Genomic DNA, 53,716 nt, shown 5'->3' with positions numbered 1-53,716 from the left:
GCGTGTAAAGCTCCGGGCTGGTGGCAACGATCAGCGGCCAGAAGAATGCGGTCCAGTTGCCGAGGAAGGTGAAGATTGCGAGCGCCGAGAGCGCAGGCGTCACCAGCGGCATGGCCACTTTCCACCATATCTGGAATTCGTTGAGACCATCGACGCGGGCAGCTTCCAGGAAGTCGTTGGGAACGCCTTCAAAGAACTGCTTCATGAGGAAGGTGCCGAAGGCCGTCATCATGCCGGGGAACATGATGCCCCAGTAGCTGTCCAGCCAGCCGAGCTTGCTCGACATCAGATACCACGGGATCACCAGCATTTCGGTGGGGATCATCAGCGTGGACAAAATGGCGAGGAAGATGAAATAGCGTCCGCGAAACTGGAATTTCGCCAGCGTATAGCCGACGAGACTGTCGAAGAAGACGTTCGACAGCGTGACCACGACTGCAACGATCATCGAATTCAGGAACCAGCGGATGAAGCGGCCATCGGCGAGAATGGTGACATAGTTTTGCAATGTCGGCTCTGCCGGGATCAGGCGCAGGTCGTAGACCTGCCCTGCCGTCTTGAGCGAGGTGGAGAACATGAAGGCCAGCGGCGTGATCATGATGAGGCCGCCGATAAGCAGCAATGTCCATGTCACGATGCGACCGGGCCGCAGGTTCTGGAACGGGAGCGGTTTGTTTTGAGCGGACGCTGTCATTTCTTTTCCCTCAGGATCCAGAGCTGCAACAGCGAAACGCAAAGCAGGATGGTGAAGAGCACGACGGTTTGCGCAGCCGCATAACCCATCGCATAGGAGGAAAACGCCGTCTGATAGATCATCAGCACCAGCGGCTTGGTTGAGCCGAGCGGCCCGCCTGGATCATTCGTGGTCATGTTGTAGACCTGATCGAAGATGCGCAGGAAGCCGATGGACGAGAAGACGACGAGGAATACCGTAGTGGGCTTCAAAAGCGGGATCGTGATCTTGCGCAGGATCGCCCATTCGCCGAGGCCGTCGATGCGTGCGGCTTCATAGAAAGTGTTGGGAACAGCGCGCAGGCCCGCCATGAAGATGATGATCTGGAAACCGAGGCCGGCCCAGATGGACGTCGCCATGATCGCATAGAGACCCTGATCGACCGAGCGCAGGAAACCCTGCTGCGGAAGACCCAGTGCATTCAGGATATTATTGATGAAACCGATAGGCGCAGGCTGGTAGAACCAGCGCCAGACCCATGCCATGGCAGCCGCCGTGGTGAGATAAGGCAGGAAATAGAGAGCACGGATAAAGCCGTGCATGATGCGCACACGATCCAGAAAATAAGCGATCGTGAACGCCACCACGAGGCTGATCGGTGTGCCGACCAGAAGATAGGTGAAGGTGTTCCGGAACACTTTCCAGAATTCGGGATCGGCAAAAAGCTTCTGGTAATTGGCGAAGCCGATGAACTTTGGCGGGTTCATCAGATCCCAATCGGTAAGCGACAGCCAGAAAGCCTCTATCGTGGGGTAAAAGCGGATGACCGAATAGAACAGGATCGGGAGAGCCAGAAAGCTCCACACCCAGATCAACCGTCTTGTGCGCATGGAAAGGCGATCCGTCAGGCGGTTGCCCGAAGGCTCCTTCGCCGTGCCGCCTGTTGCAGTCGTCCCGGCTACAGTCGTTGTCATGTTTCAAGATCCTTCGGTTGCGGCGAGGCCGTACCTCGCCGCAATTTCAAAGCCTGTTACTTGGCTGCGTCGAGCACTTCCTGCTCGGTCTTGGCGGCCTGTTCGAGAGATTCCTTGACCGGCTGCTTTTCCAGAATGACGCGGTTGGCCATGTCGACCGCAGTCTGGCGCTGCTTCAGTTCGTCCACGAACATGGTCGTGTGCGCATATTCCAGACCTTTCAGGAACGGACCGTAGATCGGATCGGCAAGGTTCGTTTCCGTCAGGGCCGCCGAACGGCGCGCAGGCAGTTCGCCTACGTCCTTAAGCCAGATTTCCATGGCTTCCGGCGAGGAGATGTAGTTCAGGAACTTCTTGGCAGCTTCGAGTTTCTCACCGCTTGCCTTGGCGCTGATGCCGTTGGCGAAGTAGCTGGCATAGTTGGAGCGCACGCCTTCCGCATTGGCCGGAAGCTCGGTCACACCCCATTCGAAGTCCTTGATGGTGCGGAACGAACCGAGACGGAAGGTGCCGTCGATGGTCATGGCTGCCATGCCGGCACGGAAAGCCGCCTGCCCTTCGTCCATGAACTTGACTTCGCCGACCTTATGTTCGGTCTGGAGACCGGTATAGAAGGCAAGCGCCTTTTCACCGGCAGCGTCATTATAGGCGACCTTACGGTCGTTGTCGGTGTAAGGCTGACCGCCGAACTGGCGCACCAGAACCTCACGCCACCAATGCTGGTCCTGCCCCGGCATGTCGAGCGTGATGCCTTCGGCCAGAAGATTGCCGGAAGCGTCGCGCTTCGTCGTCTTCTTTGCGGCTTCGACCATTTCATCCAGCGTCTTGGGCGGATTGTTCGGGTCGAGACCGGCTTCGGTGAAGAGCTTCTTGTTGTAGAAAAGCGCCAGTGAACGCACGGCGGTCGGCAGACCGTAATATTCATCGCCGCGCTTCATCGCCGAAACGATCGGGAAGAATTCGCTTTCGATCTTGTCATGCGGGAACGCGTCCTGCGGCAGCGGCTGCAGAATGCCGCCAGCCACGAACTTGTCGAGCCAGCCGTAGAAAAGCTGCATCACGTCCGGGCTCTTGCCAGCCATCTTGGCTGCGATAACGCGCGTCTGATAGTCGTCGTAAGGGAACGTGACCTGCTTGACCTTGATATCCGGATTGGCCTTTTCGAAATTCTCGATCAGCTTGTCCATCGCCTTGACGCGTGTCTCAAAGACATACTGCCAATATTCGATTTCGACAGCCTGCGCGGCATTGATCGCAAAGGTGCTGAGCCCTGCAACCAGACCTGCCAATAACAGCTTGCGCATTTAAACCTCCCTATTGCCCCGCCCACCGGTACGAATGCGGTCCCAGGCACGGCCACGGAGATGCCTGGCATCATCCGCTTATTCCACCACATGCCGCGCAGGTCGTGCGCAGCGCCCATTTTCCTCACGCAGGAACCCACTTCCCCACATGAGCAAGAGCAGTCTTCACCACCCTCTCTTACGGTTCAATGTTGCGAGCGTTTTGTCAATAAGATAATTTAGTTGAATTAATATATTGCTGTTAGAAACAGCCCGCGATATCTCTCTGACGGGAGACAGGAGGGACCATGACATCGAAATCGGACGGCGCACCGGTCACCGCATATGCGACCGCTGCAAGCGGGGCGCTTGCGGTTACCCTCGGCAAGAATCCCGAACGAATCCGCGATCATAACCGGCGCGTGGTGCTTGACGTCGTGCGCCGGCATGGGCCGCTTGGCCGTATGCACATCGCCCGCCTGACCCACCTGACTGCACAGGCCATCGCCAATATCGTCGACGAACTGGTTTCAGAGAACCTGTTGATGCAGCTCGGGCGGCTGAAAACGGGGCGCGGCCAGCCGCCGATCCAGTTCGCGGTCAATCCTGAAGGCGCGATGACCATCGGCGTCGAAATGGGATCGACGCATATGGTAACGACTGCCCTCGATCTTTCCGGCAAGCCCCGCACGCAGCACGTACGCCCGATCTATGATGTCAGCCCCGACAAGCTTTCCGCGCAGTTGCGAAAGGAAGTCGATGCAGTAAAGACTTCGTTTCCGGCGCGCCTCCTCGGCATAGGCGTGGTGATGCCGGGGCCCTTTGACATTGAAGGCATGAGTTCGGTTGGACCGACCACCCTGCCCGGCTGGTCCGGAATCGACGCGGCGGCGGTTTTGAGCGAAGCCTGCGGAGAACCCGTCCTGGTCGAAAACGATGCCAATGCCGCCGCCGTTGGTGAACGCCTGTTCGGTGCGGGCCATGCCATTTCCAACTTCGCCATGATCTATTTCGGGGCCGGTATCGGGCTCGGCATGATCCAGGAAGGCGCACCGTTTCGCGGTGCTTTCGGCAATGCCGGTGAAATCGGCCATATCGTCATTACACCCAATGGACGTGGCTGCGCCTGCGGCCAGAATGGCTGTCTTGAAACCTATGCCTCGCTTCATGCCCTGCGTGAAAAGCTTCATGCGGCGGGCATCGGGGAAACCGATTTCGACGCGCTCCAGAAACTGCACGAAGCCCGCAATCCGGTTCTGATGGGCTGGGTGCAGGAAGCTGCCGACCATCTGGCGCCAATGATCGCCATGATCGAAAATATCCTCGATCCCGAGACGATCATATTGGGCGGCATGTTGCCCGATGCGATTATCGACGACCTGATCTGGCACATGGGTGGCCTGCCGATTTCGGTCGCGAGCCGCCGCGCCCGCGCATTGCCGCGCGTTATTCGCGGACAGACGGGACAGTTTACCGCTGCTCTGGGCGCCGCATCCCTTCCGATGTTCGAGGCCATGACGCCGAAGCTCGATACCAATTCGGAAGTCTGATCATGCTGACCGCCCGCCAGCGCATTGAGCGCCAGAAATCGTCCCCCGCCCTCGTCCGCCTGCATCGGGCGCTCGGCAGGCTACGCTCCACCGTGACGCTGATGCATACCGGCGCGCATCCGGACGACGAGCAAAGCGGCCTTATGGCCTATTTGCGGTTCGGACTTGGTATGCGGGTGGTGATCGCCTGTTCGACGCGGGGCGAAGGTGGGCAGAACGCGCTCGGCCCGGAACGCGGCGGTGCGCTCGGCGTCATCCGCAGCCGCGAGATGGAGGAAGCGGCGCGCATTCTCGATTGCGACGTGCATTGGCTCGGCCACGGGCCTGACGATTGCGTCCACGATTTCGGCTTTTCCAAGGATGGTGACGGCACATTTGCCCATTGGGGAGAGGAGCAGACCATCGAGCGGCTCGTTCGCGCCTATCGCGCCGAGCGCCCGGATATCGTGCTGCCTACCTTTCTCGATGTTCCCGGCCAGCACGGCCACCATCGCGCCATGACCCGGGCCGCCGAACGGGCTATACGGCTCGCCGCCGATCCCGATGCCTTTCCTGAACATTTTGCTGACGGGCTGACGCCGTGGCAGGTAGCGAAATTCTATCTTCCTGCATGGTCAGGCGGTGGCGATACATATGATGACGAACTTCCGCCGCCGGACGCAACATTGACGCTTCATGCCAGTGGCCGGGAAGAGGCAACGGGCGCGGATTTTGACCGCATTGGCGAGTGGTCGCGTGCCTGCCACGCCACTCAAGGCATGGGTCAATGGCCGGAAAAGCCAAAGGTCGAATGGCCGCTGCATCTGAAACTGCCGGATAGCCGTTCGGAAAAGACAATTCTTGAGGGACTACCGGAAACCCTCGCCGTTCTCGCCGATGGGCTGGCATTTGAAAATCGGAAGCAGCTTTTTCATGTTCATGAATCCGTCGAACAGGCCATTGCAGCGTTTCCGGATCGTGAAGCCATCACCAAAAACCTTGCCGATGCGGCGAAAAGCCTGAAAAAAGTCCTGACCAGCGCACCTGATGGTTTTCTCCTGCTGCATGGCCACAGGCTGGAGCGCAAGCGGCAGGAAATCGATGCTGCCCTGATCGAAGCGGCGTCGCTGTTCGAGCGTGCTTATCTGGAACAGCCGATATTGGCGTCGGGGGATGAGACAAGGCTCGTCATCGAGCATGGCTCCGGAGCGGCAGAAATCGCAATAATGGCTGAACCTGTCCTGCCTGAAACCTGTTCTATCGCCTGCGAGCAGCAAACCTCGGAAGGAAAGGTTTTCACCGTCTCGCTCATGGAAGACGCGGCACCTTCCCCGCTTTTCGAGCCTGCATGGCGGTCGCTTGGCGGTAACGGGCAAGCCTTTGTCCGGCTAAGGGCGCAGTTTGACGACCATCTGGCGGAGTGCGGCTTCGATCTCGAAGAGCCATTCGCTATTGTTCCCCCCGCTTCACTGAAGTTCGATCCGCCTGCCGTCATTATATCCGGCGGAGAAGAACATTTGCCGGTCAGGCTTGTTGTCGACGGCAGGGCTGAACGGATTGCTTTCACACCGCAAAACGGCTGGAACATAAGCCTGAACGGTCAGAGCGCCGTGCTGCATGGGCCTTCCGCTCCGAAACCGGGCCTGACAAACCTCCAAGCTGCGATCAACGAAAACCCCGCCTGGCAGATGCAGTTTACCGACTATCCGCATATTGGCAGAACCGTGTGGCGCGAGCCTGCAGTGCTGCCGGTGCTGGTCCTTGACGTAAAACTGCCTAATGCACGCATCGGCTACATCGGCGGCGGTGCCGACAATGTCGACCTTTGGTTGAAACGCATGGGATTCGACGTTACCGACCTCGAAGCGCACCATCTTGCGGGCGATCTTTCACAATTCACCACAATCGTGGTCGGAATATTTGCCTTCGGCATACGCGACGACCTCGCAGCAGCGACAGCCAGGCTGCACCGCTTCGTAGAAGATGGCGGGCATCTCGTGACGCTCTATCATCGGCCATCCGATGCTTGGCATCCCGACCAAACGCCGCCGCGAAAACTGACGATTGGCTCCCCCTCGTTGCGCTGGCGCGTTACGAAACCCGATGCGGCGGTTACAGTTCTTAAGCCTGAACACCCACTGCTCGTCGGCCCCAATGTCATTAGCGAAGTGGATTGGGATGGCTGGCACAAGGAACGCGGGCTTTATTTCGCCTCCGCATGGGATGATGCTTATCAGCCGCTGCTTTCAATGCACGATGATGGAGAGCAACCGCTTTATGGCGCACTTGTTTCGGCCCAAATTGGCAAAGGCCGTCATACGCATACGAGTCTTGTATTGCACCACCAGCTCGACAAGCTCGTCCCCGGCGCTTTCCGTTTGATCGCAAATCTTATGCAACCTGCGGAATAACTGGCATATGACGCCCCCATGAAATATTCATGACGCTCACACCTTCCGAGAGGAATTATTTTTCTTTATTTTTCATTTCACTATTTAATTTTTCTTGAGTTTCCTTTGCCGAAAAATTTCGCTCTATCACAACGTGTATTTGACTCATGGAGATGAATTATCATGCGCAATCTGGTACGTGTTTCTTTGGCCGGTCTTTTCCTCGGCGCAAACCTTGCCACGGCTTTCGCTCAGGCAACGCCGGAGCAGATGGAAATGGCCTATAATGCCGCCCGCAATCAGCTTGGCGTTCTCCAGTACTGCCAGGAAAAGGGTTATACCGATGGCGGCGCCATCGAAATCCAGACGAAAATGATCGCGCTTATCCCAGCTCCAGCCGACACGTCCAAGGCCGAAGCTGCCGAAGCAACCGGCAAGCAGGGCAAGGTTTCCGCGATGGGTATGGAGCAGGATATTGCCACGAGCGCAAAAGCGCAGAACCTCTCTGAGGAAAAGCTCTGCCAGACCATGGCCGATGCCGTTAAGCAGGCTGGCGCTCAGCTGCCGCAGTAAGGTGGACGACAACCACCCGAGAATGGAGCCTCGCGCAAGCGGGGCTCTTTGCTATCTGCAACCCTGCATTCAGCAATTCTCCAATGTCCTTCATGGCGAAGTTTCGAATTTCATTTTGTATTCAGCACTTTATTAAGCATATGCAATACTCACCTTCCGTTTACCATGCAACTTAAGAGGGTGAACATAATTGCCGGATAGTTTGCTCGCAGGTCACAACGACCGCTAAACAAACAAAAATGATCTCAGGAGCAACACATGACCAAGCTTATCGCACGCTTTCGTAAAAATGAATCCGGCGCAACCGCCATTGAATACGGCCTCATCGCAGCCCTGATCGCTGTCGTCATTATTGGCGCGACGACGGCTTTGGGAACTAACATCAGCGAAAAGTTTACCGAAATCGCTACCAAGATCGGTGCTGCGAAGTCTCAGTAATCTCTGATAATGACTCCGAACACCTCAACCGCCCTCCGGGGCGGTTTTGTCTTTTGGAGTGCTTTTTACCTGTCCAAGCAACTTTTGAAACGTTATTGCGTTATTCAACAGGCTTGCAGCATCAGCTCGAAATGAGTGTCGTTGACGTGGAGATATGGAGTAAGCTAACCAAGCTAACGTTCTGTAATCTTTATTGATTATGGGTTAGCAATAGAAATGCGCATAATCCCTCTAAATAGTGGTTCGCCGCGTGGTTATTGCGTTTCCAGCGCTGACCCCGGCCTTTCGGGAGTAGCGAACATGTCATTGAAATCCATTTTACTTGCGCTTGGCATCGGCGCTGCCAGCCTGACGCTTAGCGGCTGCGTGTCCGAAGGCTATTACGGCGACGGTTACGATCCCTATTATTCGCGCGGCAGCTATATCGGCACCGGCGTCATTTATGACAGCGGCGGCTATTACCGCGATTATCGTCGTTACCCGCGTTACTATCGAGATTCTGGTTATCGCTATCGCGACGGTTATCGTTACCGCGACCGCGACAGGGATAGGAACCGTCCAAGCTACAACAGGCCGGACCGCCCCCGCCCGCCGCGTCCCGAACGTCCGTCATCCGGAGCCCCTGTCGTAGAGCGGCCCGGACCGAATACGGTTCCGGTTTTCCGACCGATCAGGCGCGAGTCGCATAACTGACAGCATGCCACCAGACAAAACACCCGCCGACATCCGGCGGGTGTTTTATTTGATATAGCGGCGTTTGGGTCAGAACCTGATCACATATTCCTTGCGGGTGGTTTCGATGACTTCCCAACTGCCCTTGAAGCCCGGTCGGATGACAAAACTGTCCCCGGCCCCGACTTCCCGGCTCCCGCCGCCGTCCTCGCTGACGATGGAGCGGCCGGAAAGAATGTGGCAGAACTCCCATTCGTCATATTCGATACGCCATTTTCCCGGCGTACTCTCCCATATGCCTGCAAAAAGCGTTCCTTCGGCGTTCTCCTCCAAGTTCCAGGTGCGGAATTCGGGGCTACCTGAAAGAATGCGCTCCCGTGGGGGAGCGCCTTCTTCCGGCTCGATGCCGGAAAGGTTGAAATTGAGAAACCGGCTCATCGATCAGACCTTCGCCAGCGCCTGTTCCAAATCGGCGATGATATCATCAGCATCCTCGATACCGATGGAAAGGCGCACCACATCCGGTCCCGCACCCGCAGCCACCTTCTGTTCGTCGGTCAGCTGACGGTGGGTGGTGGATGCCGGGTGGATGACCAGCGAGCGCGTGTCACCAATATTGGCAAGCAGGGAGAAGAGGTCGAGGCTGTCGACGAATTTCACGCCAGCGTCGTATCCGCCCTTAAGGCCGAAAGTGAACACCGAGCCGGCCCCCTTCGGTGCGTATTTCTGCTGGAGCGCATGGAATTTATCATGCGGCAGTCCGGCATAATTGACCCACGATACCTTGTCGTGACCGTGCAGCCAGGAAGCAACCTTCAACGCGTTGTCGCTGTGGCGCTGAATGCGCAGCGGCAGCGTTTCCACGCCTGTCAGTATCTGGAACGCATTGAACGGTGAAATGGCAGGCCCGAAATCCCGCAAGCCCAGAACACGGGCAGCGATAGCAAAGGAAATATTTCCGAAAGTCTTGTGCAGTTCCAGGCCGGCATAGTCCGGGCGCGGTTCTGTGAGAAGCGGGTAATTGCCGGACTTCGCCCAGTCGAATGTGCCGCCATCGACCAGAATGCCGCCCATCGAATTGCCGTGACCGCCGATAAACTTGGTCAGCGAATGGACGACAATATCCGCACCGTGCTCAATCGGGCGCACCAGATAGGGCGATGCGAGCGTGTTGTCCACGATCAGCGGCAGGCCGTGCTTGTGCGCGATTTCGGCAATCGCCTCGATATCCACCACAATACCACCCGGATTGGCGAAGCTTTCGATGAAGATGGCGCGGGTCCGATCGTCAATCTGCTTGGCGAAATCGGTAGGATTGGTAGCATCGGCCCAGCGCACATGCCAGTCGAAAGACTTGAACGACTGGCCGAACTGGTTGATCGAGCCGCCATAGAGCTGCCGCGCTGCGATGAAATTGTCGCCCGGTCGCAGAAGCGTGTGGAACACGAGCAGCTGTGCCGCATGGCCCGATGCGGTCGCGACCGCCGCCGTGCCGCCTTCAAGCGCGGCAATGCGCTCTTCCAGAACCGCCGTGGTCGGGTTGGTGATGCGCGTATAGATATTGCCGAAAGCCTGAAGGCCGAACAGGGATGCCGCGTGGTCGGCGTCCTCGAACACGAAAGATGTGGTCTGGTAGATCGGCGTTGCACGCGCACCCGTCGTTGGATCGGGCTTCGCGCCTGCGTGGACAGCCAGCGTTTCAATTCCGGGCGAACGTTTCGACATGATTTCCTCCAGCGTCTAAGCCTCAATGATGACAGGACGTTATGCGTTGCCGCCAGGAAAGCAAAGGTGGATTTTCCACCAGATGGCGGAATCGCAGAATTTAAATCCAAAACGTTCTATTTAGCGATCAGGCGGGGGTATTCGATGGCTGGACAACGGTCCATAACGACGGTCAGACCTGCTTCGCGAGCGCGGTTTCCCGCTTCTTCGTGCACCACACCGAGCTGCGTCCACAGGACTTTCGGCCTCGGCTGCATGGCCAGCACCTCATCGACGATTCCCGGCAGCGAATAGGGTTCGCGGAAGACATCGACCATGTCCACCGGCTCATCGATATCCGCCAGCCGGGCCACCACGCGCTGGCCGTGAATATCCTTCCCCGCCTGCCCCGGATTGACCGGAATCACGCGGTAACCCTTGGAAAGCAGGAACTCCATCACGCCATTGCTCGGGCGCTCCGGCTTCGGAGAAGCGCCGAGAAGCGCTATGGTTCTGACGGAAAGGAGAATTTCGCGAATCTGGTCGTCGGAAGGATTTTGCATCTCTGTTCCCTTCGAATGGCTGGAGCCAGTGCTTGCATAGAGGCACATGCACCCCTTATTGAGTACTTAAGTTGGGAGGAATGCATGATTATCAATACCACGCATCGCACAGGCGTCGGCCCCGTGATGACAATCGGGGATCTGCAAGCTTTCATGAAACGCGAGTTCCCACAGCTTGGCGACACATTCGAGATCACGGCAATCGACGATGGTTCTGCAACGATGCGCCTTCATGCCGACGAGCAGCATCTGCGACCGGGCGGCACCGTGTCCGGCCCTTCGCTTTTTGCCTTAGCCGACGTAACCGCCTATGCCGCCATACTCGCCCATATCGGTCCGGTTGCCCTGGCGGTAACGACCAGCCTGAACATCAATTTCCTGCGCAAGCCATCACCCGGAGCAATCGATGCCGTGGCGCATCTCCTGAAACTCGGGAAGCGTCTCGCGGTGCTCGAAATCAGCCTGACCGATGGTGCAAACGGCGAACTCGTCGCCCACGCGACGGCCACCTATTCGATCCCGCCGCGCTAAAAATGATGTAAAATATACGGTATTATAATACCAAATATCTAACTTATTGATTTTGTTTAATTTTTAAACGAGCGCCCGGATTAAAGGGCTTGACGGAAGCGTCAACATTGTATATCGACCCGCCGGAAGCGAGCAGAAGTAATCTTTTGCCCGCTCGTTCGGGTTGGATCAGTCCAACACAAGCAACAAAAAAAGCCCGGTTCGCAAGGACAGGGATCAAGTCAAGGAAGACTTCAATGGCAACTTTCTCTCAGAAGCCGGCTGAAGTGGTGAAGAAGTGGGTACTGATCGACGCCGAAGGTCTCGTCGTCGGCCGTCTCGCATCGCTCGTCGCCAATCGCCTGCGTGGCAAGCACAAAGCAACCTTCACCCCGCATGTTGACGATGGCGACAATGTCATCATCATCAATGCCGACAAGGTTGTTCTGACCGGCAACAAGTATGCCGACAAGAAATATTACTGGCACACCGGCCATCCGGGCGGCATCAAGGAGCGCACTGCTCGCCAGATCCTCGAAGGCCGTTTCCCGGAACGCGTTCTTGAGAAGGCAATCGAGCGCATGATCCCGCGTGGTCCGCTCGGCCGTCGCCAGATGAAGAACCTGCGCGTTTATGCAGGCCCGAACCATCAGCATGAAGCTCAGCAGCCGGAAGTCCTCGACGTCGCAGCGCTGAACCGCAAGAACAAAGGGAATGCATAATCATGGCTGAGCAGCTCAACTCGCTCGAAGAACTCGGCACCGTTGCCAAGACCGAAGCTGCCGCTCCGGTTCATGTCCAGAAGCTGGACGCACAGGGCCGCGCCTATGCCACCGGCAAGCGCAAGGACGCCGTTGCACGCGTATGGGTCAAGCCGGGCACCGGCAAGATCACCGTCAACGACAAGGAATTCGAAAAGTATTTCGCACGTCCGGTTCTGCAGATGATCCTGCAGCAGCCGATCGTCGCTTCGAATCGCGCTGGTCAGTTCGACATCGTTGCCACCGTTGCCGGTGGCGGTCTCTCCGGTCAGGCCGGTGCCGTTCGTCACGGCATCTCCAAGGCCCTCACCTACTACGAGCCGGGCCTGCGCACGGTTCTCAAGAAGGGTGGCTTCCTGACCCGCGACAGCCGCGTTGTCGAACGTAAGAAGTACGGTAAGGCCAAGGCTCGCCGTTCGTTCCAGTTCTCCAAGCGCTAATAATCTTTTCGCTTCGGATTTACAGAAAAGCGGGCCTTCGGGTCCGCTTTTTTGTTTTCGTTCCGCACCGCATTTCAGCCTGCCCAACTGCGGATGGACTTGCGTTTGATCTCAAGCTGCCTTTGCGGAGACTGTTTGTAATAGTCCTGCGCCATGCCTGAAACCCAGTCGCCGTAGCTCGGGTTGGGCAGCATGAAAAACTTCGTGCCGAACGCTTCCCGGCTGGCTTCGACGAATGCGCGTCGCTGCTGGTTGTTCTTGTGAAAGGTCGCAGCTCCGAAGTCGTTGAGATTGTCCCCCATATAGATGACGACATCATATCCTTCAGCCTTGATGCTATCGAAACGCTCCTGCTTGTTGGACTGACCGCTGTTCAGCAGAAGCGTTTTTGCCGACACGCCGGGAAAGCCAAGCTTTTCAATGTTGGCTGCGGTAGACTGAAACGACCGGGCATCGCGGTTCGTGACGTAGAACATCGTACCGCCGTTCGCGTTCACATGCCTTGCAAACTCCACAGCGCCCGCAATTGGACGTGCCTGCCCAGCGGCCATCCAGCGCGCCCATGTCTCCTCCGTAAAGGCTGCACCCTGCCTTACGCGCCATCCGGCATAGGCGGTATTGTCGATCATCGTCTCGTCGAGATCGACAATTACGGCCTTCTTTCTTCCCTTTGCCGGTTTTGCTGCGTCGAAGGCCCGACGCGCGCCATTGAATGCCTGATAAGCCAGCGCGTCATATTCGCCAGACAGCTGCATCCAGTTGATTGCGCTTACATTCTGCTGCTCCAGCTGATAGCTGGCGAAGCGTTGGTTCGTTGCACAGCCCGCAAGTGAAGCGGAACAAACAAGAAGCGCCGAGATCGCAAGCAGCGTTTTTCGCATGATGTCCCTCCATAAAAGAGAGCCATTAGCGCTTAACGGTTCCCGCACCTCAATTGCTGTTATGTGCCCTCAAGATGTTAGGTAGCAGTGCGCCTTCGCCACAGTTGCAAGCCGGTTCGATAGCAGTCATGAGTATTCCAGGAACCTCTGACCCTACTCACGAGCGGATAAACCCCATGTCCCTGCCTGTAGCATCAAACCGTTTCGCGGCCACACCGGAGCAGCCGCCCTACCTGATCGTCACCTTTGCTTCGCAACGTGTCATCGGCGAGGACGATGGCTATGGCGACATGGCAGTTCAGATGGGTGAACTTGCGGCGAAACAACCCGGCTATCTCGGTATTGAAAGCGCGCGCGACGCGGAAGGCTTTGGTATCACCAATTCTTTCTGGGCCGACGAAGAAAGCATCCGCGCGTGGAAGCGCGACGTGGACCATCTGGTTGCGCAGAGACTCGGGCGTCAGAAATGGTATGAAGCCTATCGCGTGCGTATCGGCCGCGTGGAGCGCGCCTATGGATTTGATGCCAAGAGCGAATGAAAACGCTATAGAAGCCAGACCATCATCCCGGACGACAGACATGCCTGCAAAGACCATCGACCACGCGATCACTGCCCGCAGCCTGACCGGCGCAGCCACCGACCCGACCCATGCGGGCGTGCTATCGTTCATGCGGCGGATATACACGAAGTCGTTCAAGGGAGCCGAAGCGGTTGTCTGGGGCATTCCCTTCGATGCCGCCGTTTCCAACCGGCCCGGCGCACGGTTCGGTCCACAGGCGATCCGCCGGGCCTCGGCCATCTTCGACAACGACCCGCAATATCCGTTCGAGCGTGACCTCTTCGAGAATCTCGCCGTCATCGACTATGGCGACTGCCTGCTGGATTACGGCAATCACTACAAGACCCCCGCCACTATCGAGCGCGAAGCGGCAAAAATTCTGAAATCCGATGCGTTCCTGCTGACACTTGGCGGCGATCATTTCATCACGTGGCCACTTCTCAAGGCCCACGCAGCAAAATATGGCCCGATGGCGCTGGTGCAGTTCGATGCGCATCAGGACACATGGTTCGACGATGGCAAGCGGATCGACCACGGTTCATTCGTGGCCCGTGCGGTGCGCGATGGCATCATCGATCCCGACCACTCGATCCAGATCGGCATCCGCACCCACGCGCCGGAAGATTGTGGCATCAAGATCATCTATGGCCACGAGGTGGAGGACATGTCGGCGGCGGCGATCGCCGATGAAATCCTGAAGCGCACCAATGGCACGAGGGCCTATCTCACCTTCGACATCGACTGCCTTGATCCGGCCTTCGCGCCGGGAACCGGCACGCCGGTCGCTGGTGGCCCGTCATCGGCAAAGATGTTGTCCGTCCTGCGCAAGCTCGCAGCTCTTGACTTCGTGGGCGCCGATGTGGTCGAGGTTGCACCAGCCTATGATCATGCCGATATAACAGCCATCGCGGGAGCGACGATTGCAATGTACTATCTGGGCCTTCTGGCCGAACGGAAAGAACGACGATGAGGCGCTTGTTCACAAAGTGATTCAAACAGCTCAAACGCTGATTCCACGTAATGTCGTAACTTTCTGAATTCAAAGGCAAAACGCATGAAACCGAAAATCTTCATCGATGGCGAACACGGCACCACCGGCCTGCAAATCCGCGCCCGTCTGGCCGAGCGCGACGATCTCGAAGTGATCTCAATCCCGGAAGCCGAGCGGCGCAACAAGGATTTGCGCGCCGACTATCTGCGCGCTGCCGATATTGCGATCCTTTGCCTGCCGGACGATGCCTCCAAGGAAGCGGTTTCTCTGCTCGAAGGTCACAACTCGACCCGCATCATCGATACGTCGACCGCTTATCGCGTACATCCCGACTGGGCCTATGGTTTTGCCGAGCTGGCGAAAGGCCAGCGCGAACGCATCAGCGAGGCGCGCCTCGTCGCCAATCCGGGTTGCTACCCGACCGGCGCGATTGCGCTTGTTCGCCCGCTTCGCGATGCGGGCCTGCTGCCTGCCGACTACCCGGTGAGCGTCAATGCTGTTTCCGGCTATACCGGCGGCGGCAAGCAGCTGATCGCCCAGATGGAAGACAAGGACCATCCGGACTATCTGGCGGCAAACAATTTCCTTTACGGCCTGCCGCTCAAGCATAAGCACGTGCCGGAACTGCAAATGCATGGCCGTCTGGAACGCCGCCCGATCTTTTCGCCCAGCGTGGGACGCTTCCCGCAGGGCATGATCGTGCAGGTTCCCCTGTTCCTGAGCGAATTTGAAGGATCGCCGTCGCTTGCAACGGTTCATGCTGCGCTGACCGATCATTATGCCGGTCAGGATATTGTCGAAGTCGTGCCGCTCGAGGAAAGCGCGAAGCTTCCGCGTGTCGATGCGGAAGAGCTTGCGGGCAAGGATGGCATGAAGCTTTTCGTCTTCGGCACCGAAGGTGACGGAGAAGTCAATCTCGTGGCGCTGCTCGACAATCTGGGCAAAGGCGCGTCGGGTGCCGCCGTCCAGAACATGAACCTCATGCTCGGCAAGGCATGATGCCGAAGCAGCCGGTGTTTCCTGTCGAATGGAATATCGGCTCGTTCGAGCCACTGGCGGATACGCATTCGAGCCTCGTCTGGAAGGTCGAACGCATCGATCATCCGGGCGAGGTTTTTGTCGTCAAGCAATTGAAGCCGGCCGGAATGGAAGAATTGCGCGGAGCCCATTATCTTGCCTGGCAGGATGGACATGGTGCGGCGCGATTATACGCCCTGGATGGTGCGTCGATGCTGCTCGAATATGTGGGCGACTACCACCTCGATGAACACCTGAAACGCGGCAACGACGCCGAATGCCTGCTCATCTTCGGCGAGGTGCTGAGCGCGCTGCATACGCTCTCTCCCGCCCCGATACCGGCTGACCTGCAACCGCTCGACAAACACTTTTCCGGTCTTTTCGCGATGATGGATGAAAGCCCGCTCTATGCAGAAGGCGCGGCGGTCGCCAGGCGCTTGCTCGCAACGCCCCACGAAACTATCCCGCTGCATGGCGACATCCACCATGAAAACATCATCAAGGGACCCCGCGGCTGGCTCGCCATCGATCCGCACGGGGTGGCTGGGGACGCCGCCTTCGATGCGGCCAACATTTTCTACAATCCGCTCGATCGCGACGATCTCTGTCTGGACCTCGAGCGTGCGCGGCGCATGGCCGAACATTTCGCGCCGATCATCGGGCGAGATCCGGCCTATATTCTGGATTATGCCTTCGCCTATGGCTGTCTCTCAGCCGCGTGGCATCGCGAAGACGGTAACGACGCGGATGAAGCGCGGGAACTGAAGATCGCCTCCGCGCTCAGGCACTTGCGTCGGACCAGCTATCCCTCGTAAGCGCCCTTGGTTGCGCGCCAGTGCGCAACCGCGAAAGCCAGAACGATCAGCGCGAAGAACTGATGCGTCAGGCCCAGATGCAGCGGAACACTCATCAGAAGCGTTGCAATACCGATAACAGCCTGCACAAGTACCAGACCGAGGAGAACAATGGTGCGGCGTGCATGGGTGGTGCCCGGAGCGTGTTTCCAAACCTGCAGCGAATGCAGCACAGCCAGAACAAGAACCGTATAGGCGAACATGCGGTGCACGAACTGGACCGTTTTCGGGTTCTCGAACAGGTTGCGCCACCATGGCGACTGTATGAACAGATCCGACGGCACCACAGCACCATCCATCAGCGGCCATGTGTTATAGGTCAGACCGGCATGCAGCCCGGCCACGAGCCCACCCAGGTAAATCTGCACGAGCACGGCGAACACGATCCAACCCGCAAAGCGCTGGACCGACCGTTCCGCCGGTCGTTCGCTATAGGTGACAAGGCCACGCGCAATGTAGAATACCGCCGTTATGATGACACAGGCCGTCGTCAGATGGATCGCCAGACGATACTGGCTGACGCTCGTCAGCTCGCTCAGGCCGGAGGCCACCATCCACCAGCCGATAGCGCCCTGCAGGCCGCCGAGCGCGAGCAGACCCAGCATGCGGTATTTGAGGCCACCGCGGAGGCGTCCCGTCACCCAGAAGAAGGCCAGCGGAACGGCGACCAGAAACCCGACAAAACGCGCAAGCAGGCGATGCGCCCATTCCCACCAGAAAATGTACTGGAATTCCTCCAGCGACATGCCCTTGTTGATCTGCTGATACTGGGGAATCTGGCGATACTTGTCGAACTCTTCCACCCATTCGGCATGGTTCAGCGGCGGAATGACGCCGTGAATGGGCTTCCATTCGGTTATGGAAAGGCCCGAACCCGTCATGCGTGTGGCACCGCCGACCATGACGATGGCAATCAGCACGACGAAAACTGCATAAAGCCAGTGACGCACGAGGCGACGGTCGCGGTTCTCTTTCGATGACCTGCCCTGTCCTACACGCTGCGCCGTTGCTGCCGTCATGCCATTCATCCTTCGATAACAAGAGAAGGATACATGCCGCATAGGTGAAGCCGTTACAAGTTGGTGTGACGCGACATGCCGCCGCGTTTTTACCCTTTCACTGTCACCGTTCACCGGTTAGTGAAGAAACGGGAAAAGGAGAACTGCGCCATGCCCGTTCGGCTGAAGAAACTGATCGGCACTTTTTTGCTGGTTTCACTGGTCATCATCTATGCGGTATTCGCGACCGTTATCGCCGTAGCGCATCTGGCCCAGTCAAGCGCGTGGGTGCATCTCCTTTATTTCTTCGTGACCGGCATTCTGTGGGTTTTGCCAGCCATGGGCATCATCTGGTGGATGGCGCAGCCACCACGCAAGAAACAACATTAATCCCCTCCGAGGAAGCTGCAGACAATGGCGGGTGAAGTCGCAGCGCGCATTCTGACGGATTTCAGCGAGATCGCGCGGCTCTGGAAAGATGCCGAGGCCGTTCACGGCGCGCCCCAATCGCTCGAATGGATCGATAACTGGCGCGCCATCGTCAATGCCGACAGTTTTGTCGTCGGGCTTTTTCACGGAACCACGCCGATCCTGCTCGTGCCGCTGGAAGCTGTCAGCCACAGGGGTGTAAAAATTGCGCGCTATCCCGGCGGAAGCCACGCCAATTGCAATTTTCCCTGGCTCAGCAAGGAATATGATGGCGTTGCGGGTCGCGACGCAGTCAATCAGCTACTCGGCATCATCCGCAAGGTGCGACCGGACATCGATGCACTGTCGCTGACACGCCAGTTTTCTGAAATGCAGGGTGCAATCAACCCGCTGCTTGCTCTCGGAAAAGCGCCCAATCCAAATCCGGTTCTCGCCGTCTCTCTTAATGGCGGCTTCGATGCCGTGCTTGATCGCGCCAATCGCAAGCGAAAGCTGAAAAAACATCGCCAGCACGACCGCCGCTATGAAGAAAGCGGAGGCTGGAGAATTGACGCACCCCGAAGCCCTGCGGAATCAGAAAATGTTCTCGATCTCTTTTTCGCGATGAAGGCGCAGCGTTTTCGGCAAATGGGTATCAGCGACCCCTTCGCCGACGAGAAGGTGCGCAATTTCTTCAAAGCCTTCTTCTGCGCGGGCCTGACGAAAGATCATCAGTTGAACGAATTGCGCTTTCTTGAGGTGGGCGGGACCATACGTTCGATCATCGGAAAGGTGTTCGGCGCTGCAGGACCGACCGTTGAGTTCGGCGCAATCGCACAAGATGAACTGATGACGGCCAGTCCGGGTGAATTCCTCTTCTTCGAGGATATCAGCCGCAGTTGCGGTGAAGGCCATTCGGTCTACAGTTTCGGCATTGGTGACGAGCCCTACAAGCGCGAATGGTGCGACATCGATCTTGCGATCTATGACACGCTGGTGCCGCTATCAGCCAAGGGCAGGTTGTTCACGGCGCTGCAATCAACCCGCAACGCGGTCGCCGGAAGCCTCAAGCGCAATCCGCGTCTCTGGGGCATGGCCAAGGCGCTGCGCAGCAGGTTCGCGAAAAGGTAGAGCGTGCTGGCGATCCGATTCAGGAACCCGTTGCAAGACATTGTTCCAGAATCAGATTCCGGCAATCAGGCCGGTTCGTCCATCAAAATGACAACGTCTTCATAACCACCCTGGTCGAGGTCGAGCGCGGCGAGCGCGACGCCCTTGTCGTCCGGATCGACAATGCTCATCACCACGGAAGCAGGTCCATCGGCAATGCGCCCGATCTGTTCCGAAGACGACGGACCACACTCTACGACGACAAAATCATAGACGGTTTCCAGCGCGTCGAGAATGAGCGGCAGGCGATCGGCGGAGCGCATGGCGATTTCGGGATCCGCCTCCCCTAGCGGCACAACGTGAGCCTGTGAGAACCGGTCGCTGTGGATGACCTCGTTGAAACGCCGCTCGCCGGACAAAAGCTCGGTAATGCCGGGCAGATGCGTACCATCCAGCATGGCCAGACCTACGGTTCCCTGAGCAGTCATATCCACGAGAATCGCGCGCTTGCCGCGATCCGCGAATTCACGCAACAGACGCACCGTCCCCGCCGATGCCTTGTCACCTTCGGGAGAAACAACCACGATGCGCTTCTCCTTACCGCTGGCAAGCAGATCGGCGACAGCTTCCACACCATTGGGATTATGCTGGCGCGTTTCGCGCTGGCTGGTCTTGTCCCGCCTGTTCATGGGAAACTCCTCCACGGTTTTCCGTGTGTCCGATACCGGCGGCCTCACCGCAAACGGCATATTCCACGAACGGCGCGGCGCCACAATTGTTTCATTCGAAACTGCATCGCCGCCTTCGGCTCTCGATGGCGGCACGGCAGCGGCTTCGGCGGCAGCGGCAATAACCGGCATTTCGATTTCCTCCACTGCGGCAGCCCTCTGGCCACCGGTCGTCACGAACGCCCGGCCGCTGAACAATTCACGCAGCAGAACGAAAATAGACAGCAGCAGCAGGCCCGCCACGAAAGTCGAACCGACGATCGGCAGTATCATCGGATAATAGGGAACCGCCGGGGTTTCGGCGGAAGAAAAGACGCGGGCATCGACCGGCACATAGTTGCGGTCGGTACGGGACGCGGCTTCGCGATAGCGCGTCAGATAGGTTTCAAGAAGCTGGCGCTGTGCCGCCGCTTCGCGCTCCAATGCGCGCAACTCGACTTCCTGATCGCCAGCCTGTGCCGCCTGTGCCTTCACCCGGTTCAGCTCGCGATTGAGTTCGTCCTCGCGAAGCTTTGCTGCGGAAACTTCGTTGTCGAGGCTGGCAACGAGCTTGCGGCCTTCGTTCCTGATCTGCTGGTCGAGATCAGCAAGCTGCGAACGCAGCGCCTTGATACGCGGGTGACCGTCGAGAAGCGTCGTCGAAAGATCGGCAATCTGGGCATTGAGCTGGATGCGCCTTTCGGCAAGACGCTGCATCATCCCGGAAGCCAACACATCGGGCAGCGTGTCGATGGGCGCACCGGAGGCGAGCGCCTTGCGAATGCTTTCCGCCTTTGCTTCCGCAGAAGCGCGGTTGGTGCGAACCCGGGTGAGTTCGGTCGAGACTTCAGAAAGCTGCTGTGTCGCGATGGTGCTGTTGCTCTGCCCGGTCAGAAGCCCGCGCGAAGCACGGTAGTCCGCAACCTTCCTTTCCGCATCGCGGACACGGTTGCGCAGGTCGTCAATTTCAGGGGCGAGCCAACCGGTCGCATCGTCGTTCGATTCAAGCTTCGCGGCCTGTTGAAACAGGATGTACTGATCGGCCAGCGCGTTGGCGACATTCTTGGCCGTCTCCGGGTTCGCCGACGTATATTGAACCACGATGACGCGCGAAGCAGTAACGGCAAAAACCTGCATGTTCTTGCGCAGTTTCTGCAAGACGCGCTCTTCCGGGGTCAGACGCTCCGGATCGGTCCGCATGCCAAGCATGATGAGAACGCGGGTCCAGGGCTTCACTTCCGTTGTCGTGAAGGCTTCGTTGCTGGTCAGCTTGAGCTCGTCGGAAACTTTCTTGAGAAGATCGCCGGAGGAGAACACTTCGACCTGGCTCTTCACCCCTTCGGCATCGAAAAGCGGCCGCTCGGCAGAGGTCTCGCCATTGGGGCGAGTATAGATGGATTCACGGGCCTCGATCATGAGGCGGGCTTCGGCGCGGTAATCCGGTGTCAGGAGAAGGCAAATGGCCCAGGCAAGCGCCGCCATGAGAAGCGCGCCGCCCACAATGAACAGCCAGTGACGGCGCAGGCTGGAGAACAGCGCACCGATATCAATATCTGCGTCCCTTGATAACGGATCGACTTCTGCCATTCCCCATTCTCCATGGACTTCGCGAGTGCGCTTGCGCGCGTGATCGCTCTCGCCCGCGTGGGATGAAACACCCCCGAATCTGGGCGGAAGGTAAAGGAACAAGGTAACCAGAGGGTTAAGCAGGGTAAGTTCGCCACCGTGACGAAGCATAAAGATTTTGCGCCGGACCCTGTCTTCTTTACCAGCCATTAACCCTAATCAATCGATAACGCTTGCAACCGATATTCGTAATCGCGCTGGCAGTACCGCGTCGATTGCGTGCGTTGAGAAATATTGCTTTTCGGAAGAACCGAGGCGGAAAATGACGGCGAAGACAATTCAGAACAAGCGCAAAGGCCACACTCTGCTCGTGGCACTCGGCCTTGCCGCCATGACGCTTTCTGCCTGCTCCAGCTATCGCCCCGCCCCGCCCGCTTTCCACGAGGCGCTGAACCAGCCCTATATGCTGGATGCCGGCGACCGTGTGCGTATCACGGTTTTCGAGCAGCCGAGCCTTACCAATACCTATAGCGTCGATCAGGCTGGCTATATCGCTTTCCCGCTCGTGGGCAGCATTCCGGCACGCGGCAAGACATCCAAGCAACTGGAAGGCGTCATCGCATCCAAGCTGCGCGGCGGCTATCTGCGCGACCCTGACGTCAGCGCTGAAATCGACCGCTATCGTCCGATTTTCGTGATGGGCGAAGTGGGTGCTGCCGGCCAGTATTCCTATGTTCCGGGTATGACCGCGCAAAAAGCGATCGCCGCAGCGGGCGGTTTCAGCCCGCGCGCCAATCAGGAGAATGTCGATATCACGCGCCAGTTCAACGGCAAGGTCCTGACGGGCCGCGTGCTGATCTCCGATCCCATCCTGCCGGGCGACACGATCTATGTGCGCGAACGTCTGTTCTGATGGCGATTGATGGCTGATGATACCAATGCCTCCCCGCTGCGCATCCTCCACTGCTTCCGCGAACCGACCGGCGGGCTCTTCCGCCACGTCCGCGATCTGGTGGGCCTGCAAGCGGAAAAAGGCCACGCGGTCGGCATTGTCTGCGACGCAACGACCGGCGGTCCGCGCGAAGACGCGCTTATGGAGGAATTACGGCCAAAGCTCGCGCTCGGCCTTCACCGCATTGCCATGCAGCGCCATGTCGGACTGGGGGATGCAGCGGCAGCCTACAAAACATATCGCATCATCAAGAAATTGCAGCCGGACATATTGCACGGACATGGCGCCAAGGGCGGCGTCTATGCGCGTTTGTTCGGCTCAGTCTTACGGGTATTAAGGTCTCGCGTAGCCCGTATCTATTCACCGCATGGCGGAAGCCTGCATTTTGACAGAAAGACGCGCCGCGGCGGCGCCGTCTTTCTGATCGAGAGGTTGCTGGCCCCTCTGACCGATGCGGTGATGTTCGTCTCGAACTTCGAAAAGCGTATTTACGAAGAAAAGGTGGGGAGGCCCTATGGCCTTCATGCCGTCATCTATAACGGCCTGGCCGAAGATGAATTCATGACCGTCGCCGACGCAGCCGGTGCCTGCGATTTTCTGTTCGTGGGCACAATGCGCGAACTGAAGGGACCGGACGTCATGATCCGCGCCCTTGCTCGCCTGCGCGACCGGAACCAGCGCGCCCTCACCGCGACCATGGTGGGAGATGGCGCGGAAAAGCCCGGCTTCATCGCCCTTGCCGAAGAACTAGGCCTTTCCGGGCAAATCCGCTTTCTGCCCGGGATGGCTGCACGCGAGGCCTTTGCCCTGGGGCGTATAATGGTGGTTCCATCACGCGCCGAAGCGTTTCCCTATATCGTTCTGGAGGCGCTCGCTGCCGGAAAGCCCGTCATCGCCAGCAACGTCGGCGGCATTCCCGAAGTGTTTGGGCCTCGCTCCTCCGCACTGGTGGAGCCGGAGGAGGAGGCGCTTGCGGATAAGATGCTGGGCGTTGCGGATGATCCCGCAGCGTTTCGCGCCGCGATGCCGGACGCGGCGCGGCTGCATGAGCGTTTCAGCCTGCAAACCATGGCCCACTCGATCGAGACGATCTATTACGAGGCACATCCCGACCGGACAGTGCCGGAAGATTGAGGGATACCCCTCACCCAACCATCGCGGCGAAGGGTTCCGAGGCGGACACAGCTCTGTCCACTTGTGACCGAAATCCGCCCCGCGCCGCAAAATAGATATAGTGGAAGGCGTCGGCACGCCCGCCGATCAACGATATATCCTCGCGTTGCCATTGCCAGGGCAGCATGTCCAGCTTGTCTTCAAACGGGTCGGATATGGTTGCGGACCAGAACGCGGCGATGCCGTTCGGCTTCAGTGCCCGTTTCACCACCCCGAGCCCATCGTCCTCATAGATGGCTCCGTTGGCAGCGCGGACGGTGAAATCCGGTCCATTATCCGTGTCCATCAGTATGGCATCGTACCGGTCCTGCTCAGCGCGAAGGACATCCATCACGTCGGCAACCCGGACATCGACCCGCGGATCGTTCAGCGGATGATCGGCAAGGTGGCCGATATGGGTCCGGTTCCAATCCACGATCTCTGGAACAAGCTCGCACACCGTCACTCTGGCGTCGGGTCCAAGTAAGTCAAGTGCGGCCCGGAGCGTGAAGCCCATGCCGAGCCCCCCGATCAGCATATGCGACACCGCCCGTCCGTGCAGGCGAAGCGACCTCTCTGCCAATACGGTCTCGGACTGGAAGTTGACGTTCGACATCAATTCCAGGCCGTTATAACGGATTTCATAGATGTGATCGCGTTTTCGCAACAGAATTTCATCGCCGGCATGATTGCCCGCTCTCGCCAGTTCGGCCCAGATAGTCATGATCAACCCTAGCGCGCCTTGCCGAATGCCGCTAACGGCTCGGACAAAACCGCATCAAAACAAACAGTTAATACGACCTCAAAAGGTCGCAGCGTGAATTGCTCTCATCAGGATTTTGGGTCGCTGTGCGGTCAGGCGCGCAGCAACCCCATGACATCGTCCGATCTGGTGCCGATCAGGAGTGGGAAGAGAGCCTGCCTGTTGACGGCAATATGCGCCGAACAGTTCGACGGCAAAATGCCGCTTGCTGCTTTATCTTCCAACGGTTCCATATCACCGTCCTAGGCAATATAGTCCGACAAGGCAAGCCTTGCGGCTGCTTGCGTTGCGACAACTGGCGCATACCAGCAGCGGCTGCCAATGCTCTAACAGTGCGGGCAGAAATCTTTTTATTTTAGCCGTTGCTAACAGTAACGGCTTTCAGTCATGTATTTAATCGAGTGTTTACCTAAGCCATAAGCTTGTCCGGCGACGTTTATATTCTGCTTAGGACTTTGGGGCTAATCACTACGCGTCATTTTATGATCAGGGGCAATGTTGTGCGAGATAATGATGCGCTTTCTCCTTTTGGCCGAAAAGCCATGGAAGCCAGCGGCAAGCAGGATGCCGGGACACACGGTCCCGTGAAACTCGGCCCCCTTGCGCGCCAGATGGCAGAGCAATATCAGCGCGAAACATTTTCGCCGCTGATGCTGAGCGGCGTCATGCGCATCGTGGAGTTCGGGCTCGTCTTCCTGTCCGGCATTGCGAGCTTTCTGCTTTATGTCGGCCTCGGTACGCATCTCATCTTCTATTACCCACTCACAATCATCGCGGGGGGCGCGCTTTTCGTCCTGATGATGGAGATCAACGACGGCTATCAGATCAACGTGCTGCGTAGTCCGGGCCGTTATCTGCGGCGGCTGTTCATCAGCTGGGCTGCCGTACTGGGAACGCTGGCCATCGCCGGCTTCCTGATGAAGTCCTCCTCCGATTTCTCGCGCGGCTGGTTCCTTTACTGGGCGCTCAGCGCCTGTGTTCTGCTCGTGCTCTCGCGTCTCTTCATCGCCTGGAAAATCAAGCGCTGGGCACGAAACGGCACGATGGAACGCCGCGCCGTCATCGTTGGCGGGGGTCCCAATGCAGAACTGCTCATCCGATCACTGGAACAGCAGCCCGACAACGATATCCGCATTTGCGGAATTTTCGATGATCGCGATGACAAGCGCTCGCCGCCCATCGTCGCGGGTTATCCCAAACTCGGCAATATCAATGAATTGATCGAGTTCGCCCGCATTGCCCGTATCGACATGCTGATCGTGTCGCTCCCGATCAGCGCCGAAGCCCGCGTGCTGGCCCTGCTGAAAAAGCTCTGGGTCCTGCCTGTCGATATTCGCCTTTCAGCCCTCAACAATCACCTGCGTTTCCGCCCGCGTGCCTATTCCTATGTGGGCGCGGTGCCAATGCTGGATATTTTCGACAAGCCGATCAACGATTGGGACTCCGTCGCCAAACGCGTCTTCGATGTCGTGTTCAGCATTCTGGGCATCGTTCTGCTGTCGCCCATCATGATCGGCACGGCGATTGCCATCAAGCTGGACAGCAAGGGTCCTGTGATCTTCAAGCAGAAGCGGCACGGCTTCAACAATGAAATCATCAATGTCTGGAAGTTCCGGTCGATGTACACCGAGATGTGCGACCCCTCTGCGAAGCAGGCCGTTACCAAAAACGATCCTCGCGTCACGCGTGTCGGGCGCTTCATTCGCAAGGCTTCCATCGACGAGCTGCCGCAGTTCTTCAATGTTCTGGCAGGCTCCCTGTCACTCGTAGGTCCCCGCCCGCATGCGGTCGCCGCCCATTCGCATAATGTACTCTATAACGAAGTGGTCGACGGCTATTTCGCACGGCACCGCGTGAAGCCCGGCGTCACCGGATGGGCACAGATCAATGGCTGGCGCGGCGAGATCGACAATGAAAACAAGATCCGTATGCGGACGGAATTCGATCTTTATTACATCGAAAACTGGTCGCTCTGGCTTGATCTCAAGATTCTGTTCCTGACGCCGATACGGCTCCTCAACACGGAAAACGCCTATTGACCAGCATTGCGCAAAGGCTTGACGGGAATCCGCGTCCAGCTTTGACGCTGCCAGCGGAGGCGGCGCGCAAACGCGCGCTCAACCGCCTCATCGCCAACAGCGCAATCGGCCTCGGCGTCTTTCTGCTTGGCTTCGTGATGAGCGAGCCTGCGCCGTATGAACTCTACATGGTTGGCCTTATCGCGCTGGCATTGCTGTTCGGCCTGCGGTTGACGCGAACCAGCCTGGTGCTGCTGGCCATCCTCGCGGTGTTCAATTTCGGCGGCATGATCTCGGTCATGCAGATGGCTGACGTCAAGAAAGCCCCCCTCTATATTGCCGTTTCGCTGTTTCTGGCTTTTACATCGGTATTCTTCGCGACGGTGATCGAAGCAGACTACCGGCGCCTGCGAACCATCTTCAACGCCTATCTTCTCGTCGGCATGCTCTCGTCGCTCCTCGGCATTGCCGGTTATTTCGGCCTCTTCCCGGGAGCGGAAAACTTCACGCGTTATGGACGGGCGCAGGGCGCTTTTCAGGACCCCAATGTCTATGGGCCCTTCCTGATATTGCCGCTGACCTGGACGCTTTATCGCATCATGCGCGGGAGCCTGCGCGATGTGGCTGTCTATCTGCCGCTCTGCTGCCTGCTCACGCTTGGCGTACTCGTGTCCTTTTCGCGCGCGGCATGGGCTATGGTTCCTCTCTCCTTCGTCGTATTGTTTGGGGTGCTGTTTCTACAGACCAACAGCAATCGCTTCCGCCTTCGCCTGATCGCAATCGGCCTCCTCGCCGTTGTGGCGATCATTCTTGCGATCCTGATTATCCTGCAGATCCCCGGGGTCGGCGAGTTCTTTCGCGAGCGCGCACGCCTTGAACAAAGCTACGACAGCGCAAGGCTTGGACGTTTCGCGCGGCATTGGCTTGGAATGGTTCTGGCCACGCAGCATCCTCTGGGTATCGGGCCGCTGGAATTCGGGCCGATGTTCGGCGAAGACACCCACAATATCTGGCTCAAGGCCGTGCTCGACTATGGCTGGGTCGGCTTCATGGCTTTTCTGACACTGACATTTCTGACGCTCGCGATCGGATTCAAGCTGCTGTTTCGCAATCGCCCCTGGCAGCCATTTCTATTGGTGGCCTATGCAACCTATCTCGGGCATGTCCTGATCGGCAATGTCATCGATACCGATCACTGGCGTCATTTTTATCTGCTTTTCGGAATTATCTGGGGTTGTGCGGGGCTGGAATACAAGTATCAGCTTTCACTCAAACTCAAAGAAGGCTCAGGAGAGCAGAACCTTGCAATTCGCGATATACGCCGCCGCAGCCCTCTTTGAAATTGCCGGATGCTTCGCCTTCTGGGCATGGTTGAAACTCGACAAGTCACCGCTTTGGCTGGCGCCCGGCATGGTGTGCCTCGCATTGTTCGCCTATCTGCTGACACTGATTGAAAGCAATGTCGCCGGTCGCGCCTACGCGGCTTATGGCGGCATCTATATCATCGCGTCGATCCTTTGGATCTGGTTCGCAGAGGGCGCCCGCCCCGATCGCTGGGATGTGGTCGGCGCATGCACGGCCTTCGCCGGTACATGCATCATCCTGTTCGCGCCGCGCTCCTGATTTCGAAGCTCAGACCTAGCCTGCTGCGCCTATAAGCGAGATGGCTGGAACTCGCCGCCGCCTATCAGCTTCGCGAGACGGGACGGACGCGGTTCTACTTCGATTACCCAGACCGCATATTGGCCCGGCATGTTACACCAGACATTCGCCCGGCGACGACCGTCAATCAGGATGTCCGTGTCCTGCGTGCGGACCACAACCAGACACCCGTTGACATAACGGGGCGCTTCCTCTGTCCGCACTTGCTTTTGTGCTGATCGGGCATCGCTGACTTTCTGCATCTGATCGAGAAGCTCACCAATACGGCGGTTCGACCATTTCTCACGGACGACATTTCCCCGAAACACGTCGACCCGCCGAAGGCCGTAAAGCCGGGTCCACTCGCGCGCCAATCTCTGGATCGCCAGCACTCCGTCGCGATGAAAGAAGAACAACGGCAATATGTTCTCCCAGACCGGCTCGCGATTGACCGCCAGATGCGCCCGCCAGAAATCAAGCGTCTTGAAAAGGTGACTGATTCTCATCCGACGATACCCTCCTTCCCCCAATTTATTAGGAGAGGCATAGCTGCTATCGAAGGTGACAGATTGTCACAATTTCTTCACAATTCCGACACAATGCGCCACTGCCCGGTTGGAGCAACGTTTCCGATTTCGCGCATGACGTAAAGTCGGTGTGCAATTTACCAGTTTCGAGAAATTATCCCTTGCGCACCAAGTCGTTATATTCTACGGCTTTCCCCGGCTCGGAGCGTAGCGCAGCCCGGTAGCGCACTTGACTGGGGGAAAAGTTCCCAGAGAGCCAATTCCACAACGTATTCAGTTAGTTGAGAACTTTACGGATTATCTCACAGGGATTTTCGTGGGACTTTTTGCATTGGTCTGTTCACTTGCAGAAAGTTCGTTATTGACTCTCATTCCTGATGAGAACATTTTAGGAACATCGGAAGGTGGCCCGATAACCTCAGACATGCTTGGTGGCGTGTGTGTCTGCTTCGCTGGAGCAGAACAATGAATGCGGTTGCGCAGGGAAATGAATACGACGATGAAATTGAATTGGTTCTCGCCTACCACAAGGGCGATGCGCGAGCCGCGATAGAGGCGCTTCTCAAAGATCGGGATTTTCTCGTCAAAGAGGTCGCTATAGCCAGCATGGCTGTCAGCCATGGCTATACCCGAGGCTGGAAGCCGACGGTGTTTGTGAAATGAGCGGGAGATCACGCGGTGAGCCCCCGAAGACTCTCATCAATAAGGAATACCCTTTTCAGGTCGTTTTGTATTTGACGGATGAGCTACGTCGAGCGCTTTCGGACGTAATTGCGGAAGAACGCCGGTTAGGGGCCTACTCCTTGCATGACTATCGATATCACGACGGTCATTACTTCTCGATCGTGAAATTCGCGACGCAGGAAGGCCAGGGGGGATTCATTCGGCTATACGGCGGTGTGCCCTACGACCCGACGGACAAGAAATCCAAGCCGTGGGAGACGTACTTTGATCGATGAAAATACGACCTCCTTTTCTGCAAGAAATGCCAGCGTCGACACGGATCATGGATCTGGTCCAGTGGTACGAACTATATGGTTATTGCTGTCGCTGCGGACATATCGGGTCGGTGGATCGGATGATCCTTCTTAGAAAGTTCGGCACACATACCTTCTTCACCGACCTACATGGACGCCTGAGATGCAAGGCATGCACAGCCAAGGGCGATGCACAGTTTGGAATTACGAAGATGCCACGGTGATAAATGAGCGGATACAAGAACGACAACACACATGCAGCAAAGGCTGGCAGCCTGTTTGTGCACCTCTGCGATTCAAAGGGATGCACCGAATGGGGATCGTTCGGTTACAAGACGACATATGGCCAGCTTTGGTTCTGTCGCACCCACAAGCAGGAAGGCGAGGACGCGCTGACTGGACGCCGGAAATAACGGCGCTATGCTCTTCGCAACGAGGAGGCGCGCATGTGCAATCTGTACAACATCACAACGACACATGAGGCAATGCGCCGCCTGTTCCCCAAGTTTGGAGACATGACGAACCGCGTCGATCCGAAGTTGGATATCTTTCCCGACTATCCCGCGCCGGTTTTGCGAAACGTCAAAGCCGATGAACCAGAGCTTGCAATGCTCCGCTGGGGCATGCCGACGCCTCCTATGTACGTCAAAGGCGAAGCGGACAGCGGAGTAACGAATATCCGAAATCTCACCTCGCCTCATTGGCGCCGCTGGCAAGGCGTTGAGAGCAGGTGCGTCGTAACGGCAACTTCTTTCTCCGAATATGGGCAGGAACCCGATCCAAAAACGAAGCGCAAGCCGCTGCACTGGTTCGCTTTGAACGAGGAAAAGCCGCTCTTTGCGTTCGCTGGCATCTGGACCAGTTGGAAAGGTGTAAGAAAGAAGAAGGAAGGGCCGGTTGAGGTCGATATCTTCGCGTTTCTGACCACTGAGCCGAATGCCGTGGTGAAGCCAATCCATCCGAAGGCAATGCCGGTCATACTCCGCACCACAGAGGAAATCGACACATGGCTGCGCGCTCCTTGGAATGAAGCCAAGGACATGCAAAAGCCCCTGCCGGACGCCGATCTTATCGACCTCACGCCGAGCAATGACAATAAGGACGATCAAGCAACCCTATTCTGACGATGATCGAAACAGATCCAGAGAGTCGCAAGTGCGAAAATGGCGCATTACGCATCCGCCTTATAATTGTTATGATTGTCATCTAACTAAACGCTGTACACGAACGAAATAGCTATTTCTGGAACTTCACCGTTCATAAATAGTTGTACATGTACGCTCAGATAGGTGTGTTGACATGCAACAGTGTACACCTATATGCAGTGCTGAAACGAATTGGTCTTGCCATTCCGGCAAAACTGATATTACGTGACCTCACAATCGGGGGTTCGGTTAATGAGTGCATTGAAAAAGGTTGAAACCTATAGCTTGACACATGTTCAGGTTCCGTTTCGAGAAATCGCGCCCGCAGATTATTTCGATGAAATCTCTGATGAGTATTTCGAACTAATCAAGAAAACTGCGAGTTCCCTTCTCGACGACGAAGAATGGGAAGTTGTAGACGGCCCAGCTTGGTGATTAAGTCGTGGCGAATTTTTATAACGTCACGACTGTCCCGTCTCCGTTGTCCATAGTTTGGTGCAAGTTCCCGCTACAGGAATATCCGGAAGTACCGGGTCCCAAATCGCGTCCGGCTTTGGTTAGGGCAGTGTCATATAATAAAGGCCAAACCAAAGCAGCCATAGAAGTTACATACGGCACCAGCCAAATCCGTGAGACTGAATTTCCTCACGATCTCATTATACAGAATCTATCCAGTCTGAATTCGTGTGGTCTCCCGCAAGCCACACGATTTCAGCTTGATAAGACGATAAAGCTTCCTTGGGCGGACAATTTTTTTCAGCCCAGAGAGGGCTACGCTACGCCTGTGATCGGGATATTGGATTCTCAGTCCGTGATGCAGCTTGAAGCGCTTAAGGTGTTACGGCGACAATTTAATCGATAAACTACCGCGCTTCGGCGGGATTCTTCATGGTCTTTGCAAATATTTGCAACTTGTCAAACCTTCTTATCCTGCGCTAGAACGGCCAGTACTTGGTCAAGGCGCTTATTTGTCTCTTTCAGGCCCTCTCTCGTTTCGTCGCGCATTTCCTTCATGCCGTCGCGCAGCTGTTTGACGTGATCATCGAGATCAACGCGGCGGACATACTCGTCTCTGACCCGGTTCACCCGGTCATGTAGCTGATCGTCACCATCCTTCTGAGACTTCGCCAGCGATCGAAACGATGCGATCAATGCGCCGCTGAAGAAGACAATCAGCGTGACGGCTGTGCCCATGAGCCATTTCAAGTCTTCACTCATCGCCAGCAACCCCGCCGTTTTCCGTTTTCGTCATTACCCTCGACCCGTTCAGCCGCTGGCCGGTCCACTTTGGTGAGCGCGACCAGACCGGCAGGCGATAGGTTATTCTGCCTCCAGCCCGCGCAGCTCGTCGCACTGGTCGACTGACAACCCGCGACGACGAAGGGCAAGAACACAAAAATCAAAATCCGTAAGCCCGCGTAATTTTTCATCGTCCTTGCCCCTTTCCTTTTCGGCTTTGACGGTTTCGCGCAATTGCTCAGAAACGGCTTGCTGACGGCCTTCACGCTTTCCGGTGAGATATCCAGCCGCCACAAGCAGAAACGCCGCCAGAACGGCAGCGAGCGAGTATTTCAGCCAGTTCGGGATCAGTCCCCAGAGCGTATCCATCAGCCGATTTCCGCCTGCAGGTCTTTCACGGCCTTGAACAGATCAGCACGGCGCTTGATGCCGTAGATCGCAAATCCGATGATGGCCGCACTGAAAAGAAGCTGGACGCGCCAATCGAGGCCACCAAGGAACGACCCCGCACCGCTGATTGCCGACATGATGCCAGCACTGGCCCATGTCCAGACTGTCTTGCTCTTGGATGGTTTTGTTCCAAGCTCGCCGGGATCGGCAACGACAGGCTTTTCGACTGTGACGACTTTGGGGGCCACGACAACCGGCTGAACGGCGCCAGAAGTCTTTACCTTATTCAAAACGGCTTCGACCTTTGCCGGAGAGACAAGCGACTTATTCAGCGCATCGCCAGCATAGTAGCTCTGGCCCCGCTTTAGATCGCGGTGAGCGCCCTTCGTCGCGGCAAGGACCGGCAGAGAAGCCCATTCCTGCGCCAGACGCTTGCCGAACTCCGTGCGCGTGATCTTGCCGGCCACATAGGCGTCATATCCGCGGCGTTTTAACAGATGATAGGCGAGCCGGTCTTGCAGATTGGCGTCAAATATCTGTGTGCCGCGCAAACCCAGCTCACGGGATAGGTCTTGCAATGTGGCGCGCATGAACTGGTATCGGCCTGACGCCGACGATTTGAAACGCTTGGTGAAAGACGCCTGCGCATCGACCAGTTCGCCAATTGTCATCTGAGTGATCGGTTTTGGCAACTTGTCCTGATTGTTGCCGTAAATCACATCATAGCCGCGTGGGGCTTCTATCCCGCCGATAAAGTCGAGCAGAAGCGCCGCGCCTGCTGGCACGGTTCTATCCATGGTGGACACCTTTCGATGGTTTCAATTGTCAAGCAGTTGAGAACTGCTCAATGCCGCACTAGGTATACATCGCGCATCGGCCCTAGGCCCCCGCCCATCCGATGTGCGCCCCGGTAGCCCCCGCTGCCGGGGCTTCTTTTAATTCGCAGCAGTGCTATCTCTATGGGAGCACTGACCAACCTTCTGACGTGACTCGATGGTCTGTGTTGCCCCGGTTGCGCGTCATAACTCGCAGCCGAGGTTTCATTTTAGACTTTGCCGGTTAGATGGCGGTGCGCAACGTTCTTGCTAGCCATGTGCGAAGTTGCGTAGCCTCGGCAGCCGCACGTTGCCGGGGTTTCTTTTTCATTGAACGAATGTTCCGCCCGTTCGTTGTCCTTTCGCGGTTGATTTAATCAACGCGGAGGAATGACGATGATTGAAAATGGTTTTGACATACGGCGCGAGGATGATGGCACGTGGAGGGTCATTGATGTTTTCAACCATCAGACTGTTTTCCACGACGGACATCTGCAAAAAGGGCTTACAGAACAGCAGGCAAAATTCGTACTTGATATCCTCAGCCGCAAGTACGCCGAGCGGCATAACGAAGGTGGATCGGGGCGGCTTCCCTGAGTGGCCTCAGTCGGAGTTAGATTATGGACTGGATTATCTGGATCCCGACAGTCGCGATACTGACATGGGTCGTTATCGTAATGGCTATGTGGCTGAAAGACCGTAACTAACTTGGGTTGGGTCACCGCCATATCAGTACCCCGCCTCCCAGTCGGCGCGGTGTGTCGAGTGAGCGGTATCGGTTATTCAGTGCCATGCCCCACTCCCTTTTTCTGAATTGTGGATGGATGCGTGAAGGGGGCTGACGGGTCTCCATATGGATACCGGCGGGATCGCCCCAGGGATATTGGCAACACATTGCGGCCTTAGTTGCTTTCCTGCACCATAAGGCGCATGGTGATTGTCACGACAGCATTTGAAACGGGCGCTGTTGTTCAGGCTTTCAAGAGCCTAGCCCGCAACAAAGGAGGGCATCATGTCTTCCACCGTCTTGAATTCAAGAAACATCACTATGATTTCCCGCATTCTCAGGGACGCTCGCCTGCCAGGCGACACGCAAGATTTGCGCACCGATGCAGCGCGATATCTTACGCGCCGTTTTCAGGAAGGCACCTTTGATGAAGATCGTCTCAGGATCGCTTTGCAACAGTTCATCAAGAAGCATCGGACAATGGCCAAGGCCATTGATCGGTGGGACGATGAAGGGGGAGCCTCTTAAGCGCTTAGACAATGAGGCAATGAAGCGGGGTCCCTATTATTGCTGTTCTATTGAGGTGCCAGACTATGCCGGCACCTTCACTATGGATTTCATCGATCTTCTGCATCTTTAGGCCATCAGCAACTCCGCCGCCCGTTCCTCACCAAACAACTCCGTCGCCATCTGCACGAGCAGCGGCCAAAACTCATGATCGGAACGGAAGGTGTTGGCGGTCAGGAAGATTTGACGGGTGCGGAAAGGCTGCGTAGCCATGGCTGCGTCAACCTGTTCGGCCTCGGCCTCGGTCAGACGTTCCCATAATGTGACGGCGGGTATGACGGTTACCGTCATAGGTTCTGGGTATTCTGGCGCTTCTGGCGACATAGCAATCTGCAACAAAGCCGGAATATCTCCCGCCGAATGGGCCGAAATCTGGTATTCCTTCTCACCTACGCGAACCTTATAGAGCGCGCCCAGATCGCCATAGTCCTGAAGCACTTCAAGATCATAGTTTGTCATGCGCCGTTCCTCGTTCTTATAAGAATAACAGAAAAATTCGCGGCACCGCCTTGATTGAAGAAGGCATAGCCGTTTTCATTTTGCGCCCATGTAAAGTTTCCGGCATTATGTGTTCCCACTTGAAAGGCGGTGGTAACTGATCCGCCACCGCAAACGATACCCACAGTACCGCCTTGGTTTATGTTGGTGACAATCATTAACCCGGAAAAATTGTATGCAATAAAAGGACTACCCTGAGCTATTGTTATGGCTGACGTGCTGCTGAGAGCGTAAACTTGTCCGGTAGGAGGCGGGAGTACGATTGACTTCCCCATATAAAGATCATCGGTGACGCCTAGACTGGCTTGAACAGTATCGCCCGCCTTGTTCAATGGTGTATAGCCCAAAGACGTTACGGCTGGCGTCGTACTGGCAAGCATCGTGCGCGCTTGCTGGGAAATATCCGCCAGCGCTGCACTATTGGCCGCATCAAAATATGGGAGCTTGTTTGCAGCCGCAGTTCCGGCCAACTTGAGCAGCACGAGCGCGGCTGCTGTGATATCCGACTGCGTGAGATTGCCAGAGCCGTCGGTGTTCAGAATTTTATTCGCCGCCAACGTCAGCGCCGCCAGCTTGCCAAGGCTGCCGTTCGGGTCTTGGATGCCGAAGGTAGACGTATCGACAAGTTCATATTGCCCGGCGGGGCCGCCGACGAGCGACTTGCCTTCCTCGACGCCGAGTGCCGCAATACCAGCCAAGGTGCCGTCACCCAGAAGCTCGATGAGGGTAGCTGCCTGAGTGCCCACGCGGGTGCCGTCGGCAAGCTGTCGAGCGCGATACGGACCATCAACAATGCTCGTGCCGGTCCATGGTTCGGTGAGCGTCAACTGAGTGTCGCTGTCGACACTGGCGATGACGGCCGTCAGGTTCTGGATTTGAAGCGTGTCGCCTTCCCGAAACCGCGTGACTTCGAAAAGCGTCCCGGTGCCAGTAACTGTCGCTGAGCCATTGGCAAGCGAAATCGTTCCCGACGTGTAGTCGGACAAAACAGCCATAGGTTTTTCTCCTGAGAGCTTAGAGCGTCGTGGCGCTCAAGATGTAGTAACGGACGCCGATGGGGTCCGGCAGATTGTAAAGAAAACTGCCGGTCGATGTGTCGATTGTCGTGGGCGCTCCGGGGCTGATGTGAATGACGATCCGGTTAGTCTCGACAACGGTCACACATGACTGGCTTGTAGGTTGCCAAGCATTAGTGTTTGGCAGGCGCACATACTGATGAAAACCCTGTGTGATCCGCTCCGGCCAGTTGCACATCACCTTGGGGAAAATGAACTGCCCCGAACCGTCAAAATTCACGATGGCTGCATGAGAACCGTACTGGCTGTCCACCACGTTTGCAGTCGAAAATGACGATGCCGGTATCCATCCCTCAAGCATGACGCGCATTGAAGGGAAGCGGGTATCCACGAGAATATCATTTCCCGTCGGGCCCGTGTCGCTCGATCCCGGCCTCTTGATCTGGACCCCGCCATTATTCAGCCTGCGCAAAGTGCTGCCGCCACCGGACGAAAAACCGTCGGTGCTGGTCGCATAGACCATGTATCGGACATATACGGCATAATCACCTTCGACACTGAAGGTTATGCCGTTCGGGTCGATCTTGTAGAAGACCTTCATCTGCCGTCCGGTCTTATTGGCCGTTCGATCAACAGCCGGGATGGTAAAATCCAACCCCTGCAACGCCACGATTGTGTCAACGAACATTGTTTCGTGCAGAGGGAAATCTGTTGTTCGCGGCACGTAAACCGAAGTGTTTGCCGGTATAAGACCGGTTTGCCCCATCATGACGCACATATTCGGAACGCGGGTACTGGTGAATATGCACTGCCGAGCGGTAGCGGTATCGACCGTAAATCCCCGTCGTGTGAGAATTGCGACCGATGGATTGATCCGAAGCATATCCTGTCCGGCAACCGGCGTTGCATCTGGCGCGGGGATAGCGGCGTTGTTTGCGGGCAAGTCCCATTGACAGGTCAATGCCCGATAATAGCCGCCACTATCGGAATTGCTCAATGCGCAAATATATGGTCCCTCGTTGTTAGTGATGCGGCCCACCCAGCCCGTATAGCCAAGGTCGGGATGAATGCTTCTGAACCCTCGGATGTTGTTACCTCCCGGCCCGGTTGCGCCAGGGGTCGCGTAGCAGATGTCAGAATTATAGGCGCGAACCGTTTGAACGCGGTCCTTATTGCCTGATGGGCTATCGATGTGACCAACACGCACTCGCCCAAAGCTGTCCATCAGCTTCGCCTCATAAATCGGTACGATTGGCATGTCCGGAAAGCGGGGGAATATCTCGTAAGACAGAAAGTAATCGCTGCCGCTCACTGTCTGATTTACTAACGCCCGCCTTGCCTGCGAAGCAGACGCGCCTTCAATCACATAGAGATTGCCGTTTACACCAGTAGAACCGGGGTAAACACCCGGATTGAAACCCGTCGAAAAATAGAACTTGTCCCAGATATAGGACAGGTTCTGTGTCTCGGAGTTGAAATAGAAGCGATTGTAAGCCGAGTTTGCGAGTGTCAGCGGATCGTCCGTATCGTACTTGAGGATTTTCAGGACCGATCCGACGCCCGGTTTCCATCCCATAAAAAACAAGCCCATCAGAACACAATCCTTATGTCTGCGAAGTTGTCATAACCGCGCAAGACCATCTTCCCGTTATTGGCTTGAAGGATGTCGAACTTGAGAGTGCCCAAGCGCGCATTCTGGATGTAGACCTCCCCATTCTGGACAACGAATGGATAGGTGTAGCTGCCATTATTGTTTGGATCGGCAATGGCAAACTGATTGGCAATGACGATGAACTGGCTGCCCGTCGGCGTGACGTTGATAAACCAACCGGCCTGTTTCCACTGATCTCCGGTATTGATGCGAGCGTAGGCCGATATCTTGGCCGACGTGCCGCCCGCGCCAACTGTGGATGTCATGCGCCAGCCAGAGTTAGCCACGGTTCCGTCAACAGACGCATTCACGTCAGTGATTGCATCCGCGATGGCGGTCATGTCGCCTTCAACACCATCAACACGGGCTGACAACAGCGTCACCACGCTTGCATCCGCCTTTTCGTCGAGTTCGGCGTTCAGTTGTGTCAACTGCTGTACGATGGCGCTGTTCGGTCCCGTCGCGACATAGATGTCTTCGGACCACGAGGCTTTCGCCTTGCCGTAGGTGCTGGCAAGTTCGCGGCGAAGGGAGCGACTATCTGCATAACCGGCCAGCATGCCGTCAGCGGTCTTGGTGGCGTTTTCCTGCGCTTGCCGAATAATCTCGCGCCGGTCATCGGTCATCCAGTTGACAAGGCCCTTCACGTCGCTGTCGAGCCGTTCATAGTCCACGGGGCTTTCGTCGCCGCGAGCGTCCAGCGTAGTGAATGGAGTTGCTGCCGACCACGCCACAGCGCGCCCATTATCGACACGCAGCCGAGTACGCACAAACCAGTCAGTGAGCGAGGTCAGGCCTTCAGATAGAACAACATTGGTCACATCTGACGTGACAAACCGCGTAAACACCTGCGTTGGGTCATTGGCAGGCCAGTATTCGATGTTAACGCCGATGACCGAGATATCTTCGATAGTGTCCCAGAGCAACCGGGCTGCCGGGATTTCTCCCTGTCCATCCGCAACCACCTTAAATGGAATGACAAAGAAGTTCTGCACCTCGGACAGATACTGCGGTGGCGGGACCACGATAATGACAGGCGGATCAGTTTCGTAAGCCGTCGGGTCAAAAACACCATTGCTGATCTGTTGCAATGCAATCGAAATGTCGCGAGCGCCGTCGGAATTGATCCCGCCAAGCTGTCGGGTCAGAACCTGATATGTCCGGTCGCCATACTTCGCACTGTTCCAGCGAACCCACCGGCCTTCCTTGATCGTATCGAGGAATTTCGGGTGAACGACGATTTCCGCCGATGCCTGATAACGAGCGCCACGAATGGCAATATCAGCCAGCCTGTCCACCTGCCGCACATCGGTGACAGCGGCGTAAGGAATGGCACTGGCGAGCGTTTCCCGATCTTCGGCTACCGCTCCTTCATCAATACGAGTTGCCGCGTCCTTGGTCTCGTAGAAGTCATCCGGCGACACATAAGAAGCCGCAACCGTATTGATGAGTTCGGTACGCTTGCGCTTGGCGCTGAACCGCAAGGGAGCGCCACGCTTGATATCGTCATCGGTGATGGTCGCAACGATGGCCTGCGGAGCGCCCGCAATCGGAAACTCGCCATCAACGCGTTCCACCCACGAGCCGCACATGGCTTCAAGGATGGGCGTCAGGTTGGCGTCGTGGTTGGCACCGGGGCCATCCTTGGCAATCGCATGGGCACGATAACGCTTCGAACCATCCGACATGACTTCGTCGCAGATGTTCGCAGCTTGGGTATATTCTGCCAATGGCAACCGGCTGGCACGAACGGCCTTGCCGACCATGCGCTGAGTGCCGTTGAAAAAACCGCGCTCCAGATTGTAAATCTGAATGACCGGATTATCGGAATATTCCCAAGTGCTCTGATCGTCCCAGCGATGCGCGCCTGATCCGCCGATCGTACTGTCTTTGCGCCAGTCGTAAAGCGGCGCACCGACGACTTCGAACAGCAGTTTTGCCGGAGAGGTCAGGCCGTCGCCATTCTTACGCAGTTCGGAAAACACGACGGCATAGGCAACGCCTGCACCGCGATGGTTCGCAGTCCAGCGACCGGCCGGACGGGCATTGCTGATCAGCGTCGGCTCCGCCTGCTGGTCCATCGTGCCGTAGAAGAACTTGACGCGGACGTTATCGTGATCGTCGCCACTGGTTCCTTCGTTCGGCACAAGCCAGTAGCCGTTGGCGTCCTGCTGGCTCAAGATGCGCCATTGGCCATTGTATCGAACACGCGGAACAGCCGTAATGCGGAAGCTCGACAGAACGAACACGTCCTGTATCAGACGCCCACCCGACCCGTAGCTGTTGCGGTAAATGTGATGGCCTTCAGTCGCGCAGGTACCGAGAATGACCGAGCGCGGGATATTGGCACCATACTGGGTTTCCAGTTCCGATGCGCGGCTCTGGGTCTTCGGAGGGAAAAGCGCATTGACCGCATATTTGAGTGCAATGCCGAATGCGGTCTGCGCGATACCGGCGAGGATCGGGCTTGCAGCAGCCCATGCCGCCACGCTCGACACAAGACCGCCAATCGCGGTGAAGATAGGCGCTAAAAATGGCATGCGACAGCCTCATGCAGGCGCAACAAAAAAAGGCCCGCTGCTGGCGGACCTTCAAAGGCGCAAATTGTCGTGTTGGTTACAGGCCGACCCTATAGGCCTGCTCGATATCGGTCACGGGGAAGAACGTAAGCCCATGCGGCTGTTTCACCGCGAAGCCGGAGCCACAGATGAACCCGGCGACATATTCGTCATTGATGCGGATAACGCCCACATCACCCCGGCGGGCAGAGAGCCGATTGACCGGCTCAAGCTGGAGGTAGGTTTCGAATACGTCCTTGACGTTCTCACAGCCATTGGCGCGCATCTTCCGGGCTGCCCCGGCTTCCGTCTTGTACTTGCCACGAAACTCAGCAAGCGGGTCTTCGCCGGTTACGGCCTTGATGGCATCGGCGGCAGTCATGAGGCAGTCCGAAACGCCCCATTCCGGCGCGATCGATACATGAGCCGTCGCAAGGTCTTCCAACGCCCGATCCCAACCGGGAACCCTAGCCGAATTTGATTTTGAAGAACTCATTCTTGATCCTCGCGGCGTATTCGAAAAGCATGTCACCGGGCGACACAAGCTGCTGGTCCTCATGCGAGGCGTAGCGGTAGCCCTCGCGGAAGTTGTCGACCGCGCCCGTTTCAATGTGGCCTTCTAACCAGACCTCATCGCTTTCTTCGCGGTGGTCGATGTAGTCGACATAGCCGTACCAGGTCGGCTCGGCATGAAGGAAAGCGTTGTTGTCTGGGTCGAAATAGAAGTCGTAGAACGTGACAGGTCGATTTTTATAATCTTCTTGCTCGATCAATCCGAGCTTATCCGGCGTCAGGCCGAAGTCGGCGGCAGCGGGCAGGCGCATGGTGACTGGTTGGGCCGCCGTGCCAAGCGCGTACATTGGCTCATCTATGTCGATGATGGTGTTGCCGTGATAGGTCAGGCCACCATAATCGACACTGCCCTTGCCTGAGAAAAAGCCATAGGTGCCGGTGCCGAACTCGAACTTTACGGCAGATGCGATCTTGCCCCTGCCCTCGTTGAGCAGTTGCTGTAGACGTGCTGGGAAGGCCATGAGTTACCGTCAAACCAATGAAGGGGTGGATTCAACCGCGCCCAGCTGATATCTGGCCGGCATGATTAGAAGCGTTTGCATGTTGATTGTCGGGTTTGGCGCCTTGATCCAAGGTGTTCTTCGCCTGGGAAATCCAGCCCAGGCCGTAGAGAAAACGGGCTGGTTATATCAGCAGTTCGGAGACCAAGGCGTGGCTATCGGCATGATCGCCATGGGTGCCGTCGCATTGGTCATAGGGGCCATCATGTTCAACAACACATGGCTTCGCGCTATTCGCGCACGGCGACAGCGGTGATCTGCCTATCTCGGCACCTCGATGAGCTGAAACTTCGCCGTTGGCATCACGCCGTCTTCAACTTCGGTCGATCCCGGCACAATCCGGGTATTCAGAACTGGGTCTTTAAAGCGAACCGTTGCGCCATTTGCGATGTAGGACGGCACCGGCGGCTCGACAGGTAGCGTGATTGTCGCCCCTGCCGTAGCGTGGGCCGTTACCCGATGAAGACTGTGATAGTCGGCGGACGTGAGCGAAATCAAATCGCCCTTCGTCATCGCCAATCCCACAGTCACGCCGCCGATCAGTAGCGTTTTCCCATTCGTGACCGATGTCAGCGAACCATTCCCGGCCGGTACGGAGCTATTCGGATTGTTCCAGTAGGCTCGGGGAAGCGATTGCTTCCCGAGAACCGTGTAAACAATCGTCTCCAAGCCGTTCTGTGCCTGGGCAAGAAAACCTTCAAACTCGGCCAGATCATCATCATACATTGGCTGGGTTTCGATATTGACCGTCCACCACTCATCACCGTTCTGGATCATCGATATGGCTCGTTCGCCATACCGAGACATTGAAACCGGCTTATTCAGCCGTGGACGGCCAGCCTGATACTCGATGAAGTCAGGGAGACTGATACTCATTTCGCATAGCCTCTCTGGTTCACCTGACGCAGATCACGAGCGGCGCGAACAGCGCCGCCCTTGTCGTATTTCTGAATGCCAGCCTTGAAGGTTTTCGCAGAACCTTCCTCGACTTCGCTCTTGATGTAGTTCTGGAAGTTTCCGTCATTCACAAAACGGGTTTCCGTGATGACACGAACAGTCTGCTGACCGCCAGCAACAGCAGCCTCTCGAACACTCGGCAAGGTGGAGCGAGACGGCATTGAGACGACATTCCCGTCGACCGGACCGCCATATGCAAAACCGCGGACCTTGTTATCGTTCATAGCCTGAAGCCACGGGCCGAAAGCTTTCGTCGCCTTTGCGTTCATGACAAATTCGCCGTTCGACAGCCAGGCCGGAATACTGTCAGAGGTTGCAGAGCCGGGACCAGTCACGTAGCCGCCGCTTGCAAGCCGCAGGCCTGACCAAGGGTCAGCTGCTCCTCCCAATCCCCCTCCGCCAAACAGACTGCCAATCCACTTGCTGATTCCACCGCCACCAAACAGGCTTTCAATCCCGCTATCGATGAGGGCATCCGCAATCTTGTTGATGGCATTCACAGCCGCATCAGCCAACGAACCCCACAGGCCACGACCATTAGCAAGGCCATTCGCCATATCGGAAAAGAAACCCTTCGTCATATCCTTGGCGAAGTTGATCGCGTCCTGCGCCTTCTGAATTGCAGATTCCAGACCCGCCATCGTCCCGGCGAGCATCTTGATGTAATCAGCTTGTTTCGGCGTGAGGTCGATACCATGCTGTTGCGCCTGGTTAAGCATTTCCTGTTCATATCGAAGCGCATTAGCGGCTTCTTCAGTCATTCCGAGAGCCTGCTGTTCAACCAGTAGCGATGCTATCCGCCGATCAGCACCGTCGATGATGTCCTGATAATATTCGGCATCAGACTTGCCCCTCCGCTTACGACCTTTCTTCGACTTATCGTCAACGTCTGTAAGCCCCTTAGCAAGCTCTCTCAGCTTGCCCGCTGCGGCAGATGCCCCGCTTTCAATGGCCGAGTACATCCCGCCGACATAATCCGTATTCTGGGCATCACTGAATGCTGCGGTGACTTTTGCCACGGCATTGGAAGTGCGACCTGAAACCTTTGGGCCCTTCTGAGGCGGGAACAGTTTGTTTGGGTTGCCCAAGTCGGGCAACGTTATATTGAACCGCTCTCCAATCGACTTCAGGCCCATGTTGACTTCTAGCACCATTTGACGAAGGCCCCAGCGGATTTGCTCCATCAGATTGTGCATCGCCAACGCGCCAATCTCATTCATGACATCTGGGAATTCATTCCAGATTACCTTCGCTGCGTTGAAGCCTCCGACGAATGCTCCCACGATCCAATTTACCGCTTTTTTGACATCTGAAATGACATCGCGCCCGAATATGTCGTTGAGCTCATCGCGGAATATATTTGCGGCAATGACGGCTGCGGCAAAACCAGCCACCAGAGCGGTAGCGGGATTAGCAAGTGCGAACGATGCACCCATGCTGATCGCAGCGACCGATACACGGCCCATCCAAGCGATGAGATTTACCATTCCGGCGATAACGGATGGCGCATAGATTAGCGCGAGTGCCGCAGCAGCGGTTGCAGCGTAAGGAGCAATGGCCTTAAGATTGTCGGCAAGGAAGATGAGAGCCTGAGCGGTGCGCTTTGGCCAATCGACCATTTGCAGGCCCGCCGCAGACAGCGACACAAGGCCGATAGTCAAGAGACTGACTGGCGAGATGACGGACATGAATGCCGCGCCGAGACCGCGTAACGGGTTTTCCATCATGCTGATGACCGCTGCAAGCTGCGTGCCCTGCTGCAAGCCGATCTGGAATGCGCCCATTCCCATCTGCGCAGAAACTGCGATGTCCTGAAATTGTGCCGCGATGTTGGCTGTATTGAACTTGCTCGCTGCCTTGATGTTGTCGTTTGCGGCAGCACTCGCCAACCGAAGTGACTGTTGTGCTTGCCTTGCAGCGCCCGCAACACGTTCCAGTCCGGCTTCGGCGTTACTCGTTCCTGCCGCAAGCCGCGAAGCCGCAGATGCGGCACCTGAACTGGTCGAGGAAAAGCCGTTTACCGCTGCTTCTGCCCGTTTTGCCGCACCGGACATCTTGTCGAGCGCACGAGTGCCTTTCTCAACCTGATCACTGCGCACTTCCAAGCCGAGAGTAGCGATGTCAGCCATGTTGCGTTCCTTTCAGGCGAAAGCTATCGTCCTCGCCACCTAAAAGGAGACGGGCATGAAATCCATATTCGTTGGTGTGGTTTCTGTAGGCGTATGGACCGGTGTGGCTCACGCTGAAACATTGGCTGAACAAGCTCAAAAATGCTGGAATCCACCGCCATTTTCAGCTGATGCAGATATTGACGCCGAGTTTGATGTTCTGTTGACCGCGAGCGGTGCGGTCAGGGACATCACTGTAACGTCATATAAGCCCCGGAATGACTTGGGTAAGCAAGCCGTCAAGTCGGCATCTAGAGCTATCGAGATGTGTTCCCCCTACGAAGGTGGGAATGAAGGGCTTAACAAATTTCGGATGACCATAAATGAAGATGGGGCAGCTATTAACCCGTTTAAATAATAAGGGGAGCTTTGCCCCCCTCTCCTCTCAGATCGCGTCAGGTAAAATCCCTTCCTTGCTCTCGTTTAAGAGTAATACCTGATGCCGCCGTGCCAAAGTCTCGCGGTAATCCTGTGCCTCAATGTCCTTGAAGAAGGGCGCTGACGGAGCCAGCCTTTTGACAGCAGCTTCTACATCATCAAGAGACGCGCGGAAGAATTCCTTACGATAATTCTGTGTATTGACGCGTGTGGGCTCGAACTCGCTGTGCAGTGCTCGTTCTAATGTGGGAGCGTCGTCGCTGTATATTATCGCATGAGTGTCGAAAACAAAAGGGACACTGGCATCGCCAAGCTCTCTTACTCGATCCATTGGGTCAAGCCGCCGAGTAAGTCCGATTTTGATCATATCCTCCCCAAACGACCCGATATTCGAGATTATATACACGTAACCCGATCGTGTTTTCTCTGCCATGGCTTGGGCACGCTCGAACTTCGCATGCGCCTCAGCCAGATCCTTTTCAAGCATTTTGATTTGCTCATTAAATGCCTCGAGCTTCGGCCCGACTGCTCTTTCAGCGTCCGCCTTCGCCTTATCCAAGAGCCTCTGATACTTGGCTTCATCTTCTTCTGCCCGTTCCATGTCGCGGATCAGTCTTTGCTCTTCACGAGCAAGGCGCGCTGCTTCGGCCTTTTCATCGCGCTCTTGTTTCAGTTTTTCGCGATATTCATGCGTCAGGAAGAGCTCTTCCAATTTCAAACCAAGATACTCTTTTGCAATATAAGTAGTGTTTGTTTCGTTAAGCTTGTCAATTTGAGTATACGCATTGACGATGCGCTTTTCCATTGCGTTGGCATTGTTCCACCGCACATTCGCAATCGCCGCATCGCATTCGTTGTTAAACGCTCTCAGTGTCAATCGAATGCTTCGATTGGCCAGAGTTTTTCCTTTCGCGCGGCTGCCTTCAACGGTCCATTCAGTGGGGCAAACCACTGCTGTTTTTGCGCTGACCATTGCTTTTTGCTGATCTCGCACTCGGAGAATTGCCGACTTATATTCTTCGCTATCAGTAAAATCGAAGTGCGGCTCATACACGCCCATCTCGGCAAACGCTAGCTTTTCATCGAAGATAGCGACCTCTTTTATAAGGCGGTCATATATTGCTTTCTTATCAGTGTAAGACGTGCGCAAGTCAGACAGTTGCTCTTGCAAATTAGCTATCTGCGCCTTCACCATCTCAGCTTCTTGGTCCAAGTCGAGTACCGGCTTGAAGCGACCTTCGATAGCAGTAACTTTCGCATCAGCTTCCTGTTTCGCCAAAAGCAAGGTTTTCCCTACTTTCCCCAATTTATCGGCTAATTCTGCCTTTTCCTTGAATGATATTTCAGCAGCCTTGCGGGCCTTCTTCTCTTTGAAAAGGCGGACACAGACGTATACCAAAACGAAAGGCAACGAACCGAATAAAGCTACTAATGCAAGCGCAACGAATGGTGACATGACCCCTACCCCTAGCGGAATAGGTTCTTTCAACCAAAAATTGTCGCGAAACGCGAGTCCAAAAATCTCCATCTTGGTTGAAGGTTAAAAGCGGCCCGTATGGCGCTCCTTAGCCTGGCAGCCTGCTCCGCCATCTACCCACCCTCGAAACACGCGCTATAATCCCCCGAAAGAGGGAAACTACATGAAAGCACTTGTGATCGCCAGTCTCGCCCTGCTTGTTCTTTCCGGTTGCGCAAGCAATCGGGCGCCGGACCATGAATACAAAGAAGTTCGCTGCAAGCAGTTGCTTAGTCGGACGGAATATCCGGCCATTCGGGAAATCGAGCGCGTACAAGCCAGAACAGAAGCGGCGCAGTTGGGATGTTATCAGAAGACCTAAACGAGCTTTTGCGGCCTGTCGCTTTTTTTTCGATAGAGCCTTTCATCTGCCAGAGCTAAGACTTCCTCGAAAGTCTGCCTTGGCTTGCAAGTTGTAAGGCCCACCGAAACAGATAACGGCAATTCTTTGTCCGCCCTTTTCTCGTTCAAAAGGCCGGACGCTCTTGAACTGATATCTGCAACCACAGAATCGATGTTACTTGTTTCTGCTTTCGGTACGAACGCACAGAACTCATTACCTCCGATGCGCGCAATCAGGCTGTCGTTCGACAAGCAATCTTCCAATGCCTGTGCAACTGAAATTACGGCATCATCTCCTGTTGGATGCCCGTATTGATCGTTGATCCGCTTTAAATAATCGATATCAGCAATCAAAAACCATCCGCGAACACCTGCCTTGTTGGCTGCATTAAACTGCTGGATAAAACTTCTCCGGTTGAGGAGGCCAGTTAGCGGGTCAATACTGGCTACCCGAGCCAGTTCATTCGCTCTTTTCACCGCAACGCGATAAGATTGTTCCAATTTTTCCAGTTTGGAAAACCAGAATAAACCCAACGGTATCGCGATAAGAAACGGAAGCAATAGACGGACTACAATTGTGACCGCGTCTGAACGCGCGCCGATCACGAAACGTATCCCTGTCGATAGTGAAATCGATATCAGCGCTGCAATCGCGGCAACCAACGCCGTGCGTTTCCAAACGTAACTTGATGGCACGCGCAAAAACCCAACCCTCAGCAGGTAGACCCAACAAGTCGATTAACGCCTCTTCTAGTTAACTTCAACAATCATTCCCGTTTCTTTCTTTTAAACCCGCGCAACAGCGATGCAACGCCATGCCCGTCACTGGCTGGTGTTTCATTCTTCAACTGGTCGCTGGATTTCGTTTTCTGCCCTGCACGCGTGACCGCCAGAATGGCGTTATCCAGTAAGCAGATCATTTCGATCTCCCACGTCAGCATGGCGATGCCATACAGGCGACAATACGCGTCAATATCGACGTAGGAGATAGGGTTGGCAGCCATGCCGACAGATCGCCTCGAATTGAGGTCGAGAAACCATTCCCAGACGTGCCGTAGCTCTTCGGGGAAGTCAGGCAGCACAGATGGCCGTCGAATGGCGAATACGGCCTCACCGAACGATATCAGGTCGTTGGCAAGGCCTTGATGAAAGCCAACTGGTTATCCGCGGCAGAGTCGATCTGCTCGGCAATGAACCAGAGATCAGGATTCGACAGTACGGCACGAACGTTCTCCTTCGTGCATTCGATAGGCTTCCCGCCACGTTCGAACCCTTCCCAAGAAAGGACAGCAGCCACCATCACGTCGATTGCGCGCTCTTCGACTTCCTCAACGGTCTGGGTTTTCTTTGGGTTGCGCTTCTGGTCGCGGATATTGGCATTGGCCAGGCGCCGCTGAACATCGCGAACGCGCTGCGACTGATACGACGCAACGCGAACTTTCATGCCCAATTTCTTGCCTGTGGTCGGGTGAACAATATCCACCTCGAAACCTTCGTCAAATGCCTTCGCCGCACCGTCAAATACTGACAGATCCATCTGTGAATTTCCTGTTTATACGTCTGTGGAGAAACGGTTGATAAACTGCTGGAATTACGGGGTTCCGGCAGTGGCTTCTTGTTCAAAAACGGCAGTCGTAATGCCGAGATTGAAAGTCGTAGTGACCACATCATCGGCTTCGCCGTAGCTTTCCTTGGCCGACTGTACGAGCGCGTGAAAATAGAACTCAGTCGGGGTTCCGGTTTCATCTGGCGCATCGTTTGCGATAATACGGATTGCGTAAGCCAGATTGGTCTTTTCAGCCGCCCTCAGCGCGATCTGGCCTGCATCGAGCGGATCACGGCCACATACCAGGGCGAGAACGCCGGCATCGCGCGCGCCCTTGAGGTGTCGCACTCGAGCATCCGAAAGGCTGGTGAAAGTGACGTCGTTCGCCTCATCACCAAATTCGCCGAGGTTCTGGACTTCACCGACTGGAACAAAGGCCAGAGCCTTGTATGCGGCGATGATAGCGGCCTCATTTGCGCCAGTTACGGGAGTTGCGGGCCCGATAGCAATCGTAGAGCCCGAAGCAGTTGTAATCATGGGTCTTCTCCATATGAAAAAAGCCCCGGATTGGGGGCTGTTAACGGCTCAGGCCGGATGAAAGTTATGCGAAACAGTCGTATGAGATCGTCACTGGCACTTGCCAGTGCGTATCGTCGCTGAACCCTTGCGCGATGTCGGGCGCCTTGGTGATGCGAACGGACAATCCGTCTTTCGGCAGTTTAAGGTCAGTCGGGAAGTGTTCGGCCACCTTCCCTGCATTCTCTGTCGACTTTGTTGCTCCGCCGTTCAGCGGCAGGAATACGTCAATCTGAAGAATGCCGCGCCTTTGGTGAGGCTCAGCCGATCCGACAAACCGGCGGCGCGATGTGTTCGGAACGTGCGTCACGCGCAGATAGCCCGTGGCGGGCCGCTGGAACGCTATATTGGGCCAAGCGACCGGAAGCGCAGGATTAAGCACCAACGACGCCACACGCTCGAATAGAGCGTTTTCTATACTCTTCTCGATCGTCATGTCAGAGCTTGAGCCTTTGCTTTACTTCTTTGGCTTTGGCCGCAACGATTTCCTCCCATCGCTGAGCGATGAGCGTTACCCACGGACGGGGAGCCGCACCTTTGGCACCGTAGTGGACATAGCCCGCATAGTTCGCCGTGTAGCCGAGATAAATCGTATCACCGAGATCAGCGCTGTTGATCACCAGAATGACGGGCTGCAGATCAGGCGGAACCGACCAGCCGGGATTGTCTCGGTACAGCCTTGGCATGGCTTCACGTGATGCCATCAGAGACGCACGAAGAAAGCCTGTTCGCCGGTATTTCTCAGATGATGGCTGGTCATAGACCATGTCAGACAGAAGTTTGTCCATCTGACTGACGAGCTCTTGCGCGCTCTCTTTAAACACGACTTCAAGCGCGCCATCGACCTTAACGGCCCACTGCCCGACGCTTGCGGCAAAAGACTTGGCCATTAATCCACCAACTGAGCGACGAAATCGATCTTGTATTCGGCTACGCACTTGCATCCGATCTTGTGCTGGGCCGGAATGCCTGGAGCATGCGGATACATGATCAAGGTGCCGTCAGGCGCGACGAATGGTTGGTCATAACTGACCTTCTGGCCCCTCATCGCGACGTGCTGCGCTCTCGGGTGCTCTTGCGGAGTGTGTCTCCATGTCTTGGTGACGATGTCTGCCGAAAGGTTCCCGTTTTCGATCTGCTGACGAAAAGCGATGTCTTTGGCCGCGGCCATTGCATTGAACGTTTCATTCAGCGCTATCGTGTCGGCGCGAAGCTTCAACAGACCCGCGCTGTATCGATTGACGATTCTGTCCACGACATCCGCGGGTAACGGGTTTTGCTCTTTGAGCGCTTTCATCACTGTTCGGTCAAATCGCTTGTCTCTTCGACCTCGGACCAGATAGTTCTTCAACAGCGTCGGATCGCCTGAAAGCAGCTCATCACGAGCGCTCTGGACGAACTGAGCCTGTGCTGCCGTCAGACCGATAATCCCGCCTTCCCGCATTCCAGTAGCTCGGTTCACAGGCCCAACGATGGCTTTGGCGGCCTTCGTCGGATTGTCGCCACGCGCCAGACTTTCCGTTAGTGCGGTGCGGATGCTTTCGACCTGGTCAGCGACGATTCCCGACACAAGCCTGGCTGAATGATCGCGTAGCCAGTTTTCAGCAACGACATTTCGCGCATCCCATCGAATAACAACGGTGTGGCCCTCTGGGTCCTTGAGAGCTGGCATGTTGGATACAGTGTCGACGCCGCCCGCGTTGAACGCTTGACGTAGAGCCTCTTCGAGCGGATTGAATGCCGCCTCTTCAATGAACATTGCATCAATCGCGCCGGATATATCGCCCTTCTCCAGCCGTTCTACGACCCGACGGAGGACAATGTTCGAACGAATATCATCCACGGTTGCCATGAACGCGGCGCGCAGGATCGGTTCGTATGTCGCGATGAGCGCGTCAAATTGCTCACGCGGACTTAGACGCTTCAGCATGTTTCACACTTGATAGTTATGGCGATGCCCATACAACTGTTGCGTCAAAACCAACGGGGGCTACACATGGCACTGACTTATTATTCTGACATCGTGAAGAACAAGCTTCACGCTCGCGCAGTCCAGATTTACGCGATACTCATCTCGGCTGCCCACAACCGACAAACACTGACATACGGTATGGTCGCCGATCTGTTGGATTATAAGGGCGCGGGAGTACTTGATCGCCAACTCGGGTTGATCATGAACTGGTGCGCAGACAACGACCTTCCGCCGTTAACCGTTCTGGTCGTGAACTCGGAAACGGGCTTGCCTGGAGAAGGTCTTGTGCGCATCAACGAACTTCATTCGGATCGCGAACTGGTTTTCAACTACCCTTGGTTCGGGCTGGTGCCCCCATCTATCGATGAACTCGCCGACTACGGCGCATTGCGATAGTCCAACGGATGCGACGCAATCAACCCCGCGCTTGCAGTTCGAAGAAAACGACTGTTCCCGCCGGGTTGAGCGGCTTAGCTTCCACAATCGTGCTCACGACACCGCCGATGATGACCTTGTCGGTTGTCGTCGGTTGGATCGTTAGACCCTTGGTGGCAACATAAACCTTCTTGTCGGTCGACTTGATCAGCGTACCGTCAACGTCCTTCTGATCATAATCCAGCGCGACAAGAGTGCACGGATAGTCGGTATCACTCGCGCCGGGGTCCCACGGAACGCCAGATGTCTCAGTACGCCGGATAGCGCCGGTCTGGCCGAACTTGTCGATAAGACGGTTCGCTGTAGCAACCGCGCGGGCATAGTTGAACTTGGCCATTAGCCCACCGATTTCAGCCATAGACAGGTGGCATCAAGATCGCGCAGATACGGCGCGAGCATGCCATCAACTGTCGAGATTAAAGGCGTGAGGAATGCTGCCGTGCCATCGGATTGAGCATTCGCATACTGAACTTCGAGGTCTCCCACCTTCTCGCGAACAATCGCAGACGATGAAGAACCTGAGTTGTTCAGGCTGCCGGGGTTCACCGCTTCCTCATAGGCGGCATAGAACGAGGCATAAATTACCGCCTGTGGGATTACGTCGGAAGGTATCGCCGTTCCTCTCAGTGACGCACCTATGCGAGGCCACGCCCGTTCCTGATCAAATGAGGCAATACGACCGATGAACCGGTCGCCATAGACAGCGTCAATGTAAAGACTGCCGCGCTGACGAAGAACGGCAAGCGACGGCGCATCATTGGGCAATGTGTATCCGTTATCAGTCAGCCATTGCTGAAACTGATCGTCTGTGCCGTAGCCTGCCATGTTCGTTATTCCGCCAGTTTCGCGTCAATCAGTTCCTGAAGCTTTGCATTGGAGACGTTCTTGGCATACTCAATGCCAAGTTCATCTGCCTGCTTCTTCAGCTCTTCCCGCTCACCCTGAGAAGGATTGGTGATTGCAGCCTTGTCGTCACCGTTGCCGGTAATGACTTCGTATCGACCCGCCCAACCCTTCGGCTCGTCCTTTACGGTAACTTCGGTTCCGACCGGGATTTCGCCCTTGGCGCCAAAGATGCCCGGCTTCGTGATTTTCACACGCATGCTCTGTTCCTTCCTGAAAGAGAAAGCCCGGCGCTAAGGCCGGGCTGGTTCATCAGTTGACGACGGTGCTGTAGAAAACGCCGGTCTTGCCGTTGAAATCGGCCCGGATTTCCAGACCCATCGCGCCCATGATGAGGAACTGATAGTTGTCGGTCGGGTTCTGGCGAACCTTCGCGGTCGTATTCACAGCCATGCCGACAATCGGGCGAATAAACTCCGAGTTCGGTACAAAGCCGAAGAACTCGTTCCCGCTCAGCTCGTAAGTCACCGCGATCTTGTTGATACGGCGATTGGTGAGCAGATAGGAGAGCAGAGTGCCACCCTTGAACCCAGTCGAGCCCGAATAGGACTTGTCCAGATTGCGCCCGATTTCCGGCGAGACATACAGATTTACCTTGCCGGTGATCAGATTGTCATCGAGCATGGCTCCGAGCGTCTGAGTGATAAAATTGTCAATATCATCAGAGCCCGCCGTAGTCAGGTCGATGTTCGCGCCGCCGGCTGCCGAGCCAAGGTTGATGGCCTTGGAGAACGGCGAAGTACGAATACCGTAGCCCGAATATCCCTGCACAGTGATGGAAGCATCACCATCAAGGGCATACAGAGCCATATCCCGGCGTATCTTGGCGGTATGCGCTTCCTGATCGTCCGACAGCGCGTCGAAGTTCTCAGACTGCAGCGTGTTCCACTCGCGCCATTCGCGACCATATGCGGTCGAGAAGATCGGAACCGGCGTACCGCGATAGTCATAGGTGACCTTGTCCAGAGGAACGGGCACCTGACCAGACAGCGACCGAACAACCGTACCGGCATCAGACGACACACGGTTCAGGTGAACGAGCTTGCCAATGTTGACGGCCTTTGCGAGCGGCATCAGATCGGCCATGTAGACCTGACCTTCGTCGTTTCGCATGACACGACGGGTAATTCCGTCGAGCTCGAGCCAGGCATCACGCGGCAGAACTGCAGCCTGATTGCGCACAGCGGCAAGCTGATCCTCGGAATTGTGGAACCATTCACGGTCCGCCGAGACCTCATCCCACCAACCGGCGTGAATACGCGAGCTGTTGAGAAGCTGGGAGGAGAAGTAACGCATGTGGTGTAACTCCCTTATGCCGCTGCCAGATGGCCCTTGGCCGCGCGCACACGCACAAGCTGGTCCGATCCGGTGGTGTTGTTGTAAGCCTCTTCGGCAATCGCGATGATGCGCGCGTCAGCGGCAGCGATAATGAATCGGCCAGTGGCGTTCGTCGTGAGTTTGGCGCCCTTGGTGATGTTGGTGCCAGTCGGTACGCGAACGTTGAAGAACTGCTCATCGAGCATTTCCATGCCGATCATGCGGTCGCCGGCTGCCCAAGCATCGTCCACGCCCTTGAGGACAAGGTAATTGTCCTGAGCGATGAACACCTTTT

65 protein-coding genes (1 of these 65 cut by a window edge) are annotated in these 53,716 nt (G+C 56.2%); 29 read left to right on the top strand and 36 right to left on the bottom strand.

Annotated elements, in window-relative coordinates:
- The 3 genes from ABWW28_RS23480 to ABWW28_RS23470 all read right to left on the bottom strand — a co-directional run.
- Nucleotides 1-694 carry the 5' portion of a carbohydrate ABC transporter permease gene (locus ABWW28_RS23480; RefSeq protein WP_021587748.1) on the bottom strand. The gene continues 158 nt to the left of window position 1, outside the view, so the window shows 694 of its 852 coding nt (coding positions 1-694); the start codon lies at nt 692-694; its stop codon lies off the left edge, out of view.
- On the bottom strand, nt 691-1,563 hold the full coding sequence (locus ABWW28_RS23475) for a carbohydrate ABC transporter permease (RefSeq protein ID WP_036565766.1): 873 nt from the start codon (nt 1,561-1,563) through the stop codon (nt 691-693). The genes ABWW28_RS23480 and ABWW28_RS23475 overlap by 4 nt, the downstream gene beginning before the upstream one ends.
- A 140-nt stretch (nt 1,564-1,703) precedes the next feature.
- The gene (locus ABWW28_RS23470; RefSeq protein ID WP_021587749.1) at nt 1,704-2,951 is read right to left on the bottom strand and encodes a sugar ABC transporter substrate-binding protein; all 1,248 of its coding nucleotides are present in this window, start codon (nt 2,949-2,951) and stop codon (nt 1,704-1,706) included.
- A 287-nt stretch (nt 2,952-3,238) separates the two neighbouring features.
- On the opposite strand from ABWW28_RS23470, the gene ABWW28_RS23465 reads away from it, so the two are divergent.
- From ABWW28_RS23465 to ABWW28_RS23445, 5 genes are all read left to right on the top strand, one after another.
- The gene (locus ABWW28_RS23465; RefSeq protein ID WP_353392506.1) at nt 3,239-4,480 is read left to right on the top strand and encodes an ROK family protein; all 1,242 of its coding nucleotides are present in this window, start codon (nt 3,239-3,241) and stop codon (nt 4,478-4,480) included.
- Nucleotides 4,481-4,482: 2 nt separating this feature from the next.
- Nucleotides 4,483-6,870: a PIG-L family deacetylase gene (locus tag ABWW28_RS23460; RefSeq protein WP_112701469.1), complete on the top strand. Its 2,388-nt coding sequence runs from the start codon at nt 4,483-4,485 to the stop codon at nt 6,868-6,870.
- 162 nt (nt 6,871-7,032) lie between these two features.
- The gene (locus ABWW28_RS23455; RefSeq protein WP_100648464.1) at nt 7,033-7,422 is read left to right on the top strand and encodes a pore-forming ESAT-6 family protein; all 390 of its coding nucleotides are present in this window, start codon (nt 7,033-7,035) and stop codon (nt 7,420-7,422) included.
- 258 nt (nt 7,423-7,680) lie between these two features.
- Nucleotides 7,681-7,860 carry a Flp family type IVb pilin gene (locus ABWW28_RS23450; protein WP_353392504.1) on the top strand — a complete coding sequence of 60 codons (180 nt, stop codon included), beginning with the start codon at nt 7,681-7,683 and terminating at the stop codon, nt 7,858-7,860.
- A 300-nt stretch (nt 7,861-8,160) separates the two neighbouring features.
- A complete protein-coding gene (locus ABWW28_RS23445; RefSeq protein WP_006466525.1) occupies nt 8,161-8,553 on the top strand; it encodes a hypothetical protein in 393 nt (130 codons plus the stop codon).
- Between the two features lie 69 nt (nt 8,554-8,622).
- Here ABWW28_RS23445 and ABWW28_RS23440 read toward each other — a convergent pair whose 3' ends face one another.
- From ABWW28_RS23440 to ABWW28_RS23430, 3 genes are all read right to left on the bottom strand, one after another.
- The gene (locus ABWW28_RS23440; protein ID WP_112701472.1) at nt 8,623-8,970 is read right to left on the bottom strand and encodes a cupin domain-containing protein; all 348 of its coding nucleotides are present in this window, start codon (nt 8,968-8,970) and stop codon (nt 8,623-8,625) included.
- Nucleotides 8,971-8,973: 3 nt separating this feature from the next.
- On the bottom strand, nt 8,974-10,257 hold the full coding sequence (locus ABWW28_RS23435) for an O-acetylhomoserine aminocarboxypropyltransferase (protein ID WP_006466523.1): 1,284 nt from the start codon (nt 10,255-10,257) through the stop codon (nt 8,974-8,976).
- 116 nt (nt 10,258-10,373) lie between these two features.
- Complete coding sequence (locus tag ABWW28_RS23430) at nt 10,374-10,799, bottom strand: CoA-binding protein (protein ID WP_006472814.1); 426 nt, start codon at nt 10,797-10,799, stop codon at nt 10,374-10,376.
- 84 nt (nt 10,800-10,883) lie between these two features.
- On the opposite strand from ABWW28_RS23430, the gene ABWW28_RS23425 reads away from it, so the two are divergent.
- From ABWW28_RS23425 to rpsI, 3 genes are all read left to right on the top strand, one after another.
- Entirely contained in the window at nt 10,884-11,330 is a 447-nt protein-coding gene (locus ABWW28_RS23425) for a PaaI family thioesterase (RefSeq protein WP_006472813.1), read from the top strand.
- Nucleotides 11,331-11,566: 236 nt separating this feature from the next.
- Nucleotides 11,567-12,031 (top strand): 50S ribosomal protein L13, encoded by a 465-nt coding sequence (gene rplM / locus ABWW28_RS23420; protein WP_006472812.1) that lies wholly within the window; start codon nt 11,567-11,569, stop codon nt 12,029-12,031.
- 2 nt (nt 12,032-12,033) lie between these two features.
- Complete coding sequence (gene rpsI, locus ABWW28_RS23415) at nt 12,034-12,510, top strand: 30S ribosomal protein S9 (protein ID WP_006466519.1); 477 nt, start codon at nt 12,034-12,036, stop codon at nt 12,508-12,510.
- A 74-nt stretch (nt 12,511-12,584) separates the two neighbouring features.
- Here rpsI and ABWW28_RS23410 read toward each other — a convergent pair whose 3' ends face one another.
- A complete protein-coding gene (locus ABWW28_RS23410; protein ID WP_113463540.1) occupies nt 12,585-13,391 on the bottom strand; it encodes a 5'-nucleotidase, lipoprotein e(P4) family in 807 nt (268 codons plus the stop codon).
- A gap of 176 nt (nt 13,392-13,567) precedes the next feature.
- Here ABWW28_RS23410 and ABWW28_RS23405 point away from each other — a divergent pair, with 176 nt between their 5' ends.
- The 4 genes from ABWW28_RS23405 to ABWW28_RS23390 all read left to right on the top strand — a co-directional run bounded on the left by ABWW28_RS23405 (nt 13,568) and on the right by ABWW28_RS23390 (nt 16,774).
- Nucleotides 13,568-13,930: an antibiotic biosynthesis monooxygenase family protein gene (locus ABWW28_RS23405; RefSeq protein WP_353392500.1), complete on the top strand. Its 363-nt coding sequence runs from the start codon at nt 13,568-13,570 to the stop codon at nt 13,928-13,930.
- A gap of 40 nt (nt 13,931-13,970) precedes the next feature.
- Nucleotides 13,971-14,921: an agmatinase gene (speB, locus tag ABWW28_RS23400; RefSeq protein ID WP_113463538.1), complete on the top strand. Its 951-nt coding sequence runs from the start codon at nt 13,971-13,973 to the stop codon at nt 14,919-14,921.
- An 84-nt stretch (nt 14,922-15,005) separates the two neighbouring features.
- Nucleotides 15,006-15,941 carry an N-acetyl-gamma-glutamyl-phosphate reductase gene (gene argC, locus ABWW28_RS23395; RefSeq protein ID WP_113463537.1) on the top strand — a complete coding sequence of 312 codons (936 nt, stop codon included), beginning with the start codon at nt 15,006-15,008 and terminating at the stop codon, nt 15,939-15,941.
- Nucleotides 15,941-16,774, top strand: coding sequence for an aminoglycoside phosphotransferase family protein (locus ABWW28_RS23390; protein ID WP_113463536.1), 834 nt, complete (start codon nt 15,941-15,943; stop codon nt 16,772-16,774). Before argC ends, ABWW28_RS23390 begins: the two co-directional genes overlap by 1 nt.
- Here ABWW28_RS23390 and ABWW28_RS23385 read toward each other — a convergent pair.
- A complete protein-coding gene (locus ABWW28_RS23385) occupies nt 16,762-17,832 on the bottom strand; it encodes a COX15/CtaA family protein (RefSeq protein WP_353392497.1) in 1,071 nt (356 codons plus the stop codon). The genes ABWW28_RS23390 and ABWW28_RS23385 overlap by 13 nt on opposite strands.
- A gap of 150 nt (nt 17,833-17,982) precedes the next feature.
- On the opposite strand from ABWW28_RS23385, the gene ABWW28_RS23380 reads away from it, so the two are divergent.
- Nucleotides 17,983-18,201: a DUF2842 domain-containing protein gene (locus ABWW28_RS23380; protein WP_113463535.1), complete on the top strand. Its 219-nt coding sequence runs from the start codon at nt 17,983-17,985 to the stop codon at nt 18,199-18,201.
- A gap of 24 nt (nt 18,202-18,225) precedes the next feature.
- Nucleotides 18,226-19,350, top strand: coding sequence for a GNAT family N-acetyltransferase (locus ABWW28_RS23375; protein ID WP_353392495.1), 1,125 nt, complete (start codon nt 18,226-18,228; stop codon nt 19,348-19,350).
- Nucleotides 19,351-19,415: 65 nt separating this feature from the next.
- On the opposite strand, the gene ABWW28_RS23370 is transcribed toward ABWW28_RS23375, so the two are convergent.
- Complete coding sequence (locus tag ABWW28_RS23370; protein ID WP_113463533.1) at nt 19,416-21,623, bottom strand: exopolysaccharide transport family protein; 2,208 nt, start codon at nt 21,621-21,623, stop codon at nt 19,416-19,418.
- Between the two features lie 301 nt (nt 21,624-21,924).
- Between ABWW28_RS23370 and ABWW28_RS23365 the strand changes: the two genes are divergently transcribed.
- Both ABWW28_RS23365 and ABWW28_RS23360 read left to right on the top strand, forming a co-directional pair.
- Entirely contained in the window at nt 21,925-22,515 is a 591-nt protein-coding gene (locus ABWW28_RS23365; RefSeq protein WP_025091383.1) for a polysaccharide biosynthesis/export family protein, read from the top strand.
- 9 nt (nt 22,516-22,524) lie between these two features.
- Nucleotides 22,525-23,688: a glycosyltransferase family 4 protein gene (locus tag ABWW28_RS23360; RefSeq protein WP_353392492.1), complete on the top strand. Its 1,164-nt coding sequence runs from the start codon at nt 22,525-22,527 to the stop codon at nt 23,686-23,688.
- A gap of 10 nt (nt 23,689-23,698) precedes the next feature.
- On the opposite strand, the gene ABWW28_RS23355 is transcribed toward ABWW28_RS23360, so the two are convergent.
- Together ABWW28_RS23355 and ABWW28_RS23350 are read right to left on the bottom strand one after the other, a co-directional pair.
- Nucleotides 23,699-24,430, bottom strand: coding sequence for a spermidine synthase (locus ABWW28_RS23355; protein WP_113463531.1), 732 nt, complete (start codon nt 24,428-24,430; stop codon nt 23,699-23,701).
- A gap of 131 nt (nt 24,431-24,561) precedes the next feature.
- Nucleotides 24,562-24,702, bottom strand: a complete 141-nt coding sequence (locus tag ABWW28_RS23350) for a hypothetical protein (RefSeq protein WP_021587771.1) — start codon at nt 24,700-24,702, stop codon at nt 24,562-24,564.
- Nucleotides 24,703-24,951: 249 nt separating this feature from the next.
- Here ABWW28_RS23350 and ABWW28_RS23345 point away from each other — a divergent pair, with 249 nt between their 5' ends.
- The 3 genes from ABWW28_RS23345 to ABWW28_RS23335 are packed head-to-tail and all read left to right on the top strand — an operon-like array spanning nt 24,952 to nt 28,110.
- Entirely contained in the window at nt 24,952-26,508 is a 1,557-nt protein-coding gene (locus tag ABWW28_RS23345) for an undecaprenyl-phosphate glucose phosphotransferase (protein WP_424945372.1), read from the top strand.
- Entirely contained in the window at nt 26,505-27,827 is a 1,323-nt protein-coding gene (locus ABWW28_RS23340; protein WP_353392489.1) for an O-antigen ligase family protein, read from the top strand. The genes ABWW28_RS23345 and ABWW28_RS23340 overlap by 4 nt, the downstream gene beginning before the upstream one ends.
- Nucleotides 27,790-28,110, top strand: a complete 321-nt coding sequence (locus ABWW28_RS23335; protein WP_006466505.1) for a YnfA family protein — start codon at nt 27,790-27,792, stop codon at nt 28,108-28,110. Before ABWW28_RS23340 ends, ABWW28_RS23335 begins: the two co-directional genes overlap by 38 nt.
- Nucleotides 28,111-28,139: 29 nt before the next feature.
- Here ABWW28_RS23335 and ABWW28_RS23330 read toward each other — a convergent pair whose 3' ends face one another.
- On the bottom strand, nt 28,140-28,634 hold the full coding sequence (locus ABWW28_RS23330; RefSeq protein ID WP_353392487.1) for a hypothetical protein: 495 nt from the start codon (nt 28,632-28,634) through the stop codon (nt 28,140-28,142).
- Between the two features lie 486 nt (nt 28,635-29,120).
- Here ABWW28_RS23330 and ABWW28_RS23325 point away from each other — a divergent pair, with 486 nt between their 5' ends.
- From ABWW28_RS23325 to ABWW28_RS23310, 4 genes are all read left to right on the top strand, one after another.
- Nucleotides 29,121-29,318 (top strand): hypothetical protein, encoded by a 198-nt coding sequence (locus ABWW28_RS23325; protein WP_353392486.1) that lies wholly within the window; start codon nt 29,121-29,123, stop codon nt 29,316-29,318.
- A gap of 541 nt (nt 29,319-29,859) precedes the next feature.
- Nucleotides 29,860-30,045 carry a hypothetical protein gene (locus ABWW28_RS23320; protein ID WP_353392484.1) on the top strand — a complete coding sequence of 62 codons (186 nt, stop codon included), beginning with the start codon at nt 29,860-29,862 and terminating at the stop codon, nt 30,043-30,045.
- A gap of 33 nt (nt 30,046-30,078) precedes the next feature.
- Nucleotides 30,079-30,756 carry an SOS response-associated peptidase gene (locus ABWW28_RS23315; RefSeq protein ID WP_353392482.1) on the top strand — a complete coding sequence of 226 codons (678 nt, stop codon included), beginning with the start codon at nt 30,079-30,081 and terminating at the stop codon, nt 30,754-30,756.
- 273 nt (nt 30,757-31,029) lie between these two features.
- Entirely contained in the window at nt 31,030-31,212 is a 183-nt protein-coding gene (locus ABWW28_RS23310) for a hypothetical protein (protein WP_353392480.1), read from the top strand.
- Nucleotides 31,213-31,692: 480 nt separating this feature from the next.
- On the opposite strand, the gene ABWW28_RS23305 is transcribed toward ABWW28_RS23310, so the two are convergent.
- The 3 genes from ABWW28_RS23305 to ABWW28_RS23295 form a co-directional block, all read right to left on the bottom strand.
- Nucleotides 31,693-31,995, bottom strand: coding sequence for a hypothetical protein (locus tag ABWW28_RS23305; protein WP_010660185.1), 303 nt, complete (start codon nt 31,993-31,995; stop codon nt 31,693-31,695).
- Between the two features lie 102 nt (nt 31,996-32,097).
- Nucleotides 32,098-32,385 (bottom strand): hypothetical protein, encoded by a 288-nt coding sequence (locus ABWW28_RS23300; protein ID WP_353392478.1) that lies wholly within the window; start codon nt 32,383-32,385, stop codon nt 32,098-32,100.
- Entirely contained in the window at nt 32,385-33,203 is an 819-nt protein-coding gene (locus ABWW28_RS23295; protein ID WP_280135167.1) for a lysozyme family protein, read from the bottom strand. Before ABWW28_RS23295 ends, ABWW28_RS23300 begins: the two co-directional genes overlap by 1 nt.
- Nucleotides 33,204-33,611: 408 nt before the next feature.
- Between ABWW28_RS23295 and ABWW28_RS23290 the strand changes: the two genes are divergently transcribed.
- Together ABWW28_RS23290 and ABWW28_RS23285 are read left to right on the top strand one after the other, a co-directional pair.
- Nucleotides 33,612-33,818 (top strand): hypothetical protein, encoded by a 207-nt coding sequence (locus tag ABWW28_RS23290; protein WP_113341838.1) that lies wholly within the window; start codon nt 33,612-33,614, stop codon nt 33,816-33,818.
- A 415-nt stretch (nt 33,819-34,233) separates the two neighbouring features.
- Nucleotides 34,234-34,476, top strand: coding sequence for a hypothetical protein (locus ABWW28_RS23285; protein WP_113341839.1), 243 nt, complete (start codon nt 34,234-34,236; stop codon nt 34,474-34,476).
- Nucleotides 34,477-34,584: 108 nt separating this feature from the next.
- Here the strand turns inward: ABWW28_RS23285 and ABWW28_RS23280 are convergent, their stop codons facing one another.
- From ABWW28_RS23280 to ABWW28_RS23255, 6 genes are all read right to left on the bottom strand, one after another.
- Nucleotides 34,585-34,974, bottom strand: a complete 390-nt coding sequence (locus ABWW28_RS23280; protein ID WP_353392475.1) for a hypothetical protein — start codon at nt 34,972-34,974, stop codon at nt 34,585-34,587.
- Nucleotides 34,971-36,008 carry a hypothetical protein gene (locus ABWW28_RS23275; protein ID WP_353392473.1) on the bottom strand — a complete coding sequence of 346 codons (1,038 nt, stop codon included), beginning with the start codon at nt 36,006-36,008 and terminating at the stop codon, nt 34,971-34,973. The genes ABWW28_RS23280 and ABWW28_RS23275 overlap by 4 nt, the downstream gene beginning before the upstream one ends.
- 19 nt (nt 36,009-36,027) lie before the next feature.
- Nucleotides 36,028-37,620 (bottom strand): hypothetical protein, encoded by a 1,593-nt coding sequence (locus ABWW28_RS23270; protein WP_353392472.1) that lies wholly within the window; start codon nt 37,618-37,620, stop codon nt 36,028-36,030.
- A complete protein-coding gene (locus ABWW28_RS23265; RefSeq protein WP_353392470.1) occupies nt 37,620-40,220 on the bottom strand; it encodes a phage tail tip fiber protein in 2,601 nt (866 codons plus the stop codon). Before ABWW28_RS23265 ends, ABWW28_RS23270 begins: the two co-directional genes overlap by 1 nt.
- Nucleotides 40,221-40,296: 76 nt before the next feature.
- Nucleotides 40,297-40,734: a DUF6950 family protein gene (locus ABWW28_RS23260; protein ID WP_502904594.1), complete on the bottom strand. Its 438-nt coding sequence runs from the start codon at nt 40,732-40,734 to the stop codon at nt 40,297-40,299.
- The gene (locus ABWW28_RS23255; protein WP_006469214.1) at nt 40,706-41,272 is read right to left on the bottom strand and encodes a hypothetical protein; all 567 of its coding nucleotides are present in this window, start codon (nt 41,270-41,272) and stop codon (nt 40,706-40,708) included. The genes ABWW28_RS23260 and ABWW28_RS23255 overlap by 29 nt, the downstream gene beginning before the upstream one ends.
- Nucleotides 41,273-41,351: 79 nt before the next feature.
- Between ABWW28_RS23255 and ABWW28_RS23250 the strand changes: the two genes are divergently transcribed.
- Nucleotides 41,352-41,567, top strand: a complete 216-nt coding sequence (locus tag ABWW28_RS23250) for a hypothetical protein (RefSeq protein WP_031347013.1) — start codon at nt 41,352-41,354, stop codon at nt 41,565-41,567.
- A 5-nt stretch (nt 41,568-41,572) separates the two neighbouring features.
- Here ABWW28_RS23250 and ABWW28_RS23245 read toward each other — a convergent pair whose 3' ends face one another.
- Both ABWW28_RS23245 and ABWW28_RS23240 read right to left on the bottom strand, forming a co-directional pair.
- Nucleotides 41,573-42,187 carry a hypothetical protein gene (locus ABWW28_RS23245; RefSeq protein WP_353392466.1) on the bottom strand — a complete coding sequence of 205 codons (615 nt, stop codon included), beginning with the start codon at nt 42,185-42,187 and terminating at the stop codon, nt 41,573-41,575.
- The gene (locus ABWW28_RS23240) at nt 42,184-44,397 is read right to left on the bottom strand and encodes a phage tail length tape measure family protein (RefSeq protein WP_353392464.1); all 2,214 of its coding nucleotides are present in this window, start codon (nt 44,395-44,397) and stop codon (nt 42,184-42,186) included. Before ABWW28_RS23240 ends, ABWW28_RS23245 begins: the two co-directional genes overlap by 4 nt.
- Nucleotides 44,398-44,452: 55 nt before the next feature.
- Between ABWW28_RS23240 and ABWW28_RS23235 the strand changes: the two genes are divergently transcribed.
- Entirely contained in the window at nt 44,453-44,794 is a 342-nt protein-coding gene (locus ABWW28_RS23235; RefSeq protein WP_353392462.1) for a hypothetical protein, read from the top strand.
- 27 nt (nt 44,795-44,821) lie between these two features.
- On the opposite strand, the gene ABWW28_RS23230 is transcribed toward ABWW28_RS23235, so the two are convergent.
- A complete protein-coding gene (locus ABWW28_RS23230) occupies nt 44,822-46,270 on the bottom strand; it encodes an SNIPE associated domain-containing protein (RefSeq protein WP_305400594.1) in 1,449 nt (482 codons plus the stop codon).
- 184 nt (nt 46,271-46,454) lie between these two features.
- Between ABWW28_RS23230 and ABWW28_RS23225 the strand changes: the two genes are divergently transcribed.
- Nucleotides 46,455-46,652: a hypothetical protein gene (locus ABWW28_RS23225; protein ID WP_353392460.1), complete on the top strand. Its 198-nt coding sequence runs from the start codon at nt 46,455-46,457 to the stop codon at nt 46,650-46,652.
- On the opposite strand, the gene ABWW28_RS23220 is transcribed toward ABWW28_RS23225, so the two are convergent.
- The 7 genes from ABWW28_RS23220 to ABWW28_RS23190 form a co-directional block, all read right to left on the bottom strand.
- Nucleotides 46,649-47,374, bottom strand: coding sequence for a GGDEF domain-containing protein (locus ABWW28_RS23220; protein ID WP_353392458.1), 726 nt, complete (start codon nt 47,372-47,374; stop codon nt 46,649-46,651). The two genes, ABWW28_RS23225 and ABWW28_RS23220, sit on opposite strands and share 4 nt — an antisense overlap.
- 65 nt (nt 47,375-47,439) lie before the next feature.
- Nucleotides 47,440-47,754 (bottom strand): phage tail assembly chaperone, encoded by a 315-nt coding sequence (locus ABWW28_RS23215; protein WP_425598203.1) that lies wholly within the window; start codon nt 47,752-47,754, stop codon nt 47,440-47,442.
- Nucleotides 47,755-47,795: 41 nt separating this feature from the next.
- Nucleotides 47,796-48,209, bottom strand: coding sequence for a hypothetical protein (locus ABWW28_RS23210; RefSeq protein WP_179504110.1), 414 nt, complete (start codon nt 48,207-48,209; stop codon nt 47,796-47,798).
- Between the two features lie 54 nt (nt 48,210-48,263).
- Nucleotides 48,264-48,755 carry a phage tail tube protein gene (locus ABWW28_RS23205; RefSeq protein WP_179504111.1) on the bottom strand — a complete coding sequence of 164 codons (492 nt, stop codon included), beginning with the start codon at nt 48,753-48,755 and terminating at the stop codon, nt 48,264-48,266.
- Nucleotides 48,756-48,819: 64 nt separating this feature from the next.
- Nucleotides 48,820-49,230, bottom strand: coding sequence for a DUF4128 domain-containing protein (locus ABWW28_RS23200; RefSeq protein WP_179504112.1), 411 nt, complete (start codon nt 49,228-49,230; stop codon nt 48,820-48,822).
- Between the two features lies 1 nt (nt 49,231).
- Nucleotides 49,232-49,684, bottom strand: a complete 453-nt coding sequence (locus ABWW28_RS23195; RefSeq protein WP_179504113.1) for an HK97 gp10 family phage protein — start codon at nt 49,682-49,684, stop codon at nt 49,232-49,234.
- A complete protein-coding gene (locus tag ABWW28_RS23190) occupies nt 49,684-50,724 on the bottom strand; it encodes a putative phage head morphogenesis protein (protein WP_353392455.1) in 1,041 nt (346 codons plus the stop codon). Before ABWW28_RS23190 ends, ABWW28_RS23195 begins: the two co-directional genes overlap by 1 nt.
- Before the next feature lie 66 nt (nt 50,725-50,790).
- Here ABWW28_RS23190 and ABWW28_RS23185 point away from each other — a divergent pair, with 66 nt between their 5' ends.
- Nucleotides 50,791-51,162, top strand: coding sequence for a hypothetical protein (locus ABWW28_RS23185; protein WP_179504115.1), 372 nt, complete (start codon nt 50,791-50,793; stop codon nt 51,160-51,162).
- A 19-nt stretch (nt 51,163-51,181) separates the two neighbouring features.
- On the opposite strand, the gene ABWW28_RS23180 is transcribed toward ABWW28_RS23185, so the two are convergent.
- The 5 genes from ABWW28_RS23180 to ABWW28_RS23160 all read right to left on the bottom strand — a co-directional run.
- Nucleotides 51,182-51,538, bottom strand: coding sequence for a hypothetical protein (locus tag ABWW28_RS23180; RefSeq protein ID WP_179504116.1), 357 nt, complete (start codon nt 51,536-51,538; stop codon nt 51,182-51,184).
- Nucleotides 51,538-52,026: a DnaT-like ssDNA-binding protein gene (locus tag ABWW28_RS23175; protein ID WP_179504117.1), complete on the bottom strand. Its 489-nt coding sequence runs from the start codon at nt 52,024-52,026 to the stop codon at nt 51,538-51,540. Before ABWW28_RS23175 ends, ABWW28_RS23180 begins: the two co-directional genes overlap by 1 nt.
- A gap of 5 nt (nt 52,027-52,031) precedes the next feature.
- Nucleotides 52,032-52,304 (bottom strand): hypothetical protein, encoded by a 273-nt coding sequence (locus tag ABWW28_RS23170; protein ID WP_151646663.1) that lies wholly within the window; start codon nt 52,302-52,304, stop codon nt 52,032-52,034.
- A 52-nt stretch (nt 52,305-52,356) separates the two neighbouring features.
- Nucleotides 52,357-53,400 carry a major capsid protein gene (locus ABWW28_RS23165; RefSeq protein ID WP_179504118.1) on the bottom strand — a complete coding sequence of 348 codons (1,044 nt, stop codon included), beginning with the start codon at nt 53,398-53,400 and terminating at the stop codon, nt 52,357-52,359.
- Nucleotides 53,401-53,414: 14 nt separating this feature from the next.
- On the bottom strand, nt 53,415-53,716 hold a 302-nt coding region (locus tag ABWW28_RS23160), incomplete at its 5' end, for a hypothetical protein (protein WP_353392452.1).

This window comes from Brucella sp. NBRC 14130 (genome assembly GCF_040371715.1).
GTDB classification, from domain to species: Bacteria; Pseudomonadota; Alphaproteobacteria; order Rhizobiales; family Rhizobiaceae; genus Brucella; species Brucella intermedia.
The sequence above is the reverse complement of the archived record's forward strand: the minus strand, read 5'-3'. Positions and strand labels throughout refer to the sequence as shown.

Bases quoted from the DNA above. Each gene is read 5' to 3' on its own strand.
- ABWW28_RS23475 (WP_036565766.1), bottom strand. From the start codon at position 1,563: ATGCGCACAAGACGGTTGATCTGGGTGTGGAGCTTTCTGGCTCTCCCG.
- ABWW28_RS23470 (WP_021587749.1), bottom strand. From the start codon at position 2,951: ATGCGCAAGCTGTTATTGGCAGGTCTGGTTGCAGGGCTCAGCACCTTT.
- ABWW28_RS23465 (WP_353392506.1), top strand. From the start codon at position 3,239: ATGACATCGAAATCGGACGGCGCACCGGTCACCGCATATGCGACCGCT.
- ABWW28_RS23460 (WP_112701469.1), top strand. From the start codon at position 4,483: ATGCTGACCGCCCGCCAGCGCATTGAGCGCCAGAAATCGTCCCCCGCC.
- ABWW28_RS23455 (WP_100648464.1), top strand. From the start codon at position 7,033: ATGCGCAATCTGGTACGTGTTTCTTTGGCCGGTCTTTTCCTCGGCGCA.
- ABWW28_RS23450 (WP_353392504.1), top strand. From the start codon at position 7,681: ATGACCAAGCTTATCGCACGCTTTCGTAAAAATGAATCCGGCGCAACC.
- ABWW28_RS23445 (WP_006466525.1), top strand. From the start codon at position 8,161: ATGTCATTGAAATCCATTTTACTTGCGCTTGGCATCGGCGCTGCCAGC.
- ABWW28_RS23440 (WP_112701472.1), bottom strand. From the start codon at position 8,970: ATGAGCCGGTTTCTCAATTTCAACCTTTCCGGCATCGAGCCGGAAGAA.
- ABWW28_RS23435 (WP_006466523.1), bottom strand. From the start codon at position 10,257: ATGTCGAAACGTTCGCCCGGAATTGAAACGCTGGCTGTCCACGCAGGC.
- ABWW28_RS23430 (WP_006472814.1), bottom strand. From the start codon at position 10,799: ATGCAAAATCCTTCCGACGACCAGATTCGCGAAATTCTCCTTTCCGTC.
- ABWW28_RS23425 (WP_006472813.1), top strand. From the start codon at position 10,884: ATGATTATCAATACCACGCATCGCACAGGCGTCGGCCCCGTGATGACA.
- rplM (WP_006472812.1), top strand. From the start codon at position 11,567: ATGGCAACTTTCTCTCAGAAGCCGGCTGAAGTGGTGAAGAAGTGGGTA.
- rpsI (WP_006466519.1), top strand. From the start codon at position 12,034: ATGGCTGAGCAGCTCAACTCGCTCGAAGAACTCGGCACCGTTGCCAAG.
- ABWW28_RS23410 (WP_113463540.1), bottom strand. From the start codon at position 13,391: ATGCGAAAAACGCTGCTTGCGATCTCGGCGCTTCTTGTTTGTTCCGCT.
- ABWW28_RS23405 (WP_353392500.1), top strand. From the start codon at position 13,568: ATGTCCCTGCCTGTAGCATCAAACCGTTTCGCGGCCACACCGGAGCAG.
- speB (WP_113463538.1), top strand. From the start codon at position 13,971: ATGCCTGCAAAGACCATCGACCACGCGATCACTGCCCGCAGCCTGACC.
- argC (WP_113463537.1), top strand. From the start codon at position 15,006: ATGAAACCGAAAATCTTCATCGATGGCGAACACGGCACCACCGGCCTG.
- ABWW28_RS23390 (WP_113463536.1), top strand. From the start codon at position 15,941: ATGCCGAAGCAGCCGGTGTTTCCTGTCGAATGGAATATCGGCTCGTTC.
- ABWW28_RS23385 (WP_353392497.1), bottom strand. From the start codon at position 17,832: ATGACGGCAGCAACGGCGCAGCGTGTAGGACAGGGCAGGTCATCGAAA.
- ABWW28_RS23380 (WP_113463535.1), top strand. From the start codon at position 17,983: ATGCCCGTTCGGCTGAAGAAACTGATCGGCACTTTTTTGCTGGTTTCA.
- ABWW28_RS23375 (WP_353392495.1), top strand. From the start codon at position 18,226: ATGGCGGGTGAAGTCGCAGCGCGCATTCTGACGGATTTCAGCGAGATC.
- ABWW28_RS23370 (WP_113463533.1), bottom strand. From the start codon at position 21,623: ATGGCAGAAGTCGATCCGTTATCAAGGGACGCAGATATTGATATCGGT.
- ABWW28_RS23365 (WP_025091383.1), top strand. From the start codon at position 21,925: ATGACGGCGAAGACAATTCAGAACAAGCGCAAAGGCCACACTCTGCTC.
- ABWW28_RS23360 (WP_353392492.1), top strand. From the start codon at position 22,525: ATGGCTGATGATACCAATGCCTCCCCGCTGCGCATCCTCCACTGCTTC.
- ABWW28_RS23355 (WP_113463531.1), bottom strand. From the start codon at position 24,430: ATGACTATCTGGGCCGAACTGGCGAGAGCGGGCAATCATGCCGGCGAT.
- ABWW28_RS23350 (WP_021587771.1), bottom strand. From the start codon at position 24,702: ATGGAACCGTTGGAAGATAAAGCAGCAAGCGGCATTTTGCCGTCGAAC.
- ABWW28_RS23345 (WP_424945372.1), top strand. From the start codon at position 24,952: ATGATCAGGGGCAATGTTGTGCGAGATAATGATGCGCTTTCTCCTTTT.
- ABWW28_RS23330 (WP_353392487.1), bottom strand. From the start codon at position 28,634: ATGAGAATCAGTCACCTTTTCAAGACGCTTGATTTCTGGCGGGCGCAT.
- ABWW28_RS23325 (WP_353392486.1), top strand. From the start codon at position 29,121: ATGAATGCGGTTGCGCAGGGAAATGAATACGACGATGAAATTGAATTG.
- ABWW28_RS23320 (WP_353392484.1), top strand. From the start codon at position 29,860: ATGAGCGGATACAAGAACGACAACACACATGCAGCAAAGGCTGGCAGC.
- ABWW28_RS23315 (WP_353392482.1), top strand. From the start codon at position 30,079: ATGTGCAATCTGTACAACATCACAACGACACATGAGGCAATGCGCCGC.
- ABWW28_RS23310 (WP_353392480.1), top strand. From the start codon at position 31,030: ATGAGTGCATTGAAAAAGGTTGAAACCTATAGCTTGACACATGTTCAG.
- ABWW28_RS23305 (WP_010660185.1), bottom strand. From the start codon at position 31,995: ATGAGTGAAGACTTGAAATGGCTCATGGGCACAGCCGTCACGCTGATT.
- ABWW28_RS23300 (WP_353392478.1), bottom strand. From the start codon at position 32,385: ATGGATACGCTCTGGGGACTGATCCCGAACTGGCTGAAATACTCGCTC.
- ABWW28_RS23295 (WP_280135167.1), bottom strand. From the start codon at position 33,203: ATGGATAGAACCGTGCCAGCAGGCGCGGCGCTTCTGCTCGACTTTATC.
- ABWW28_RS23290 (WP_113341838.1), top strand. From the start codon at position 33,612: ATGACGATGATTGAAAATGGTTTTGACATACGGCGCGAGGATGATGGC.
- ABWW28_RS23285 (WP_113341839.1), top strand. From the start codon at position 34,234: ATGTCTTCCACCGTCTTGAATTCAAGAAACATCACTATGATTTCCCGC.
- ABWW28_RS23280 (WP_353392475.1), bottom strand. From the start codon at position 34,974: ATGACAAACTATGATCTTGAAGTGCTTCAGGACTATGGCGATCTGGGC.
- ABWW28_RS23275 (WP_353392473.1), bottom strand. From the start codon at position 36,008: ATGGCTGTTTTGTCCGACTACACGTCGGGAACGATTTCGCTTGCCAAT.
- ABWW28_RS23270 (WP_353392472.1), bottom strand. From the start codon at position 37,620: ATGGGCTTGTTTTTTATGGGATGGAAACCGGGCGTCGGATCGGTCCTG.
- ABWW28_RS23265 (WP_353392470.1), bottom strand. From the start codon at position 40,220: ATGCCATTTTTAGCGCCTATCTTCACCGCGATTGGCGGTCTTGTGTCG.
- ABWW28_RS23260 (WP_502904594.1), bottom strand. From the start codon at position 40,734: ATGAGTTCTTCAAAATCAAATTCGGCTAGGGTTCCCGGTTGGGATCGG.
- ABWW28_RS23255 (WP_006469214.1), bottom strand. From the start codon at position 41,272: ATGGCCTTCCCAGCACGTCTACAGCAACTGCTCAACGAGGGCAGGGGC.
- ABWW28_RS23250 (WP_031347013.1), top strand. From the start codon at position 41,352: ATGTTGATTGTCGGGTTTGGCGCCTTGATCCAAGGTGTTCTTCGCCTG.
- ABWW28_RS23245 (WP_353392466.1), bottom strand. From the start codon at position 42,187: ATGAGTATCAGTCTCCCTGACTTCATCGAGTATCAGGCTGGCCGTCCA.
- ABWW28_RS23240 (WP_353392464.1), bottom strand. From the start codon at position 44,397: ATGGCTGACATCGCTACTCTCGGCTTGGAAGTGCGCAGTGATCAGGTT.
- ABWW28_RS23235 (WP_353392462.1), top strand. From the start codon at position 44,453: ATGAAATCCATATTCGTTGGTGTGGTTTCTGTAGGCGTATGGACCGGT.
- ABWW28_RS23230 (WP_305400594.1), bottom strand. From the start codon at position 46,270: ATGTCACCATTCGTTGCGCTTGCATTAGTAGCTTTATTCGGTTCGTTG.
- ABWW28_RS23225 (WP_353392460.1), top strand. From the start codon at position 46,455: ATGAAAGCACTTGTGATCGCCAGTCTCGCCCTGCTTGTTCTTTCCGGT.
- ABWW28_RS23210 (WP_179504110.1), bottom strand. From the start codon at position 48,209: ATGGATCTGTCAGTATTTGACGGTGCGGCGAAGGCATTTGACGAAGGT.
- ABWW28_RS23205 (WP_179504111.1), bottom strand. From the start codon at position 48,755: ATGATTACAACTGCTTCGGGCTCTACGATTGCTATCGGGCCCGCAACT.
- ABWW28_RS23200 (WP_179504112.1), bottom strand. From the start codon at position 49,230: ATGACGATCGAGAAGAGTATAGAAAACGCTCTATTCGAGCGTGTGGCG.
- ABWW28_RS23195 (WP_179504113.1), bottom strand. From the start codon at position 49,684: ATGGCCAAGTCTTTTGCCGCAAGCGTCGGGCAGTGGGCCGTTAAGGTC.
- ABWW28_RS23190 (WP_353392455.1), bottom strand. From the start codon at position 50,724: ATGCTGAAGCGTCTAAGTCCGCGTGAGCAATTTGACGCGCTCATCGCG.
- ABWW28_RS23185 (WP_179504115.1), top strand. From the start codon at position 50,791: ATGGCACTGACTTATTATTCTGACATCGTGAAGAACAAGCTTCACGCT.
- ABWW28_RS23180 (WP_179504116.1), bottom strand. From the start codon at position 51,538: ATGGCCAAGTTCAACTATGCCCGCGCGGTTGCTACAGCGAACCGTCTT.
- ABWW28_RS23175 (WP_179504117.1), bottom strand. From the start codon at position 52,026: ATGGCAGGCTACGGCACAGACGATCAGTTTCAGCAATGGCTGACTGAT.
- ABWW28_RS23170 (WP_151646663.1), bottom strand. From the start codon at position 52,304: ATGCGTGTGAAAATCACGAAGCCGGGCATCTTTGGCGCCAAGGGCGAA.
- ABWW28_RS23165 (WP_179504118.1), bottom strand. From the start codon at position 53,400: ATGCGTTACTTCTCCTCCCAGCTTCTCAACAGCTCGCGTATTCACGCC.